Annotated in this window: 32 protein-coding genes, 1 pseudogene and 1 riboswitch; of the genes and pseudogenes, 20 read left to right on the forward strand and 13 right to left on the reverse strand. The window is 46.0% G+C overall.

Annotated elements, in window-relative coordinates; all coding sequences use genetic code 11:
* Window positions 1–141, forward strand: a pseudogene (locus QT992_RS24330) (photosystem II D2 protein (photosystem q(a) protein)); the annotation flags it as partial.
* 215 nt (window positions 142–356) lie between these two features.
* Here QT992_RS24330 and QT992_RS24335 read toward each other — a convergent pair.
* Window positions 357–656: a hypothetical protein gene (locus QT992_RS24335; protein WP_333320887.1), complete on the reverse strand. Its 300-nt coding sequence runs from the start codon at window positions 654–656 to the stop codon at window positions 357–359.
* A gap of 387 nt (window positions 657–1,043) precedes the next feature.
* Here QT992_RS24335 and QT992_RS24340 point away from each other — a divergent pair, with 387 nt between their 5' ends.
* From QT992_RS24340 to QT992_RS24350, 3 genes are all read left to right on the forward strand, one after another.
* Window positions 1,044–1,325 (forward strand): 4a-hydroxytetrahydrobiopterin dehydratase, encoded by a 282-nt coding sequence (locus QT992_RS24340; RefSeq protein WP_333102235.1) that lies wholly within the window; start codon window positions 1,044–1,046, stop codon window positions 1,323–1,325.
* Window positions 1,326–1,466: 141 nt separating this feature from the next.
* Window positions 1,467–3,119 (forward strand): HD domain-containing phosphohydrolase, encoded by a 1,653-nt coding sequence (locus tag QT992_RS24345; RefSeq protein ID WP_333320885.1) that lies wholly within the window; start codon window positions 1,467–1,469, stop codon window positions 3,117–3,119.
* 292 nt (window positions 3,120–3,411) lie between these two features.
* Window positions 3,412–5,610 (forward strand): iron uptake porin, encoded by a 2,199-nt coding sequence (locus QT992_RS24350; RefSeq protein ID WP_333339393.1) that lies wholly within the window; start codon window positions 3,412–3,414, stop codon window positions 5,608–5,610.
* Between the two features lie 119 nt (window positions 5,611–5,729).
* Here QT992_RS24350 and QT992_RS24355 read toward each other — a convergent pair whose 3' ends face one another.
* A complete protein-coding gene (locus QT992_RS24355) occupies window positions 5,730–6,428 on the reverse strand; it encodes a PEP-CTERM sorting domain-containing protein (RefSeq protein ID WP_333339390.1) in 699 nt (232 codons plus the stop codon).
* Window positions 6,429–6,496: 68 nt separating this feature from the next.
* Window positions 6,497–7,780 carry a M50 family metallopeptidase gene (locus QT992_RS24360; protein WP_333339387.1) on the reverse strand — a complete coding sequence of 428 codons (1,284 nt, stop codon included), beginning with the start codon at window positions 7,778–7,780 and terminating at the stop codon, window positions 6,497–6,499.
* Between the two features lie 175 nt (window positions 7,781–7,955).
* Here QT992_RS24360 and QT992_RS24365 point away from each other — a divergent pair, with 175 nt between their 5' ends.
* From QT992_RS24365 to QT992_RS24395, 7 genes are all read left to right on the forward strand, one after another.
* Entirely contained in the window at window positions 7,956–12,599 is a 4,644-nt protein-coding gene (locus QT992_RS24365) for an Ig-like domain-containing protein (RefSeq protein ID WP_333339384.1), read from the forward strand.
* A gap of 15 nt (window positions 12,600–12,614) precedes the next feature.
* Window positions 12,615–13,487, forward strand: a complete 873-nt coding sequence (locus QT992_RS24370) for a hypothetical protein (protein WP_333339381.1) — start codon at window positions 12,615–12,617, stop codon at window positions 13,485–13,487.
* A gap of 261 nt (window positions 13,488–13,748) precedes the next feature.
* Window positions 13,749–14,084: a hypothetical protein gene (locus tag QT992_RS24375; protein WP_333339378.1), complete on the forward strand. Its 336-nt coding sequence runs from the start codon at window positions 13,749–13,751 to the stop codon at window positions 14,082–14,084.
* A 188-nt stretch (window positions 14,085–14,272) separates the two neighbouring features.
* Window positions 14,273–15,112, forward strand: coding sequence for a hypothetical protein (locus tag QT992_RS24380; RefSeq protein ID WP_333339375.1), 840 nt, complete (start codon window positions 14,273–14,275; stop codon window positions 15,110–15,112).
* A gap of 216 nt (window positions 15,113–15,328) precedes the next feature.
* The gene (locus tag QT992_RS24385) at window positions 15,329–15,769 is read left to right on the forward strand and encodes an Rrf2 family transcriptional regulator (protein ID WP_242716025.1); all 441 of its coding nucleotides are present in this window, start codon (window positions 15,329–15,331) and stop codon (window positions 15,767–15,769) included.
* Window positions 15,770–15,825: 56 nt separating this feature from the next.
* Window positions 15,826–16,788 carry a cysteine synthase A gene (gene cysK / locus QT992_RS24390; protein WP_333339373.1) on the forward strand — a complete coding sequence of 321 codons (963 nt, stop codon included), beginning with the start codon at window positions 15,826–15,828 and terminating at the stop codon, window positions 16,786–16,788.
* Window positions 16,789–17,515: 727 nt separating this feature from the next.
* A complete protein-coding gene (locus tag QT992_RS24395; protein ID WP_333339370.1) occupies window positions 17,516–18,196 on the forward strand; it encodes a J domain-containing protein in 681 nt (226 codons plus the stop codon).
* Between the two features lie 130 nt (window positions 18,197–18,326).
* On the opposite strand, the gene QT992_RS24400 is transcribed toward QT992_RS24395, so the two are convergent.
* Both QT992_RS24400 and QT992_RS24405 read right to left on the reverse strand, forming a co-directional pair.
* Window positions 18,327–19,826: a cyclic nucleotide-binding domain-containing protein gene (locus QT992_RS24400; RefSeq protein WP_333339367.1), complete on the reverse strand. Its 1,500-nt coding sequence runs from the start codon at window positions 19,824–19,826 to the stop codon at window positions 18,327–18,329.
* 129 nt (window positions 19,827–19,955) lie between these two features.
* Complete coding sequence (locus QT992_RS24405; RefSeq protein ID WP_333320873.1) at window positions 19,956–20,162, reverse strand: hypothetical protein; 207 nt, start codon at window positions 20,160–20,162, stop codon at window positions 19,956–19,958.
* A gap of 102 nt (window positions 20,163–20,264) precedes the next feature.
* On the opposite strand from QT992_RS24405, the gene QT992_RS24410 reads away from it, so the two are divergent.
* Window positions 20,265–21,137: a 6-carboxytetrahydropterin synthase gene (locus QT992_RS24410; RefSeq protein WP_333320871.1), complete on the forward strand. Its 873-nt coding sequence runs from the start codon at window positions 20,265–20,267 to the stop codon at window positions 21,135–21,137.
* Window positions 21,138–21,268: 131 nt separating this feature from the next.
* Here the strand turns inward: QT992_RS24410 and QT992_RS24415 are convergent, their stop codons facing one another.
* Entirely contained in the window at window positions 21,269–22,549 is a 1,281-nt protein-coding gene (locus QT992_RS24415; RefSeq protein WP_333320869.1) for a transposase, read from the reverse strand.
* Window positions 22,550–22,628: 79 nt separating this feature from the next.
* On the opposite strand from QT992_RS24415, the gene tnpA reads away from it, so the two are divergent.
* A complete protein-coding gene (gene tnpA, locus QT992_RS24420) occupies window positions 22,629–23,036 on the forward strand; it encodes an IS200/IS605 family transposase (RefSeq protein WP_333320867.1) in 408 nt (135 codons plus the stop codon).
* Between the two features lie 317 nt (window positions 23,037–23,353).
* Entirely contained in the window at window positions 23,354–25,504 is a 2,151-nt protein-coding gene (locus tag QT992_RS24425; protein ID WP_333320865.1) for a tetratricopeptide repeat protein, read from the forward strand.
* 135 nt (window positions 25,505–25,639) lie between these two features.
* Here QT992_RS24425 and QT992_RS24430 read toward each other — a convergent pair whose 3' ends face one another.
* Window positions 25,640–27,139, reverse strand: a complete 1,500-nt coding sequence (locus QT992_RS24430; RefSeq protein ID WP_333320863.1) for a response regulator — start codon at window positions 27,137–27,139, stop codon at window positions 25,640–25,642.
* A 9-nt stretch (window positions 27,140–27,148) separates the two neighbouring features.
* Entirely contained in the window at window positions 27,149–33,226 is a 6,078-nt protein-coding gene (locus QT992_RS24435; protein ID WP_333339362.1) for an AAA family ATPase, read from the reverse strand.
* Window positions 33,227–34,166: 940 nt separating this feature from the next.
* Here QT992_RS24435 and QT992_RS24440 point away from each other — a divergent pair.
* The 3 genes from QT992_RS24440 (at window position 34,167) to thiC (ending at window position 37,323) form a co-directional block, all read left to right on the forward strand.
* Window positions 34,167–34,727, forward strand: a complete 561-nt coding sequence (locus QT992_RS24440) for a Uma2 family endonuclease (protein ID WP_333339360.1) — start codon at window positions 34,167–34,169, stop codon at window positions 34,725–34,727.
* A gap of 120 nt (window positions 34,728–34,847) precedes the next feature.
* A complete protein-coding gene (locus QT992_RS24445) occupies window positions 34,848–35,666 on the forward strand; it encodes a Uma2 family endonuclease (protein WP_333322409.1) in 819 nt (272 codons plus the stop codon).
* A 179-nt stretch (window positions 35,667–35,845) separates the two neighbouring features.
* Window positions 35,846–35,942, forward strand: a riboswitch (TPP riboswitch).
* A 7-nt stretch (window positions 35,943–35,949) separates the two neighbouring features.
* The gene (thiC, locus tag QT992_RS24450; RefSeq protein WP_333102218.1) at window positions 35,950–37,323 is read left to right on the forward strand and encodes a phosphomethylpyrimidine synthase ThiC; all 1,374 of its coding nucleotides are present in this window, start codon (window positions 35,950–35,952) and stop codon (window positions 37,321–37,323) included.
* 78 nt (window positions 37,324–37,401) lie between these two features.
* On the opposite strand, the gene QT992_RS24455 is transcribed toward thiC, so the two are convergent.
* The 3 genes from QT992_RS24455 to pyrE all read right to left on the reverse strand — a co-directional run bounded on the left by QT992_RS24455 (window position 37,402) and on the right by pyrE (window position 40,180).
* Window positions 37,402–37,884: a hypothetical protein gene (locus QT992_RS24455; protein ID WP_333322406.1), complete on the reverse strand. Its 483-nt coding sequence runs from the start codon at window positions 37,882–37,884 to the stop codon at window positions 37,402–37,404.
* A 319-nt stretch (window positions 37,885–38,203) separates the two neighbouring features.
* A complete protein-coding gene (gene dcm, locus QT992_RS24460; RefSeq protein WP_333339355.1) occupies window positions 38,204–39,490 on the reverse strand; it encodes a DNA (cytosine-5-)-methyltransferase in 1,287 nt (428 codons plus the stop codon).
* Window positions 39,491–39,604: 114 nt separating this feature from the next.
* On the reverse strand, window positions 39,605–40,180 hold the full coding sequence (pyrE, locus tag QT992_RS24465; RefSeq protein ID WP_333322402.1) for an orotate phosphoribosyltransferase: 576 nt from the start codon (window positions 40,178–40,180) through the stop codon (window positions 39,605–39,607).
* Between the two features lie 673 nt (window positions 40,181–40,853).
* Here pyrE and QT992_RS24470 point away from each other — a divergent pair.
* Complete coding sequence (locus QT992_RS24470) at window positions 40,854–41,381, forward strand: hypothetical protein (RefSeq protein ID WP_333322400.1); 528 nt, start codon at window positions 40,854–40,856, stop codon at window positions 41,379–41,381.
* Window positions 41,382–41,688: 307 nt separating this feature from the next.
* Here the strand turns inward: QT992_RS24470 and QT992_RS24475 are convergent, their stop codons facing one another.
* Together QT992_RS24475 and QT992_RS24480 are read right to left on the reverse strand one after the other, a co-directional pair.
* Window positions 41,689–42,432, reverse strand: a complete 744-nt coding sequence (locus QT992_RS24475; RefSeq protein ID WP_333315741.1) for a pentapeptide repeat-containing protein — start codon at window positions 42,430–42,432, stop codon at window positions 41,689–41,691.
* A 20-nt stretch (window positions 42,433–42,452) separates the two neighbouring features.
* Window positions 42,453–43,097 (reverse strand): hypothetical protein, encoded by a 645-nt coding sequence (locus QT992_RS24480; RefSeq protein WP_333315740.1) that lies wholly within the window; start codon window positions 43,095–43,097, stop codon window positions 42,453–42,455.
* A gap of 322 nt (window positions 43,098–43,419) precedes the next feature.
* On the opposite strand from QT992_RS24480, the gene QT992_RS24485 reads away from it, so the two are divergent.
* Entirely contained in the window at window positions 43,420–43,743 is a 324-nt protein-coding gene (locus QT992_RS24485) for a WGxxGxxG family protein (RefSeq protein WP_333315739.1), read from the forward strand.
* 113 nt (window positions 43,744–43,856) lie between these two features.
* Window positions 43,857–44,180 carry a WGxxGxxG family protein gene (locus QT992_RS24490; protein ID WP_190661580.1) on the forward strand — a complete coding sequence of 108 codons (324 nt, stop codon included), beginning with the start codon at window positions 43,857–43,859 and terminating at the stop codon, window positions 44,178–44,180.
* The last annotated feature ends 225 nt before the right edge of the window (window positions 44,181–44,405 follow it).

Raw genomic sequence — 44,405 nt, forward strand, 5'->3', positions numbered from 1 at the left:
GAAGATCCTGAGTTTGAAACGTTCTACACTAAGAACATTCTGCTTAACGAAGGCATTCGTGCTTGGATGGCTCCGACAGACCAACCTCACGAAAACTTCATCTTCCCTGAAGAAGTTCTGCCTCGCGGTAACGCTCTGTAATCTGGGCGAAATATCAAAATTTCCAACATTTTAAAAGGGTAAGATAAAGCAGTTTAGGCTTTACCCTTAATGCTTAAAAAGCTCCTGTCTTGTGGCGGGAGCTTTTTGTTTCCAGGATTCGATCGAATTAGCGCCCTAAAAAAAGTTGATTTTGTACAAAAACAAACTCTGCCTGTACCTAGAACAACTCGTTTCTCTATATCTGGTGAAGTCTCCTATCTGGCAAGAAATCGATCGGCCTTTCCCAGCCCCCAGAGTGGCCCTGCACCTGATAACCGCACAGCCCGGATTCTGAAGAAAATATAGGCAAATGGCTGAAACTGCGATCGTCCAATTGCTGTAGAGATCGATCGAAGACCTTGCAGCAGCACTAATTTCCCCCGATCTTGCAAAATTCTCAATTTGCCTCCCCCACTTCTAATTTCTTGTGTTATTCTGATAATTGTGACTACTGGAATGATACTCAGAACGCAAGTTCTTTCGGTAACGCTGGCAATGGCTAGCGCACAAATCATCACCTTAAATCTTGTATTTAGGTGATGTGCGTTCCAATATTAAGCCATTTAGCTAAACCTGGAGGTGATGCCCATGATAGAAAGTAGTAAACGCATGGGTCATCAGATTGGAAACTACCGGCTGTGCGCCGGGGCCGCTCACTAGCAGTCAGCCGTCGTCTCCAACGGGAAACGACTTCCACGGGGAACCAGGCTGAGCTAGGGATTCTCCCGGCAGTCAGGTTCTAATCTGAAGACCCGCTAGACCGCTCTCACCTCAAATAGTGTTAAATCTTGAGTAGGAAAACTTGAGACTAAACGCTATTGGTGAGAGCGGATAGTTTTTGGTAGGATTTTCCGCAGGTGGGCTATTAATCTGCCATTGCTAATCCCAAAGTAAAATAAATTATGGCTGACCTACTTAACAATACTGAAATTCAAGAGCGCGCCAGTCAATTGTCAGGCTGGACGGTTGAAGGCAAACAACTGCGCTCTACCCGTGTATTTAAAGATTTTATAGAAGCGATCGCCTTTGTGAATAAGTTGGTCGCCCCCTCAGAAGCCGCAGCGCATCACCCAGATATAGAAATTTCCTACAACAAAGTTACACTTAACTTGACAACTCACGATGCCGGAGGCTTAACTGAGAAAGACTTTGCGCTAGCCCAAGAGATTTCTACGCTAGATTAAAAGAGTGCCCGCTGACCCAACAAGAGTCCCCGCTCGCGGAAAGCTGGCCAATAAAAAATCGACTGGGGGTTAGAATCGGGTGCTAAAAAGTCGAGAGGCCAAACGTTCAATCTATAAAAGGCTATTCCCCATCATCCGACCATGATCGTATTTGAAAAGCCAGAGTTCAAGAACGAGTCTGCTGCAGCCGAAAAAACCCATCTGATAGAAAAGCTTTTAGATATTGGCGCGGCTCTGTCGAGCGCCCAAGATTTGGGCGACTTGTTAAACTTAATTTTATCCAAAAGTAGAGAAATTACCTACAGCGATGCTGGCAGTGTTTACTTAGTAGATCACAGCGACGAAACACCTAAGCTGCTGTTCAAGGTAGCGCAAAACGGTTCTAAACCCAGCCTGTCGTTTAAAGAGTTTGCTCTGCCACTGACAGACAAAAGCTTGGCGGGATACGTGGCAATAACAGGTCAAAGTTTGAACCTATCTGATGCCTACGACTTACCAGCCGGCGTACCCTACCGGCTAGATAGCAGTTTTGACAGGGATATTAATTACCGCACTTGCTCGGTAATGGTACTGCCGATGCAAAACCGACAGGGGGAGACAATAGGTGTACTGCAACTGATCAACCGCAAAACAAAGGCTGATACGGTGCTGACAGCAGACAATGCCTGGGAAGCGACGCAGCCGTATTCGGAGTGGGAAGAAAGGATAGTTCGATCGCTCGCTTCTCAAGCAGCAATCTCGATCGAGCGCAATCAACTCCAAGACAGCATAGAACATTTGTTCGAGGGCTTCGTCAAAGCCTCGGTGCAAGTCATAGAAGCCAGAGACCCCTGTACCTACGGTCATTCAGAACGAGTAGCAGCCCTGACAGTACGCCTGTCAGAAGAAGTAAACACCGTCAGCAGCGGACGACTGCGCTCTATTTACTTTAACAACCGCCAAATTCAAGAACTTCGCTACGCCGCCCTGCTGCACGATTTTGGCAAAATTGGAGTGCCCGAAGCAGTTTTGACCAAGCAGAAAAAGCTCTACCCCGCACAGCTAGAAATCATTCGCCACCGCTTTGGCTTAGCTCAGCGGACGATGGAAATGGAATGCGTCCAGTCTAAATATAAATACTTGCTGGAGCATTCTGCTTACCGAAAACACCCAAGCCAGGAGCAAGAGTGCGCTCAATGCCAGGAAATCGAACAGCTAGACACTAAGCTAGCAGAGGCGAAAACCCGATTAGCAGAATACTGGGAAGTGCTGCTAGAGGCAAACGAGCCTCACATTTTGGCAGCAGAACCCCTAGCTCAACTGCGAGAGATTGCTCGACAAACTTACAGAGATATAGATGGGGCAAAGAAACCCCTGCTGAACCCAGACGAGATATTGCAATTGATGGTGTCGAGGGGCAACCTGACGCCGGAAGAACGATCGGAAATAGAATCTCATGTAACTCACACTTACGAGTTTCTCAAACAAATTCCTTGGACAAAAGATTTAAAAAATGTTCCAGACATTGCCTACGGACATCACGAAAAACTCGACGGCACAGGCTATCCGCGAGGTTTAAACAAGTCAGAAATTCCAATTCAAGCGCAATTGATGACGATCGCCGATATTTACGACGCCCTGACAGCAGGCGATCGCCCCTACAAGCGAGCTCTGCGAACAGAGGCAGCGATGAAAATTTTGCGGCAAGAAGCAGCTCACAATAAAATCAACGCCGATTTGTTAGAACTGTTCGATAACCGCCAAGTCTTTAGCGTTCTCGGACACAGCTTGGATGTTAAAGTCGAATCAGCCTAGACGAGTGGGGCGTGCTGTGCTAAAAAGTAAAGAGGCGATCGGGCGCTATCCAGGGTCAGCAGTCAAATCAATCCACAGCCCAAGTCGGGTAAGGTTTTGAAGCAGTTGAGTACAGGTTAAAAAACAGGCTCTCTGCAGCAGTCAGTCACATCTATATACTCGGTCAGCCCGAAAGAATCAAAAGAAAAAGTGAATTTTAGGTCTCTTTTTAGAGTATGCTAGTTGAGCAACGACTGACCACATAGAAGACTAGAAAAGTTTCTCTGTAATCGGTGTGAGGATGAGAGTGAATATGTCGAAATTTTTGTGGAGTTACTTACTAATCAGCCCAGCAGTCTTAGGAGCTACCCTAGTAGTTTCTTCGAGCGCGATGGCAGCAGACGCTCAGCAGGCTGCTGATGCGCTCAATCCCGCTGCCGCCAAAGCTGAAACCGCTGAAACCTCCGAAGCGAAACTAAATGCTTTAGCTGCTGTTTCCGAAACAACTGCCGCCTCCGAGCCAGTAGAAGAAATTTCCCAAGTCGCTGGCAGCGAAACCCAGGCAGCGATGGCAGATGTGGCCACGCCTGCAACTGAAAGTGCGATCGTCGGAGCCAACACAGCCCCTGCTGAGGCCGAGCCCCAAGCGGCATCACAACCTACAAGTGAATCTTTAGCCGCAGTTGAGCAAACAGTAGCTCAACCAGTAGAAAATTCTGCCCCGGCAGCCCAACTAGAAATTCCAGCCCCGGCAGCTACCGCTCTCCCAGAGCAAATCGGTGCAGTTCAATTAGAAACTCCAGCCCCGGCAGTGGCAGAGTCGGCAGAACAAAGTTTGCCACAACCGGCTGAATCTTTAGCCCAAACTGCCGCACCACAAGAGCAAAACCCAGCCGCCACATTAGAACAGCTCAACGAGTACAGCAGCGAAGGTGCTGCCGGCGGCGAAACTCAAGGTCAAGTCACCTCTGTTTCCCAACTTTCCGACGTGCGGCCCACAGACTGGGCCTTTCAAGCACTGCAATCCCTAGTCGAGCGCTACGGCTGTATTGCCGGTTATCCCGACGGCACCTTCCGCGGCAACCGGGCAATGACCCGCTACGAATTCGCAGCCGGTTTAAATGCTTGCTTAGACAAGGTAAGCGAGCTAATTAGAGGTGGCACTGGCAACTTCGCTACGAGAGATGACTTGGCAGCCCTCCAACGGCTCCAAGAAGAATTTGCAGCGGAACTGGCAACCCTGCGCGGTCGCGTCGATGCTTTGGAAGCTCGGACAGCCGAACTCGAAGCCAACCAATTCTCCACCACTACTAAGCTGACTGGGGAAGCAATTTTCGCTCTCAGCGACGACTTTAGTAGCGACGTTAGCGTTTTTGGCAGAGACGGCGAAAGAATCGGCAGCGACAACAACGAAGCTGTCTTCCAACAGCGGGTGCGTCTCAATTTAAATACCAGCTTCACCGGCAGAGACTTGCTGCTGACCAGGCTTCAAGTCGGCAACGGTCAAAGATTTAACCTTGGGGCTACCAGCGAAGGCACTCAAACTTGGAATTTTGTCGGCAGAACCGACAACGTTGTTGCCCTCGACACCTTGCTGTACAAGTTCCCCGTCGGTCAGCGACTGAACGTTAGCCTGATAGCCAACGCTGGCGTTTGGGACGACATTATGCCGACTGTCAACCCTTACTTTGAAGACTTTGACGGCGGTAACGGGTCATTGAGCACCTTTGGACAGCGGAACCCGATTTATCGCTTGGGCGGTGGCGCAGGTATCGGCTTTGACTATGCCTTCGGTGGCAGGGGCTTGCTGGGCGGCGTGTTCGGCCCGACTTCTCTGTCGTTCGGTTATTTGGCGTCAAATGCAGCCAGTCCGGCTAGGGGTGCAGGCTTGACGAACGGCGACTACGCGGCGATGGGTCAGTTGACTTTTACCCCCGGACGCAACTTGCAAGTTGCTTTCAACTACAACCACGGTTACTTTAGCAGAGGTAACTTTGGGTTTGACAATGCTTTATCGAATGGGCCAGGCAGTCTCGGCGGTTTCACAGGTACCGGCGTGGCTAATTCTCTCAACGGTTTGAGCGAGGGCTTTGATGGCTTCCGCGCTCGCAAAGTTGTCAGCAACTCCTACGGTGCTCAGGCTTCGCTGCGACTGAGCCCGAGATTTATCCTGGGTGGCTGGGCTGGTTTAACCAATGCCCGCATTCTCGGCATCGGCGATGCGAGAATTTGGAACTACGCTGTCACCTTGGCTTTGCCTGATTTAGGGAAAGAAGGCAACTTGCTAGGGTTCGTGGTAGGTCGTGAGCCTTACTTGGATAAACTTGAAGCTGCCAGCAGTTTGCGGAGCTTCCGCAACGATAATTCGTATCACGTCGAAGGGTTCTACAAGTTTCAGCTCTCGGACAACATTTCTGTTACTCCGGGCGTGATTTGGGTGACGAATCCCAATCAAGATGACCGTAACGACGACATCATTATTGGTACTCTGAGAACTACTTTCACGTTCTAAGAGCGGGTTAGAGGAGGCAGGGCGGGTCATATTCTCTCTGTCTGCTAATAACTCTAAACTTTGAAATTAGCCCTGCCTTTGGCAGGGCTTTTCTGTGTGGCGGACAAATGCAGCTCATCTTATTTAAAATCCCTTTTCCCCACCTTCCTCTTCCACCAGCACCCCAAGCCAAAAGCTAAACCAACACCTGCGATCGTAGTAGGTTCCGGCACAGTTTCAGACTCAGACTCGTACTCATAGGTGAGAGTAAGTGTTGAATCAGCCGCGACTGTGCCCGCGTAAGTTCCTGTTGCAGGCGTTCCTAAAACTTTAACAGTACCCATTGCCGCAATGCTAGCAGCAATTAAATCCCCCGCACACCCACTAAACATATTTAGAGACTGTGGCGAACTATAACTCCTTGAAACTCGTACCATCGCACTCCCACCTCTAGTCCCCGCAGCCCCCGATTCAATACTCATTTCCGGCGGATTTGCAAACAAACTCAAAACCAAATTGGGGTCAGCTTTTAAACTCGGTAAATTCACAGCAATTTGAGCATTCGTTACCGCAGTACCAGTAAAATTGCTAGCCGGAACAATACTGATATCGCTGTTAACCGTTGACTGAACTGTAACATAAGCCCTTAACAGCGTCCCCAAAAGCGAATTAAACTTAGGCAGCACCCCATTCAGATTACTATTAACTGGCTGCTGCTTCAAATTTACCGTATAAGTTTGCGTGAGAACAGCAGCTTGTACAGGAATTGCCAACTCATTGAAAGCCAAGCTAAGAGCCCCAGAAACAACCGCTATTCCTAACTTTTGATATCCATTCATTGCGACACACTCCTAAATAATCACTCTTCTTTCCAATCGGGAAAAGTGTCTGCCACTTTCCGCTTTTTTTAAAGGCCAGACTGCAGGTAAAACTTAGAAAAATCGATAAACCTCGGCATATTTTCCACCACCAAATGAACAACAGCAGAGAACAGATAACCTAAAACCCAGACCGTATAAGCTATGCTAAAAGGAGCATAAGCAGCCAAAGTCCAGCAGTCTGAAGGTTCTTCCCAAATGTGTTCTCGCCGCAGCCAACGAGCGTAAAATTGAAAAGACCTCGATCGCAAATTGTTAAGCCCAGTCAAAGCAACCAGCAAATAATAGCCATCAAACTTATTCAAAGGGTTGAGATTAAAAACTACTGTGACAAGCGTTGCTACCATCAGCAAATAGCTAGCAAAATGCCATCCAGAGTTAGACTTAGACAAAACCCAAACCCAAACCGAAAAAGCCCAGATAGCCACCTGCACCAACACGCCTGCTGCTACTACAAAAACGCGCTGCTTCCGCCTCACTAAACTGTACTGATCTGTAGTATCTGTATAGCATCCCGGTATCAAGCACAAAAACAGCAGCCCCATTTCTGGGACAACACCGCCGTAATGCTTCAAAGTAAAAGCGTGACCCAATTCGTGCAGACCAACTACTACCATAATCAGTAGCACCAATGTTAACAGGGTTGTAAATTCCCCTGTTGCCCAAACCTGTTGATTGGAAGCAGAAACCTCGTCACCCAAAGCCAGCCACACAGCAAGAGAAGCACTGATAAAAGCGCACATAAAAAAGCTCAATTGCCACGTCCAAATCCAGCGGAGTTTACCCGTATGTTTGGTTAGCCAAGCATCGGGATTAAACAGGGGAATTTGGAAAGACAATAATTGCTGAATGTTAAATTTATTTGGGGGTGGTTTTTGAGGTTTGGTTCCCTCTAACATTCCCGTTTCTGCTAGCATCCGCTGCAAGTATTGCAAATCCTCCAAAGTAATGTCATATTCCGATGCGATATCGCCGATTGGCTGCAAGCCAAACTGTGACATTACCTCTTTGTCAGAATTGTCAACTTGCAAGCAAGTAACGCCTTCTGAATTGCGGAGTATCCAATAGCCGTCTGGGTGCAGTATCCACTGTACCGTTGATTTGAGTTTTGGGCCATAAAGAATAGTTGTAGAATCTTCACTCGGATTTTGAGATATAGATTCCCCCTCTTCCTTAGTTAAGTCGGGGCACAATTTTTCTTGACTTTCTATGCGTGCAAATTTTTCACCATTTTGCATGATGTTGGGAGTTATAAATTGTAGGCTGCACAGAAAAACATTGGCAATGCAAGCAATTTGTATCTTGCTATACAAAACTTTGATTGGTATGAATTAATACCAAAAACAAGATTGTGTTTACAAGTTGCGATCGCTGCATGATTTATATGGTAAGGTTTAATTAGCTAATTTGCAAATCTACGTAGTTAACTAATATACTCAATTAACTGCCTGGGTTTTCAAGGTCACTACTAAACGGGGGCTTAAGTGTATGGGTTGGCATTCAAAAGGCTTTCAAGTCCGCAACAATAAAGGGGTTGAGAATTCTCCCCCAAAAACTCGCCGCCCGCGAAAGACATTCATCCTGGAACGAATTATCACCCCCAGCGCCCTAGTTCCCGGTGGTGTGGATGACCCTGACGCGCTGCACCAACTCCTCAACTCTCTATCGCTGCTCAGTTTTGACTTTTCCGACTGGGCGGAAAAACTTAATCGCGCGACCAATTTACATTTATTTGCAGATAGCGGTGCGGGTACTTGCCCAACTTCCCCCACCCCCGATGGCGACTTGCCGCCGATTATTGACTTTGACCCATTGGGCTTGTACTCTCCACCAACACCGACACCAGGGCCTAACATTCAAGGGGCTTTTGATACGCTGCCACCCCCAATTATATTGCCCATAGATCCGCCTGCAAGCAATAATAAAGTACCTACTGATTTAGGTGGCGCTTACACATTTACAGCCAAAACAGCATCAGGTAATAACGATGCAGGTTCAGCGAACCAATACACCTTTAGCATTACTAATTCCGAACTCAATTCCACAGATTCAGACACCGTACTCGTCGGGATTTCAGTCGAATCAAAAGACGGCAGTCAGTTGCTCCCTGAACTGCCAGAAGTAGGTGGGCTGACACCGATTCTCACATCTAGCGATACAAATAGTAACTATTCCCTGTTTGCCATCAAGCGTTCTGGCTTGAACCTGCTTAATTTGAACGGTGCATCGAGTGGTGCATACTCTCTAAAACTGAACGTAGCAGGCGATATCAACGGTGACGGCCGAGTTGATGCCACTGACAGGCAACTGCTAGATAATGCTTTAGGGCGCAAGGCGACTGACCCCGGTTATACAATTGACCAAGACCTCAACCGGGATGGAATCATCAACTGGGCCGACCAAACTCTCCTCAACAGCAACTTCGGCTTTATTGCCAATAAGCCGCCTGTAGCGTCGGCATTTTCAACCAGTACCCATGCAGAATTGGAGACAATCATACCCTTAGTCGGTAAGGCAACTGACCCAGAAGGCGACTCCATCTTCTACAACGCACTCAATCCAGTTAACGGTACGGTGTTGTTCAATCCTAATACTAAGACAGCGACCTTCAAACCCGCGCCGGGATTCTCAGGTATTGCCAGCTTTGAATTGGCGGCTAGCGATGGCTATAACTGGGGAGTACCAGCAAAAGTAATGGTTAATGTCAGTGGAGCACCGCTACTTTCTTTGGATTTCGCCAATCGCAACCCTCAGCTTTATGCTGGAGACAGTACAGAATTGACAGTGCTAGGCGACTTTGCCGACCAAAAAGGTGTAGTGCTGCCGGCTTCTTACTTGACTTATACATCGTTCAATCCAGGTGTAGCACCCATTGACGCTTTCGGGAAAGTGACGGGGTTAGCTGACGGTACTTCGATTTTTAGCGCATCTCACAATAACATTCAAGCCGTGACTGCGGCGCGAGTAGGCGAAATGCCAATTCCTGCCAACGATGACGAGTGGAATGCGCTACTGGCAGAGATTTACGGTTTGGATGTTTACCCGCAAGCAGTAACTTTAACAACAGGAGTAAAGCGCTCTTTACTGGTAGGAATTGAAGGTCTTACTGACTCTCCAGACCTGAAATTTGGCTCTGTAGGCACTCGCTACTTCGTCAGCAACCCCAATGTATTGCAAGTGAATTCAGACGGCGTAATTACTGCTGTAGGTGAAGGAATTGCCAGCGTCACCGTCATCGACGGAGGAGCAGAAAAGGTAGTTCCAGTGCGGGTAAAAACGCCTTTGATGGGCCCGGCGATTTTGGGTGTTGATGGCGGAGTCGTACAAGGCAGCGACGGCTCATTCGTAATGGTAGCTCCTAGTGCTTTAACCAAGGATACAACAGTTAACATAACGCCCCTTAGCAGCGAGGGCTTGCCACTGCCATTCCCCGACAGCATGGAATTTGCTGGCGGGTTCAATTTGGACTTGGGGAACACCCCCTTGAAGATACCCGTCCAGTTGGCAATTCCCGCCCCAGTTGGCGTACCAGTCGGCACCGAAGTTTTATTTATGCGGAAGGGGTCGCTGCCGGCTGGGGCTGATAGCTGGAACGAAACTTGGCTGATACAGGAATCAGGAGTAGTGGGTGCAGACGGAATGATTCGCACCACTTCGCCACCTTTTCCAGGCGTGACAGAGAGCGGTACTTATACTATTGGGTTATTGCCCGCTTCCATGCCCTCCGTCAGTTCAATTGTGAAGGCAGGCACAAAACCAAATGCTGGGACAATCAACCTTTCTGGGAACCTTAACTTCCCAAACAGCTATTTAGGCGCACAGACTGGTGGAGTTGGTGCAGTCGCGGCAACAGAGAATCAATTCGAGGCGACAACCTCACTATTAGCTTACTTGGCGCAATCTTCAAACAAGCCGCTGGAAATGATCGGAATTCCCAAAGTTGGGGAACCCGTTATTACAACAGCTCAGGTAGAACTGAATACAGAAGGAGTTCCTACAGTCTCGGCAGTTCTCTCTGGACCTGACACTGGGTTAGCAGTTCCCCTTGAACCGCCGTCGCTGGAGTCAGCCGAACTAGAGTTCTCGAACAGCGAACCTGTGGTGTTCTTGACAGGTAGCAATTTCCTAAATGGTCTCAACGGCAATCTGGGCGATAGTTTCGGGGATTTGAAGGTTGACTTCTCAGTGGGAGGTAAGAGTTACTCTGGCACTGTCATGCCAGAACTCAGCAGCTCACTCGGAGACAACCGCTATAAGGTGGCGGTCAAAGCTCCTATCAGCGTACCTCTGGGCGAGTCGGAAATTACACTGTCGCGGCCGCAGAATGAGCGTTTTGGCCCTGGGCAGCTTGATTCTGATGTGGTCAAGCGTTCGAGTTTTGAAGACCTCCAGTTAGAACCTGTATTTTCTGATTTGGTGTTGGTGGCACAGCGGTCTAGTGACAAAATTAGGGTAATTGACGCTCTCAGTTCAGTTTCGACTCCGCCGAGCCCGCAACAGCAGCCTCCCAAGGATTTGTCGGTGGGAATGCCAAGCGTGACAGACCGTCCGGGACAGCTAGCTGTCACCAATAATGCGACTCGCGCCTATGTACCTTTGGAGAGGTCGGGGCGGGTGGCTGTGGTTGATTTGCTGGCGCGGCGGGAGGTGGACGCTGATGCTTCGACACCGACTGTCGATGATATTAATTTGCCAAATGGTGCATCCCCTGGGGCGATATCTATTGACCCTTGGGATAATTATGCCTACGTCGCGGACTCTCAAAGGGGAAGCATCTATGTTCTGGATGTCAATCCTGACTCGGCAAGCTATAACCAGGTTGTCCAGACTCTCTCAGTTAATGCGAAGTCAGGACTGCGCCAGATTGCGATTAGCAGTGACGGGCGCAAGCTGTTTGCTACTGCGGCTGATGGTTATATTTACGCTGTGAATATCGACCCAGAAGACAAACCTAGCGAACCGAATTCTAACCCTCGTAAGTGGCGCGAACAGATTGGAAAAGTATTGACTCATACAGGGGCTTGGGGGTTGGCTGCAACTCCTGACCCGCTCAAAATGGTTTTTACCAATGGTAACCCGAACACAGACGGAAGCGGTTTTGGGGTGCTGACTGTGAAGGATGACCCTCTGAATTTGGCTCCTACAACTCTCTACACGAATTTAACCCTGACTAATAATAACAATGTCTTTGAGGTGAATGAGGGAGTGGCTGTAACGGTGACGGCTGATGGGCGGTATGCGTTTGTGGCGGGTCGCAACTTCAGGGGAAATACCGGAAGTGAACCGCTGGCGGGGGGGAATATTGGGATTATTAAAGATCCCCTGGGGCCAAATCCGAAATTAGTGGCGGCTACTCAACCGGTGCCGGGGAGTTTAACTAATAATGTGGCTCTTTCTAGTGATGGGAAGTATCTAATTGGTTCTTATCCTACTCTCAGTGGTGGCGGAAATGCTTACGTCTTTGATGTGGAGGAAATTATTAAGACTGTTGAAAATCCTGCTTACGCTTTGACAACGCGGGCTGTTGAGAAGTTTAATCCGAATATCATACCAAAAGGTGCTATTCCGGCTGTGATTGCGATCGGTGGTAATCCTTTGGGGTTGATTGCTGCTGCTCCCGATCCATGCTTAGAACTCTTAAAGGAAATTGTAGCTCTTGGTAAAGAGTTGAAAAAACGCTACGACGATTTGCGCTTAGACGATCAGGATCTTTATCATCGGCGTTATAACATCAGCGATCCTCCCGTCCCGCGAATTCCTCCCTTATCAGGTCGTAGGACTACTGTGACTAGCGATCCCGGTTCTTGGAAGGGACACATAGTGCAGTACGATAAAGTGAAAGGCAGGTTGAATGAATTGATCCGGCAGTTTAAAGACAATTGTGATGATAACGATCCGTGGGGATACGGCATGGAGGATGAGTATATTGAAGCAGAGCAATATTCAAGACAAGAACCTCCTGAAGAGCCAGATATCAGAAAACGAAGTAGCTTGCTGGCACGGGCAAATGAACTTGGCGCACAGGTAATAGACGGTGTTTTATGGGTAGGAGCGGGGGTAGCAGGATTGGTTCTGATCGCATTGGAAGTAATTGCAAGGCTTCTGGGGTTAGAATTACGTTTTAGGCCTTGATAGACACTATCATTTATGACAAAACAGAACTGTTTGGAACTTAAATTATCTTGGAAAGATGGGGAAAGCGGAAAATATTTTGAGGCTTTATCTTTACCAACTCTACCGTGGGCTGCTCCTTTCCTACCGCTGCTGGGATTGCCAAATGCTCTATTAGAGCAACCGTCTATCTGGGAGTCTATTTATACCCAGGCTTTTAATGAGCATGAGACTCGCTATCGTATGAGGGATTGGACTGGCACACATGGGGAGCGGGGCGAACTGGTACGGCAGATAGTCACAAAGGCGTTGCGGCAGCTAGCACAGCAGATGGGACGAAATGTGGCCATTGATTTAGAGAAATGGGTCAGGTTTCACTTCTGCTGTCCTGAAGCCGAAAGAGCGATGAGAGAGTGGGACACGACTCTTAGGGATGCCTATGTTTCGCCAAATTCCCGTCGGTATCATCGAAAAGTTCCTCCACCCGCCGTCTTAGTGCCAATTTTACCAGAGATTTTTGAACTGGTAGATTTAAATCGCAGAATCGAGATTAGAAACGCTTGGAGGCGCGTCGCCCCGCCCCCACCATACGAGCAGATTCCCTACGAATATATGGAACACTGCTATGAAGAAGTCCTGCTTTCTGTGGCATTCGATCAAGCGCTGACGCTGAAAGCTTTGCAAACAATTGCCTCTAGACTTAATGACACGGAACGAAAAGAAGTGGCGATGTGGGCGCAGGTTCAAGCTCGGGCTATGAGTAGAACTGCTAAGCCAGAGAATTTGTGTGGAAATAAGTATTTGCAAGTTGAACTTCCCTGCTTTGATGTTCCATCGTTACTTGACTTTTCTACTGTAGATGAGAGTGTGCTTGATGGAAGCCACCACGAGGATCGGACTGTGGATTAATGAGTGGTACTTAATATAATGTGCAGTCAACTAACTAAAAAATTAGCGATCGCAGCTCGTTTTACTCATCATTAAAGGTAAACAGAACCATGAGTAAGGAACGCGCGTTGGAATCTTTAATAAAAGAAACTAATGCGAATTTCATTCGATCTTGATGATACCCTTATTTGCGGGGAACAGGTTCCATGTGAACCCCATCGGATACCATTTTTTTTCAATCCGTGGATTAATGAACCGTTGCGGCTAGGGTCTTGCAAATTGATGGAACAATTGAAGCAATACGGGTGTGAGATATGGATTTACACATCTTCGTATCGTTCCGCTTGTTTAATCCGCTTGTGGTTGCGTTTTTATGGCATTCATGTAGCAGGGGTTATTAATCAGACTGTCCATAATGCCTATCTACGTCGCAATTCAGGCTATGACCGGGCAAGTAAGAACCCTAAAGCCTTTGGTATTGATCTGCATGTGGACGATTCTGAAGGAGTAAGATTGGAAGGTAAAAAGTATGGTTTTGAAGTTATTGTGATTTCCCCAGAAGATCGCAATTGGAATCTAGCAGTTCTTGAAGCTGTTGTGCGTCAGTTGAATCCCTGAGATGCCTATCAAATTTACGAATAAAAGTTTTAGTCAGGAGATTATTACTACGAATAAAACTTTTAGTCAGGAAATTATTACTCTGCTGTTAAAAGGGGGTAGCAGGAGCTGTTCTGATCGCATTGGAAGTAATTGCAAGGCTGCTGGGGTTAGTGTTGCGTTTGATGTCTTCATAGACACTATTATTTATGACAAAACAGAACTGTTTGGAACTAGATTTTTCTTGGAAAGATTGGGAAAGCTGGAATTACTTGAGAGCTTTGTCTTTACCAACTCTACCGTGGGCTGCTCCTTTTCTACCGCTGGTGGGATTGCCAAATGCTCTATTAGAGCAACTGTCTATCTGGGAGTCCATTTATACCCAGGCTTTTATTGAGTATGAGACTGACTATCGTCTGAGAGATTGGACAGGAAGTCCAGACGGGGAGCGAGGCGAAGTGATACGGCAGGTAGTCACGAAGGCGTTGCCGCTGCTAGCACAGCAGATGGGACGGAATGTGGCAATTGATTTAGAGAAATGGGTCAGGTTTCACTTCTGCTGTCCTGAAGCCGAAAGAGCGATGAGAGAGTGGCAAAAGACTCTCAGGGATGCCTATCTTTCGCCAAAGTCCCGTCGTTATCCTCGAAAAGTTCCTCCACCCGCCGTCTTAGAGCCAATATTGCCTCTTATTTCTGAACTGGTAAATTTCGCTCGCATAACCGAGATTAAAGACGCTTTGAAGCGTGTCGCTCCGCCCCCCCCATACGAGCAGATTCCATACGAATATATGGAACATTGTTATGAAGCAACGATGCTATCTGGGGTAATCGATCGAGCGCTGACGCTGAAAGCTTTGCAAACAATTGCCTCTAAACTTAATGACACGGAACGAAAAGAAGTGGCGATGTGGGCAGAGATTCAAGCTCGGACTATGAGTAGATATGGTAAACCAGAAAATCTGTGTGGAGATAAGTATTTGCAAGTTGAACTTCCCTGCTTTGATGTTCCATCATTACTTGACTTTTCTACTGTAGATGAGAGTGCTTGACGGAAGCCACCACTCCTGATAAGACTGTGGATTAATGAGCGATACATACGATCGCCTTGCGAGCCTCTTTTGAAATGAATTTATGAAAGTCAGTAAACTCCAGTGGAGAACCGGGGTATAATCAAAGGTGAGGAGTGAGAATTTGGAACTCAAAATTGAGAATAATTCTAAAATCTGACTTCGGAGTTGATAATTCTGGAACTTTCAAGTGCAATTATGGTGGAACTATCGTGTAAAAGCGAATATGCAATCTTAGCTTTGCTGGAGCTTGCCGATTGCTACGAAGAAGGCGAGCCTCTGCAAATTCGCCAGATAGCGGCTCAGCAAAATATTCCCGATCGATATTTGGAACAGTTGCTGGCTACCATGAGACGCTGCGGGCTGATTCGCAGCCAGCGAGGAGCTAAGGGAGGTTATATCTTGGCCAGGGAACCCTGGAAAATTACACTCCTAGAAATTATCAACTGCCTCGAAGGCTCAGAGTTCGATCGATCTGAAAAAGACTCGCCTGCTCAAACTGTAGAAAGTGCGGTGATTTGGGAAGTTTGGCAAGAAGCTCGATCGATTGCCAACTCAGTTTTGCAAAAATATACGCTACAGGATCTGTGCGAAAAGCGCAATGGCAGACGGCAGCTCGATATCATGTATTACATCTAGTTAATATTGCCAACTAGGAATTAACATTTACTTTCAACCACAAACTGACAAAGATTATGCGTATTGCTGGCGACATTACAGAATTGGTAGGGCGGACGCCCCTGGTGCAACTCAACCGCATTCCCCAAGCCGAAGGCTGCGTGGCTCGGATTGTGGTCAAACTCGAAGGCATGAATCCGGCAGCATCGGTGAAAGACCGCATCGGTGTCAATATGGTCAATCAAGCAGAGGCCGAAGGGCTGATTAGTCCAGGCAAAACGGTTTTAGTGGAACCGACTTCTGGGAATACGGGAATTGCTCTGGCAATGGTGGCGGCGGCTAAGGGCTACCAGTTGATTTTGACGATGCCGGATACGATGAGCACGGAACGCCGATCGATGCTGCGGGCTTACGGGGCCCAACTAGAACTGACTCCCGGAATTGAGGGCATGAGCGGCTGCATCCGCCGCGCTCAAGAGATTGTGGACAAAACTCCCAATGCGTATATGTTGCAGCAGTTTCGGAATCCAGCAAACCCCCAGGTTCACCGTTCGACAACGGCTGAGGAAATTTGGGAAGATACAGACGGCGAGGTGGATTTCCTGATTTCGGGAGTCGGCACTGGCGGTACGATTACGGGTGTCGCAGAGGTGATTAAGTCGCGGAAACCCGAGTTTAAGGCGATCGCCGTTGAGCCGGCTAATAGTCAGATACTGTCGGGCGGAAAGCCAGGGCCTCACAAAATTCAAGGTATCGGTGCTGGTTTTGTGCCGCCGGTGCTGAATGTGGATTCGATCGACGAAATTATAGTTGTTACGGATGACGAGGCGATCGCCTATGGCCGCCGCTTGGCCAGAGAAGAAGGACTTTTGTCCGGTATTTCCAGCGGTGCGGCACTATGTGCGGCAGTGAAAGTCGGCAAGCGTCCCGAAAATGCAGGGAAATTGATTGTGATGATTCAGCCTAGCTTCGGCGAACGCTATCTCAGCACTCCCTTGTTCCAAGATCCAGAACTCAATCTGGCGATGGCCCTCAACTAGGTCAGCCTCCGACCCAAGCTGCAGAAACTGACAGCAGGGCGTACAGTGTACGCCCTGCTTGGCTTTGCTTTTTAGCTTAAAGAATTGCGATAGATTGTAGCTGCCTCGATCGCGATCGAGGCCGAATTTCTCAAGGGCTTTTTTTTTGAACGAACCGCTTTCGGCGCGTTAGCCAAGTGGTCGGTAAGCGCTCTTGTCGGGAAGGAAGCAGCTAACAATTGCTGGGAGGATGGCTATATGAGTCCCCAATGTCGATCGGCTTACCACTTCCAAAGCCTCAATCTTTTTCTAAAATAGATTTATGTTGACACTCCCCGGCCTTAAGGCACGGGGATTCTTAAGACATTTCAGTCTTAATATCCCGCGCAAGCGTGGGTTCCCAGGCTGACTACTCTGGGCACAAAAGAGTGCGTAGTCATATCTCCTCAAAAATGTTTTGGGCGTAGACTTTCCCCCAGTCCGGGGGTAGGTTTTTACATCTTGTCTGATTTGGTTATTCTACCATATTCATTTGTTAAGATGGATTTGTTATTTTACTTAACAATGGAAAAAAGCCGTCCTACAAGGACAGGGTTTTTAACCCAATTTTCTGATAAGTTGAAAACTGACGTTTTCAACTTACACTTTTTGGCATTTATATCAGATAAATACCTAATAAATTAGCAAATAATGATATTTTTGTCAAGCTTTTTTTCACAGATTATCCAGATTTCAAGGAAATAACAGCGTGTCTTCCGTTACCAATCACTACAAAACCCTAAAGATTAGCCCAACCGCAACACAAGCCGAGATTAAACAAGCATACCGCCGTTTAGTCAAATTATTTCATCCAGACAGCCGCCGCGACACAGCGGGTCACGAAGAGATTGTCCGCCTCAATGCAGCCTATGAAATATTAGGAGACGCCCAGCACAGACAATCTTACGATCGCCAACTTTCCGAGCAAACCGAACAGCAATCACCAGTCGCACCAAACGTCAGCCGCCAGCAAACACAAACAGCAAGGGACGCTGACGAACAAATGGAACAGTGGCTGATTAAAGTATACAAACCCGTCAATAGAATGCTCAACAGCATCTTGAAGCCGCTTAAAAAAGAAATAGACGAATTGTCCGCAGATCCATTTGATGACGAACTCATAGAAAAGTTTCAACTTTATATCGAAACCAGCCGCGAGTATCTCAAAAAAGCTCATAACTTTTTTACATCCATGCCCAATCCATCTAATGTAGCCGGAGTTGCGGCCCATCTCTACTACAGCATCAATCAAGTCGGAGACGGAATAGAAGAATTGCAGCTATTTACCCTCAATTATGACGATCGCCACTTGCACACCGGTCAAGAACTGTTTAGAATTGCCGCTAGACTGCGGCGGGAAGCACAGGATGAATTAAAAATTAAAAGTTAAAAAAGCAGATTGTTCCCTCTTCCCTCTTCCCTCTTCCCTCTTCCTTCTTCCCTCTTTTCTCTTCCCTCTTCCTTCTATCCTTTACATCCGTTACATCCGTGGAGCGAATCCGTTGCCGAACTTCCTTCTTTCAAATTCCAAAAAGAACTTGAATTCGCTTGCGAATTTTAATAAAAGGAGTTTGTCCCAGAGAGTCGCCATCTAACAATCCCAAATCTCTCAAAGCTTGCTGGCGTTCCGACAATTTTTGAGCAATCTGATCGGCTAAGTTCGGCTGTTCTATTAAAAGTTTTTGCAAGTCGTGGCGTTCCACCACAAACAAAATTGCATCTTCGCTAGTTTTAACAGTTGCCGTTCTCGGAGTTCCCAACAGCAAAGATATTTCCCCAAAAAACTCGCCCTCATGAAGCGTAGCAATATACTGATCGGCTTTTTGAGAAAGAACTTCTACAGTACCCGAAAGAATAATATAAAAAGAATCGCCAGGGTCATTTTCTTTACATACAACCTGTCCCGCTGGAAACAGTTGTCGGTAGCCGTATTCAATTAACTGTCGCAGTTCTAAATCCGTACACTGTTCAAAATAAGTTACTCGCCGCAACAAATCTCGCAGCGTCCAATTATTAGGGGATTTAGGCCCTGACTTTTTATGGTCATGAACGGTGGAATTAGATTTTAGTTCTGTAGAATGTGTGGCCTTCTGCGGAAAAAGTTTGCCGTTGGAATTATCGTCTTTGTTATGGTGAAAAAGTTGAGTTAACTCTTGGGGGTTTCGCAGCCACAAATCCCGCTGTGGAAAGGGAATTTCGATATTTCGGTGGCGAAATTCGTAATCTATTAAAAAATTCACTGCACTTTTAATAGCATCGCTTTCCTGTGGCTGGTCAATCCAAACTAAAAGTTCAAAATTTAAAGCGTTATCTCCAAAACCGCAAAACCATACTTTAGGAGAAGGATGGGATAAGACATTCGATTCCATCCGCGCCGCAATTAATAGCGCTTCCGTAACTATTACTGGGTCAGAGCCGTAAGCAACGCCGACGGGGATGTGGATGCGGCATCTGGGGTCTTTGTAACTCCAGTTAATAATGTTAGTTTCGACAAACTTAATGTTTGGTATAATTACAAATAAACCGTCAATTGTTTTAATAATTGTAGAGCGGATCGAAATTGTTTCTACTGTTCCTAATAATTTGTCTATTTCAATAAAGTCTCCGACTCTAATTTGGTGCTCGAATAGCAGGGTGAGACCGCTGATAAAGTTGCTGGCGAGATTTTGCAAGCCGAAGCCGAAACCAAGGCCGACAACGCCAGCTAAGACGGTGAGAGAAGTGAGGTTGATGCCGGCACTTTGCAGGACGAATATACAGCCAAGCGTTGCTAAAATATAGCTAATGATGGTGGAAATTGCTTCTCGACTGCCGCGATCCAATCCCATCCGAACTAGCAGGCTGCGCTTGATTCCTTCACTGATAATCTTAGCTAGAATGAAGGCAAATATAGCTAAAACTATCAGTTGGACGATCGCACTGATGGACAGATGAGCGTCCCCGATATAGAAGAGGGGGGTTGTCATCGCACCCGACCAATTTTCAAAAAAGCGATCGGCTCGTGAAGTAATCCAATTCATTAATATTTGGTAAGGGGTAATTGGTGATTAGTTTTGAGCGCAACTGAACCGCCAACTGCTAACTATTGCAGAGCTTAGGCGAAAAACTCGAACTGTGGAGTGCCCTGTGTTGCAAAAAAGGTCCATTCCCTACCGCAACGGGCCCGCTTCGCGCGTTCGGGATAGATCCGTTTCACGCACTTTCTCAAAGGCTGGTAACTGATGGGTTAGCAACTGATGGCGAGAAACTGTTTTGTAGCGGTATTTTCTGCCGGATATCTGTGTTGTGGCGTAAAATGGCCCGGCGGCTCGATCGACCACTTGTTGCCAATATTGGGAAAATTGGTAGAAATTCATTTACAGCACCCTCAAATTATTGAAAAATTCCAGCAAAAATTAGTTTATCCTTAAGAAGCGAGTCCTTTACAGAACTTAACAAGCTTACCCTACTTGACTTTTATGCAGTGCATCATCAATCGTCGGGCACAGTTTTCGGCGAGTCACCGGTACTGGCTGCCGGAGTTGAGCGAAGCCGAGAACTTTGAGCGGTTTGGCCCAACTGCCCGCGCACCGGGACACGGACACAATTACGTCCTTTACGTTTCCATGATAGGCGAACTCGACGAGTACGGCATGGTGCTCAACCTGTCTGATGTCAAGCACGTCATCAAACGGGAAGTTACCAAGGATCTCGATTTTTCCTTTCTCAACGAAGCGTGGCCGGAATTTGAGCAGACTCTGCCAACTACCGAAAACATAGCACGGCAAATTTGGCTGCGGCTAGCCCCTCATTTACCTGTGAGCAAAATTCAATTGTTTGAACATCCCGAACTTTGGGCTGAATATTTAGGAAACGGAATGGAAGCTTATCTAACTTTGTCCACTCATTTTAGCGCCGCCCATCGGTTGGCTCGTCCCGATTTGAGCTTTGAAGAAAACTCGGAAATTTACGGCAAATGTGCTCGTCCCAACGGTCACGGTCACAACTATCATTTAGAGGTGACTGTTAAAGGGGAAATTGATGCGCGGACTGGCATGATTGCTGATTTGGGAGCTTTACAAAAAGCCATTGACGATTATGTTGTTGAACCCTTCGATCACACTTTTTTAAATAAGGATATTGCTTATTTTGAGAACGTTGTGCCGACTGCGGAGAATATTGCTGTTCGGATCGGGCAATTGTTGCGATCGCCCGTTCGGGAATTGGGCGCCCAGTTGCACAAGATTAAGCTGATTGAAAGTCCAAATAATAGCTGTGAAATTTTTGGCGCGGATTTAGAAGAAGTGGCGGCACAAAGTCAGCAGCCGGAAGCGGTTTTAGCTAAGGTTTAGAGCTAAAAATCGGGTCTGGTTCACCCGGATCTTTGGCTAATTGTGCAGATTGGTGAACCCGGCCCTACCAGCCTATTGACACTCTCAGGGCTGAAGCCACTGAGATTTTGCTGACAGAATAACTTTAGTTATTACCAAAGTCTGATTCTCGCTACGGTGGTCAAGCACCGTCTACTCAGTCGGTCAAGTTTTACACCTAACTTACTGGCTACTTTTCTTATAATATTGCCCGCACCGTTTAAGTCTGCGTTAATTATAGTTCCATCGGCTGAGCGATACAATCCACGTTTGATTCGTTTTCCAGATGCTTTCCACCCAGGCGGTTTTTCACCATATCTGGGTAGGGAGTCTCCATCAAGAAAGCTAGCTTTGGAACTGTATGCTTCCTCTGTTTCCGTGAACTTAATGCCGTGCAAATTGCACAATTGGCTGAGTCGGTCTTTCAATTTACCCAAAGGCATCTGAACAAACTTTTGATTGTTCAATTTACCCATATCGGCATTAGACTTAAACCCTTGATTCCATCCAATTACTAGATTACCGATACCGTGTTTCAAGCAATGGTCAACGATTAACTTTGCAGCTTTATTAATGCCATTACGCATTTGGTGATTGCGTTTGCGAGTTACGCGGTCTAGCCAGCTATCCCAATACCCCGTGGGCTTTTCTTCTTTCCTGGTCGCTACTTTCTTATTCCATAACTGGTTCATCGCCTTCATGTCGCGAGCATCAATCAAGAAAGAATTTCCGAGTGTATCAACGCAAGCTGCCAAATTGTCAGCAGTTCCCAAATCGATTGATAGCGCTTGATTGTAATCTAAATTATGCTGCTGGCATTCTAATTCGTAAGACATTTCCAAGTAGAAAGCGCCATTTTTGGGAAGGATTGTAAATTCTTTAACTTTTGAGCAATCAATGTTTGATGGCATAGGGAGAAAAATTTCAGAAATCCCAAACCAGCGTCGTACTGTCAAACCCAGAGAAAATCGCAACTGATTACCGACAAGCGCTGGCTTTAATCCTCCCGAATTTGGGTAGGCAACTTTGAACAACTTAGAACCTGTTAGGTAGCCCGGAGGTTTAGGTCTAAAATGCAATTTACCTTCACCGTGTAAGACTTTCAGCTCTTTGAAACTCTTAAACGCTTCCGCTACCGACATCAAAGTTTGCTGCATGGGTGTCGAAGGTAACGACTTGGCAACCATCGACTTAGAAACTGACGACTCAAAAGACAAGTCGAATTTTCCAGTCAGTAGTTTTCCAGTCTTGAAAAACGTCTGGCGAGCGAAATAAACGGCGCTATTGTACAACTTACCGGATTGCCGACAGAGATACTGCAACACGGCTTCAACTTCTTTGGTGGGAGACAGTAATACTTGCTGTACTCCCATTGTTTTTTTAACTTTAGCCAACCCTTTTTCCTAAAACTTAGTTGATTTGTTTAGCTTGGACGAGTATAGTGGACAAGTCAACTCATAACAACAAAACTTTATGTTGCCACTTCCAGAGTATCAGACTCACAACCACGTCAAGTTCTTGCTTAATTACCATTTTGTGTTTATCCCCAAACGCCGAAAGAAAGTTCTGGTCGGCGGCCTAGCGACTAGACTGCGTGAAATATTTTTAGCGCTTTCAATCGAGAAAGGCTGGGATATTTTAGCGTTGGAAGTAGCACCAGATCACGTACATTTATTCGTGGCGGTTAAGCCGATGGATACACCCGCATTAGTTGTTAAATCCTTCAAGGGGCGCTCTAGTCATGATTTAAGGGCTGAATTTCCAGAACTAAAAAAGCTGCCGTCTTTATGGACGAGCAGCTATTTTGTTAGTACCGCTGGTAATATTAGTAGTGAAGTCGTTAAAAAATACATCGAAGATCCACATCATTCTGCTAATTAAGAAAGAAAACGGGGACTTCAGTCCCCGTGTCGCTTCCCACGAGCGGGCTAAAGCCGCTGAGTTTCCCGCATCCCGTATGAATTTTTATGATGATTCCGAGGGTTATTCAACCGGATTAGGCACGAGAATATATTTTTTCAAAAAAGTTCCACAGCCAGAATTATTGGCACTTTTCCTGAAAAGTCAGACTCCGCCCGTATTTTGGAGATAGTAAGTCAGCATTCCTCATGCCAGCTATTCTAACTGCTGAGACTATGAGGTCGATCGCCCGATCGCTGACAACTAAGCACTAATTTCTCCTAAATGAGTTGACGTTTATGCGCGTCTCTAATCTAGCTCTCTTGAGTCTGGCTGCCCTCGCATCCCACAATTTAACTGCTAATACTAGCGCCAATCCTGCTGCACCTCCTATTTCTCCTGAGACACCGCAAGCTAGCAACTTTGTTGATGCCGTAAATAATACTGAATCGCGTCCGGCTGAGTCAATTAGCGAGCCTGAGACGATCGCCCACGAACAATTTTCCCCAAATATTACCGTATCCCGTCGGGCTGAGCCAATTAGCGAGCCTGAGACGATCGCTCACGAACAATTTTCCCCGCGAATTGCTGTCAAATCGCCGACAGGTTTGCTGGTAGCGGCCGCTCAACCCGATGTATCTCCTAGTGCAAAAAGCAAGGCGAATACTCCTGCTGCATCCGGCGATGAACTAACAAAATCTTTACAAGAAACCTGGCTGGCTAAATTAATCGAAACCGGGGCTGAAAGCAATCCTCAAGTTCGCGAGGTTTTCGCTTTTATCTCCCCGTCTAGTGGCAGTGCTGAATCTGGATATGGTTTTAACAGTACCATAACTCTGCTCAATATTTTGCTAATTCTTGGTACTGTATTTCCACCAGTGACAATTGCATTTTTTTGGATGATGCGACGGCTGATAATCAAACAGTTGGTTGCTGATGCCAATAAACGATTGCAGGGCATTGGTGTATTGGAGTCCGAGCTCAGAAATTCTAGCCAACTGACTCAAAAGTTAAAGGATGAATTAGAAGCGCAAATGGGTGCAGCTAAACAATCCCTTGATTTTTTAACTAGAGAAACTGAACTTTCCAAATCTTCCGTCGAGCAAATTGAGACTCTCAAATCTCAATTTATCATGCACCTGCAAGTTTTGCTGAAAGAAGTTGACGAGAAAAAATATCAAATTGTTCAAGAAATTTCCCAAGTTCCCGCAGTTGTTGCCAAAGAAGCTCTCAAAATCGCACCTCAACCGGCCTTAAACAATTCCCAAAAATCGAAAACTGCACCTGCTAACGACGAAAAATTGATTGCTGACGATTATATCAAGCAAGCCGAAGGGCTTTATTTTCAAGGCAATTATGATGAAGCATTAGTCTGCTTGGAAAAAGCTGTTTTAGCGAATAAATTTTTGCATGAGGCTTGGTATTGGCGCGGAAATGTGTTAGTAAAATTGCAGCGCATGGAAGAAGCACTCGCCTGTTACGACCAAGCAATATTAATTAAACCGGATAACTACGAAGCATGGTATAGTAAAGCGAGTTTGCTGGCCAAATTGCAGAAGTACGAAGAGGCGATCGCCTGTTACGAGCGAGCAAGTTCGAGCGAATCCCGAAAATACGCTTGTTGGCACAGTATAGCGGCTTTGTTGGGTCAATTGCAGCATTACGAAGAAGCGATCGCCAGTTACGATCGCGCCCTCGCTATCAAAGCAACCGACAGCGAAATTTGGCACAACCGAGGTGCGATGCTGGGCAAAATACAGCAGTACGCAGCAGCAGTCGAATCTTACGATCGCGCTCTTGAACTCAATCCCAACAGATACGAAACTTGGTACAATCGAGGCAATATGCTGTGGAGACTCCTGGGCTACAGTGATGCTATTGATTCTTACGATCGGGCGATCGGCATCCGGCCGGATAAATACGAAGTTTGGTACAATAGAGCTGCTGTGCTCGGAAAATTGCAGCGATATCAAGAATCGATCGAATCCTACGACAAAGCAATAGCCCTTAAACCGCAGGATTTTGAAGTGTGGCACAACCGAGGCGTAGCTTTCGAGAAACTGTCGCAGCACGAAGCAGCAATTGCCTCTTACGAATCAGCAATTACCCTTAATTCAGAGTGTTACGAAGCTTGGTTTGGTAAAGGCGAATCTTTGACCAAATTGCAGCGCCATGAAGAAGCGATCGCAGCTTATGAGAAAGCGATTGCTATTAAGCCTGACTCCTACGATGCTTGGCACCACTTGGGTACAGCTTTGTCAGAATTAAAGCGCTATGAGGAAGCAATGGCAGCTTACGATCGAGCTATTGCCATCAAACCAGAAAATGCCGAAGCTTGGCGCGATCGAGGCGCACTTGTATCAGAATTAAAGCAGGATACAGAAGGATTTATTGCCGGGGAAAAAGATACTCAGAAACAGCCACAATCCGATGAATCTTCGGACAGTTAGTTAGGTGTTACATACACCGCTACGCGGGCACCCGAATTTTCTTGTTGGTAATTGTGCGCTGTGATGGGCAATCGCAGAAACCCCGCGATTCCCCATCACAGCGCACAATGATGGATGAAGATACCCGACATTATATCAAGCTGACAGCGACAAGACAGGAGACTCCTGCCGAATCGGAATCTCAATAGTAAACTCTGTTCCCCCGCCTGGTGCAGAAATACACCCCAAGCTTCCCCGGTGTTTTTCCACTACAATTTGCCAGCTAATCGACAACCCAATCCCTGTGCCCTTACCGGGGGGTTTTGTCGTAAAAAACGGGTTAAATACGTGGCGACGAACCTCTTCCGAGATCCCTGGCCCATTGTCCACAATTCGGACAGCTACATAATTGTTGCTGGTTATTTCTGTGCTAATCCGAATCACGCTAGGATTCGCTTTAATTTCTTCTAGCGATCTCTGCGTGTTCCACTCGTCAATAGCATCGATCGCATTTGCAAGTATATTCATAAATACCTGATTCATTTCTCCCCCATAACAGTCCACTTCGGGCAGGTTTGGGCAATAGTCCCGCACCACTTCAATCGAGGGGCGGTCTGAGTTAAATTTTAGCCGGCTCTGTAAAATCATCAGCGTGCTGTCCATGCCTTCGTGAAGGTTGACCGCTCTCATTTCATATCCTTCTTGCCGTGCGAAGAGGCGCAAAGATAAAACGATTTCGCGGATGCGATCGGCTCCTAAGTACATAGATTTGAACAATTTAGGCAAGTCGTCTTTGAGATAATTTAGCTCGCTTGCCACGATTTCTGCTTGTATATCTTGAGGCGGATGAGGATAGTGCTTTTCGTAGAGGTCAAGGATAGTGACCAAAGCTTTTGAATATTCCAGAGCATAGGAAAGATTTCCATAAATAAAATTAATTGGATTATTGATTTCATGAGCTACGCCAGCTACGAGTTGGCCTAGCCCGGACATTTTTTCGCTCTGAATGAGCTGGCTTTGCACGTGCTTGAGTTCGTGCAGGGAATTTTCGAGCTGTAGGGCTTTGTGCCGCTCTCGCGCTTCCGATGCTTGCAAAGCTGCTTCTGCGAGCTTGCGTTCAGCAGCCTCCTGCTTGAGGCGTTCATTCGTTTGGGAAAGTTCAGCGGTGCGCTGTTCTACTCGCGTCTCTAGCTCTTGTGCCAAAACTTGTAGGTCGGCTTGCGCTCGCTCGCGCTCGACAATTTGCGCCTGAAGCTTTTTAGTTAGATTTCGCAGATTCAGGTGCGTGATAGCGCGAGCTAAAACTTCTTCGTGTTGAAGGGGCTTAGTGATATAATCAACTCCCCCCACGTTAAAGCCTTGGACTTTGCTTTCTGTATCGTCCAGCGCGGTCATAAAAATGACTGGGATATCTTTAGTTAAGTCATTCGCTTTCAGATTTTGACAGGTTTTAAATCCGTCCATCTCTGGCATCAGAACATCCAACAAAATTAAATCCGGCTGGCAATATTGCACTTTTTTGAGAGCGCTATACCCACTGCGAGCTACCCAAACAGTGAAGCCAGATGCGGTCAAAAAATCCAATACTGAACCCAGATTAGTGGGCGTATCATCCACAATTAAAATGGTTCCTCTGTCTAAAGATTCCCTAGTCATTTTTAGTCCTCATCTAAACTGTTGAACAAATTCTACTAATTTGTCTTCTTCAAAGTTTTTGCTTAATTCAAGCAACTGATTGGCAAAAGGTGCATAACGCATATCTATTGCCTTCAGCTTGCTGGCTCGCTGCTCAATACTGAGGAGTTCACCTTTCATGGCTAAATCGAACAGGACTGCAACTTCTTCCGAAGGGGGAGCAATCAGTGGTTGGTCTTGGATTTGGGAAGGGAGTTCGGTGAAGATACCTTCTGAACTGAAAGTTGTTCGCTCCTCATAAATCCATTCTAAACCTAAATGGTTGCCCAAGCATTCTAATAACTTTTCTGCCAGAATTGGTTTGAGCAGAAAAGCGTTGCAACCAGCCTGGAAAATGCTGTGGGAATCGCCGGATAAAATGCTAGCAGAAGTTCCGATCGCGATCGCATCCTTCAATGCAGGGATTTTTCTGATCCGCCTCACCGCTTCAAAGCCGTCCATGACTGGCATTACTAAGTCAATTATAATACAGTCCGGTTTAAATAACAGCGCTTTATTCACGCAGTCTAGACCGTCCGTTGCCTCCATTAATTCAAACCCAATGGGAGCTAAAAGATTAACTAGGACAGATCGATTTTGCCAGCGATCGTCAACCACTAAAATTTTCCGCCGCTCGCCTGAGAAACTCCTGATAATTTTTTCAGGAGGTTCTTTTTGATCCCTTTCCCAACTTTCGGTAATAGGCAACTCTAACTCAAACCAGAAAATACTGCCTTTACCTAAAGAGCTTTGTACTTTCAGTTCGCCGCCCATCATCTCCACTAATTGGCGACTAATTGGCAGCCCTAATCCTGTTCCCTCTATCTGGCGATCTGAACCGCTGGCTTGCTCGAAGGGCAAAAATATTTTTGAGAGTTCGTCCGGCGCGATGCCAATGCCTGTATCTTCTACTTGGAAAATAAATTTCGCTGTTAGGGATTGGGGATTGGGGATTGGTGATGACAAAGATTGCTGAGTCTCCAGTCTGTCTACTTTAAAACTAACGCCTCCTTTTTCGGTGAATTTTATGGCATTACCGAGTAAGTTGATGAGAATTTGCCGCAATCTTTTTTCATCGGCTTGGACGCAAGTGGGAAGTCGAGTTAGCGGTTCGTAAATCAAAGAGATTCCCTTCTGTTGGGCGCGAATCTGGCAGATTTCAGTAATGCCTTGGAGAAAGTCTGACAGGTGAAACTCGGTGAGGTAGAGTTCCATTTTTCCGGCTTCGATTTTGGAGAGGTCTAGAACGTCATTGATTAGAGTTAGGAGGTGTTCGCCACACTGATGAATGATGTTAATACCAGAAATTTGCTGACTGGTTAAATCTGTGTCTCGTTTGAGGATTTGGGTATAACCTAAAATGCCATTGAGCGGTGTGCGAAGTTCGTGGCTCATGTTGGCGAGAAATTGGCTCTTGGCGCGGTTGGCTGCTTCGGCGGCTTGCTCGGCTCGCTGTCTCTCTTGAATTTCTACTTCTAGGCGCGTATTTTTGGCTTTTAATTCCTCGGTTCGCTCTTCTACTTTGACTTCTAAAGTGTGATAGAGGTTGGCATTTTCTAAGGCGATCGCAGCTTGTCCCGATAGCATCCGCAACACTTCTACCCGCTTCGGGGTGAAAGCGCCCGCAATCACGTTGTTTTCTAGGTACAGGATGGCACTTAACTTACCTTGAGATAGGATAGGCGCACACAAAATTGATTTTGGTTTGTGTTGGGCAATGTAGGGGTCGGCGTTAAAGATATCATCAAGGCCCGAATCATTTAAAACGACATCTTTATGAGTTCTGGTGACGTAATTAAGTACGGAGATAGGCACTAGCCCAGAAGTTGATACTGGTAAAGATTCTAGGACTCGCACTTGATCTTTAGTCCCCGCCGCTTCTATAACAAGTTGACCCTCTTTTGAGAGAATAAGCGAGCCTGTTTCAGCGCCTGCGTTTTCTATCAAAATATTCATTAACTTGATGAGCAAGTTAGGTAGAACAATTTCGCTAGAAATGGCACTAGATGCTTTCATTACAGTTGCCAAGTCTAGCAACTCTGTTTGACCGCCTGAAATGGTCAAAGGAGCAATTGTCATCGTAGGGTTGAAAGGGGTTTCCGTGACTGCAGGCGATCGCGCTATTAATTGCGGGTATTTTTCTTCGAGATGTTTAACTTTAGCTAAAGCTCCCCAGCGCATATAGGCATAATAAGCATCGGTCATGTAATTGCGGGCAATCTTTTCTTTACCCCAGGAAAAATAGAATTTAGCAGCGAGTTCGTGAGCTAGTGCTTCTTCGTTGATGTACTCGTTTTCTTTGGCCAGAGCGATCGCGCGATCGTACATCTCGATCGCCTCTAATTTTTCCCCTAAAACCCGATGCTTTTCAGCCTCGACTAAATAGAATTTATGCAAATGATTCATTGGGGCATAATATGCCCATTTTTGCAATTTTTCTTGATTAGCTTGTACTCGGTTAAGAATGTCGTGTTGCTCGGACTGCGAAGTTTCAGAATACACAGCTAGCCGTACTAGAGAATCGTAGAAATAGAAGATAACAACAGTTAGCTGCCCTGTAGATGCTCCGAAAGAACTTTCTACTTGAGGGATATTTTTTAAAGCTTCCGCGTAATTATCAAACACATAACAAAGCGCAAGTTTGTGCAAGTATAAGTAATGAATTGCCAGTTGGTTGTTAGTTTGCTGATATAGCGGCAGCATTTTGTCTTCGTCGTAAGCTTCCCCCTTTAAATGGCCTAAATTTTGGCTTTTTTCCATCATATTTAAGACGGCTTGCCAACAAATATTGGTATTATTAAGCGCTGTTTCTTGGCTAATTTTATGAAGGGCATCTGTATAAGTTGCTATCTCTCGTTCGAGTTGCATTAGTTGCTTGCCAACAAAAAACGAGTAATGACTCCACACCATGACGGCATAGCCAGCATATTCTAAATCTCCAGTTTCTAGCCCGCCAGAGAAAGCTGACAGGAAAGGTTCTAAGGTATTTCGGACGTGTTCTTTCCAATGTTGAACGGCAGCATACACTAAGTGGCAAGTCTTGGCTTCGATTTCTTTGGCATTTAACTTTGACACTAGACGTAAAGCTAATTGACCGAACTCATAGCCCCGCTCAATATCTCCTACCGCCCCGCAAAGAAGAAGACTGTATACCGCATATGCAAAAGGAGACACAGAAGCATTGCCATATTGAACGGATAAATTGACCTGTTTGCACACTGTTAAAGGCACCAGTACGGGCATCCCAGAATAGCAAGCAGAAAATATACTTGACAAAATCCTGATCGCTGCTAATTGATAAGGATCGGTCATTTCAGGGAGCTCGATTAAGTCCTCAATTCGGGTTCCGCTCAAAATTGCCGCAGTTTCCCCCAGCGCCTGTCCAATATCAGATGGGTTTGGCGAGTCGGGAAACTCTACCTCCAACTGCTTTAAGACTTGCAGCCCCGTATTCAATGCTTCGAGCAGCTTGTTCTGCGCCATATAAGCTTGAATCTGGACTTCGTACACTTTTACTATGTCCAATAGCGTTTTGGCGCAGTTTTGTACTATCTCAACGAATCTCTGCATTCGGTCAAAATCACCACTCAAATATGCTGATTCTGCTGCTTCCTCATGCAGACTTAATGTCAGTTCATACCGATTCTCCCAGCTATCTACCGCTAGCAGAGATAAACCTACTTGCAAATATTTGACGGCGGAATCGTGGGCTGTAGCAGCTTTCGCTTTCTGACCTGCAATCAGATTCAATTCGGCTAGTTCATATTTTTGGGATTCAGTGGTAAGTAAGTCAGTACCATAATTGAGTTGGTTAACTAAAGCGAAAATATTTTCTTTTCGGTCTTCTGGCGTTGTACTTTGCAGCAGCAGTTGACCGATTTTTAAGTGGGTTTCTTTTTTCTGCTCATCTGGAATCAAAGAATAGGCAGCTTGCTGCACTCGGTCATGTAAAAACTTGTAGTCAACCTTCACATCAGTTAAGCTAAAACCGCCCGATTGTTCCTGACTAAATACGAGGGGAATTTTGTATTCATTGCTCAAAGCTAAAATCAACCCAGCTTGAAGTGCTTCCCACAATTGCGCCGCCGTGATTAAGGATGATTCCTGATTGACAATCGCCAAAACTTCTAAGTTAAAAGTGTTGCCAATACAAGCAGCAAATTTTAATACTTTTTGTGTATAGTCGGGCAATTTGCGTATGTTTCTAGCAATCAGTTCGACAACATTGTAATCGGTGATGCCGATCGCTTGAATTTGCTCAATATTCCATTGCCAACCCCCCTTTGTCCCCCCTTGGGAAGGGGGGATTAGGGGGGTGAAGTTATAAGTCAACAAATCTTCTTGATAGAGAGTTTTGAGGAGTTGACTTAAGAAGAAAGGATTGCCCTGCGTTTTATTAAAAAGTAGAGACGCGAAATTTCGCGTCTTTACAGACAGGGATTCCGAACCGCCAGATTCATTTAAAGTATCCGCAATTAATTCTTCGACATGAACCAGGTGTAATGGTTGAAGGACAATATTATTCACCGTCGCACCAGTTTGGCGAATTTTGTCAATCGTTTGCATCGTCGGATGCGTGGGAAAAACTTCGTTATCTCGATATGCCCCAATCAGCAATAAATAGTTGCTATCAGAATCAGTTATTAGCAATTCAATTAATTTCAACGATGCCGAATCCGCCCACTGCAAGTCATCTAGGAAGATAACTAAGGGATGGTCAATAGTCGTAAATACGCCAATGAATTGTTTAAAGACGCGACTGAAACGGTTTTGAGCTTCAGTTGCCCCTAGCTCAGCTACGGGTGGCTGTTTGCCAATAATTAATTCGACTTCAGGGATAACATCAATGATGACTTGTCCGTTATCGCCTAAAGCGGATAACAGTTTTTCTTTCCAAGTTTGGATTTCTACTTCGCCTTCGGTTAGAAGTTGCTGAGTTAAGGATTGGAATGCTTGAATCAGGGAAGCATAAGGAATATTGCGCTTGAACTGGTCAAATTTCCCCGCAATAAAATAACCTCGTTGCCGCACAATGGGTTTGTGAACTTCATTGACCAAAACTGTTTTGCCTATCCCGGAATAACCGGAAACCAGCATTAATTCGGTGGTGCCACTGGCAACGCGATCGAAAGTTTCTAGAATTTTTTCAATTTCTTGGTCGCGACCGTAGAGCTTTTGCGGTATATTTAATTGCCCTGCTTTATCCGCACTTCCAACAACAAAATTGGAAATATATCCGCTAGCCTGTAGTTTTACCAAGCAAGTTTCTAAGTCAAATTTTAGTCCCTCAGTGCTTTGGTAGCGGTCTTCAGCATTTTTAGCTAATAACTTCATCGCAATCGCTGAAATTTGTGGTGGGATTTCAGGATTTAGCTGGTGAGGGGGAATGGGAGTTTTGGCAATATGGCTGTGTACCAATTCCAGCGGGTCTGTGGAATTAAAGGGCAACTCGCCTGTGAGCATTTCATAGAAGGTAACGCCTAGTGAATAAAAATCAGTGCGGTAGTCAATTGACCGATTCATCCGTCCAGTTTGTTCGGGCGACATATAGGCGAGTGTGCCTTCGAGCAAATCTGGATGGCTGAGGGTCGAATTTTCTCGTTCCAGGCGCGAAGCGATGCTGAAATCAATAATTTTAACTTTTTCAGTGCCTGGGTTGATGATAATATTTTGTGGCTTTACATCTTTATGAATAATGTTATGTTTATGGATTTCTGCTAATGCCGAGACAAGCTGGAGACCCAAAGAAAGAAATTGAATGATTGTGAGTTTTTTCCGCTTCATCCAATCGTTGAGAGACTCGGAGCCTGAATCTTCTAATATTAGTGCTAAACCGTTTTTATAGCTTTCTAAACTAATGGCTTTGACGATCGCTTCTACGTTCAAGCTGTGCAGAATTTGATATTCGTGTCGCAAGCGGGTGATGTCAGAAAGAGTGGGATACTCAGCCTTTAGCGTTTTGACGATCGCGCTGGACAAGTCCGAATCCTTGCGAGCGCGATCGACTGAAGTTCTGATCCCGCTGTGGAGGGTTTCAACGAATTGATAGCCAGCTAAGTTGATAGTCATTGTTATTCTAGCGATCGCAAGGGAATTGAGCGTGAGGTTCAGGCCGGTTTTAAAACTTAATTATTGTTAGAGCTGATTCTAACATAGTAATTTACTCAACAAAAGTTAGCTTAGTTTTTGCCCGGACTTTTCTACAAAGCGTAGAGGAGCCAAGGGCAGCGAGTCAGAATGGCTTTTTCTACCGCCAAAAGTTCACTATCTTAGAAAGGCTATGCTTGCTTTTAGCGGACTATGCCGATCTATCTAGGATGCACTAAAAATATTAAAACATATTAAAAGTTAATAAAGTGTAATTTATTTATTTATTGGCTTTTACTCTCCTTGGCTCCATCGGATTGCACTCAAATCAATATCATTTAATTATATTTTTGTATCAATCAGTAAAGAATATTTAACAATGTTAAAAATAATAAAAAAATAAATTCACAAAGCTTCAAATGAGTTTCAATAATTATACCAAGTTTCTAAAAAAGTGCTACAGTTAGTAGATGTTCTTTTTGTGAGTTACTACCCAAATATAAAGAGCGAAAATGTCAGGAGTTGTCAAGATTGAAATGTGGGAAACAGAATCAGAACTGAAAGCTCTTCTCGCTCAGAGTTAAAGATGCTCACCGACAAGAACAACAGCAATCTCTGTATTGGCCCAAAGCCCAAACGGTACAAACTGTATCGTCTTCTTCTGTGCGCGTCGGGAAACATCGTACCTAGCCTGCAATGAAAGATGATTGTCTAGCTATCGTCAAGGGGTAATGAAATAATTATTATCCCAAAAACCCTGTTCGGGAAGAGCAAGAATAATTAATAGTGAAACTGTAGAGAAATTAGAGAAGTAATTGCCATAACCAGCAGGATTCAATATCTACAAGGAAGTACATTATCTGTTTGGGGCGGTTTTTTTTATGGTAAATTTAGGTAAGCTGCAAACAAGGAGAATAGTTATATGTCTGTTCAGCTTCAAAAACGGTTATTTACAGTAAAAGAATATCATTTGATGACTGAGGCGGGTATTCTCTCCGAGGGCGATCGGGTAGAACTCATAGAAGGAGAGATTGTTAAAATGGCTGCAATTGGTACTCGTCACGCAAGTTGTGTGCGACGACTGATCCGCAGTTTTAGCGTGATTCCACAAAATCTTGCTATTTTGGGTGTCCAAGACCCTATCCAGTTGACGGAGTACACTGAACCTCAACCGGATGTTGTATTGCTGGAACCTCGTGCTGATTACTACGCCACAGCCCATCCAGTACCGTCTGAAGTTTTGCTGTTAGTTGAGGTTTCAGATAGTACGGTTGATTATGACAGAGATGTGAAAGTATCCATTTACGCGCGATCGCTCATTCAGGAAGTTTGGCTGGTAGATTTAGTAGAAAATTGTTTGGAAGTCTACCGTCAGCCGGGCCCGAACGGTTATAGTTTAATGCTCAAGTTTTGGCGCGGTCAACAAGTTGCGCCGCTGGCTTTTCCTGATTTAGAAGTGAGCGTTGATTTTATATTGGGTTAGGCTGACTTTTTGATGATTAAATTTTACTGATTTACCGGGGGCTTGTAATTAGCCAAATTTCGCTTCTTCCTTATTCATTCTACTATAATAAGTTTAATTCCTCAAATCAGCGCAAGTTTTATGACTATTGCCAAATCATTTGAATTGGAAGTCACCCATCTCCCAGACCACACTGAATTACCCGAGTCGGACGGTACTTTTGTGAAAAACTTTCAAGAACTTCCTCAAAGCATTATTCTCACTGATTCACTCCGACCAGTATTGCAACGAATTCATCCTGACGGACGCTATCGTATCGGTCAAGATTGTGGGATTTATTGGCGTTTAACTGACCCTCTCGAACGCGGTGCAGAAGCGCCAGATTGGTTTTATGTGCCGAATGTTCCCCCACTATTAAATGGTGAGGTGCGACGTTCTTATGTATTGTGGAAAGAATACGTTGCACCGCTGATTGTACTGGAATTTGTGTCGGGGAACGGTGCAGAAGAGCGAGACAGAACGCCACCGCCCGAACCAGGTCAAGCCGAAGAACAAAAGGTGGGCAAATTTTGGGTTTACGAACAGGCGATTCGCGTGCCTTACTACGGCATTTATGAAGTGAAAAAAGCGGCTGTAGAAATGTATCATTTAGAGGATAATCGCTATCAGCTAATGAGTGCAAATGAGCGGGGTTGCTATCCGATTCCTCAGCTTGGAGTTGAGTTGGGAATTTGGCAAGGTGAATATGATGAGATGAATTTGCCTTGGTTGCGTTGGTGGGATAGTGAAGGAAATTTGCTGTTAATTGGAGAGGAACGTGCTCAACAAGAAAGCCTGCGGGCGGAACGAGAACGCCTTCGCGCTGAAGAAGAACGCCTTCGCGCGGAGGAAGAAAAACAACGCGCCGATCGCCTAGCAGCAAAATTGCGCGAAATGGGGATTAATCCTGATGAGGTGTGATTGTTTTTAGGTTGTTAAATGGGGTGCGATTCCCTTCGGGATAGCTTCGGTGGCGTGTACTTTTTAAACAGCAGAAATATCAGAAGCCCCAAAAGGGATCTCGCTCCCCTCATCTATCTCTCAATATTAAGATTTCCTTAGTTGCCGCCGTGGCGCACAGAAATCGGTGATACAATCAACAGCTTAGCTAGGGGTGCCCGAATATCCGGGCTGAGAAAACACCCTTAGAACCTGAGTCTGGGTAATACCAGCGGAGGGAAGCTGTTTATCAAGGAAATTAAATATGCGTACCGAATGGATCGCTAAGCGTCAGGGCCAAAGCAATGTATCTCAAATGCACTACGCCCGCCAAGGTGTAATTACTGAGGAAATGCACTTTGTTGCTAAGCGAGAAAATCTCCCGCCCGAACTTATCCGCGCGGAAGTAGCGCGGGGACGGATGATTATTCCCGCTAACATCAATCACCCGAATTTGGAACCGATGGCGATCGGCATTGCGTCTAAATGCAAAGTCAATGCTAATATCGGTGCATCTCCCAACTCTTCCAATATGGAAGAAGAAGTTGACAAGCTTAAACTAGCAGTGAAATACGGCGCTGATACCGTGATGGACTTGTCCACCGGCGGCGGGAATTTGGATGAAATTCGCACTACGATTATCAAAGCTTCACCAGTGCCGATCGGTACTGTACCAATTTACCAAGCTTTAGAAAGCGTTCATGGTAATATGGAAAGTCTGACGCCGAATGACTTTCTTCACATCATTGACAAACACGCTCAACAAGGTGTTGATTACCAAACTATTCACGCCGGAATTTTGATCGAGCATTTGCCGTTGGTAAAAAATCGGTTGACTGGGATTGTCTCTCGCGGCGGCGGCATTTTGGCGCGGTGGATGCTGCATCATCACAAACAAAATCCTCTCTACACTCACTTTAACGACATCATTGAAATCTTCAAAAAATACGATGTTTCGTTTAGTTTGGGAGATTCTTTGCGCCCCGGTTGCACTCACGATGCGTCGGATGATGCTCAATTAGCTGAACTCAAAACTTTGGGACAATTAACTCGCAAAGCTTGGGAACATGATGTGCAGGTAATGGTGGAAGGCCCCGGCCACGTGCCGATGGATCAAATTGAGTTTAATGTCAAGAAACAAATGGAGGAATGTTCGGAAGCACCCTTCTATGTTTTGGGGCCGTTGGTGACAGATATTGCGCCTGGGTACGACCACATTACCTCAGCAATTGGGGCCGCGATGGCTGGTTGGTACGGTACTGCAATGCTGTGTTACGTGACGCCGAAGGAACACTTAGGGTTGCCGAATGCTGAGGATGTCCGAAACGGGCTGATTGCTTACAAAATCGCGGCTCACGCTGCAGATATTGCACGGGGCCGTCCGGGTGCGCGCGATCGCGATGATGAACTCTCGAAAGCGCGTTACAATTTCGATTGGAACCGTCAATTTGAGCTGTCATTAGATCCAGAACGGGCAAAGGAATATCACGACGAAACTTTGCCGGCGGATATCTACAAAACTGCTGAATTCTGTTCGATGTGCGGCCCTAAGTTCTGTCCGATGCAGACTAAGGTGGATGCCGATGCTTTGACGGAATTAGAGAAGTTTTTGGCTAAGGAACCTGTAGCCCAAAGCTAATTGGATTAATTCGTAGGGTGCGTTAACGCCGTGTAACGCACCGCCAGCCTCATGCACCATTTGAGCTAAGTAAAAGATTTACCGGGATATGTTAGATCGCGCTGTATCTTGGCACGTTGAAAGAATGCGGCGATCGTTTGAGCTAATTGTGCGGATAGAATGCAGATTTGTTAGCTGAGTATTGACTTCAATTGTTTGAACTTTTCCGGCTGAGATTGCCTTCCCGTACAGTGTATTTCCCTGAATTTTACCAGTGAAGCACGCAAAGTCCGATCGCGGCGCGTAGATTGCACCAACGACGCGATCGTTCTGGCGTTGAAACACGATATAGTTTTGAAGAACTTGGTTGGGCTGTGGCGAATCCCCGTACAGGTAAATACCATCTGGCAAAGCAGCAACATTAGTCTTAGATGGATTTTGTTGTGCTTGAAGCGGTTGTTGCTGAATGCCAACACCAATTAGTGTCAGAGGACAAATAAAGGCTGTTGCCAGTAGTTTCCATTTCCTTTTAATAGATGCAGGTAAAATCATTACTGCTTCTCCTTGCGCGTCATCTAACATTTTAAAACAGTCTTCTCTAGTTAATATCTCACTCAGGTTATAACTTCCCTCTGCTAAAATCAGCCGATTGGTAGAGATTCTGAACCTGAAAGCTTGCGCTTGTTTAGCACCGAAAACTTTATTTTCCCTTGTGCTTCAAGTACCTGAGCTGATTTTGATAAAATTAGAGCCGAGATAGTTTCTAATCCCACCCAATAAAACACCGATCTAAGGTTGATGTCGATGCTTGGACGGAATTAGAGAAGTTTTTGGCTAAGGAACCTGTAGCGCAAAGCTAGTTGCTAGGGTGAGCCGAAACACTCCGCCCGCCCTTCCCAATTCACCAGGCGCTAACTTTTTGTTTGGTAGAGCACAAAACATTCTGGATAACTTCTAGAGCAACAGCTTTAACTACATTAATACTTACACTATTACCCAGTTGATGATAAGCTTTATCATCATTAGGATGCAAAATAAAACTATCTGAAAAACCTTGTAGCCGCGCCGCCTCGCGGGGAGTAATCCTGCGGACTCGGTTATGAGAGTAAACTCCTAATCTATTAGCATCACTGGCAACTATTGTTACAGAAATTTTCTGCGGATCTAGAAATTTATAGACTTCAAAGGAAAAGTTACCGGATACAGGTTTGTATTGATTGTTGTTCCGTTGCAGGTACTTTTTTGTTACCAAGGAAGACAGCATCTCATCGAGATTGGGATGAGGAAAAAAAGTAGCTATTTGCTCTTTAGTTAATAGCTTGCCATCTTGGTCAGCGCCAAATTCTTTATTGCGCCTTTTCAAGATAAAAAGATTCATTAATTCAATTTCGTCTAAACTGCACTCGCCTCGCAAACCCAGTTCCCAAGAATGAATCGAATTGCCGCCGCGATAGTCAATTAGCCGCCTACCGTGCAAGCGACTGAAATCATTGTTAACTATTTGTTTCAACGCATTAACAAATTCTGGCGAACAATCATATTTTGGTTCTGGATTGTCTTCCAAAATATCTGCAAGTGTGACAGGTTGACTTAACGGGGAAAAGAACGATAGCTGTTGATGACTAGAGGAATGCGAATCTTTTGGGCCTACGTCGGAAATTAGCTTAAATTGGGGCGAAGCATTTAAAATTCCTACTAGGTAAACTCGGACGCGGTTCTGAGGTAAGCTAAAGTTAGAGCTGTTTAGCAAAAAATAATCGAAGCTGTAACCTCGGCTTTTGATTTCGCCCTTAATAGTTTCGAGGGTTCTGCCGCCGTCGTGGCTGACAAGCCCCCGCACGTTCTCGAAAATAAATGCTTGAGGTTTAAAGGTATCAATTAACCTTGCAATCTCAAAAAATAGGGTGCCTCTGGTGTCTCCAAAGCCCTCTTTTTTGCCAGCATAGGAGAAAGACTGACAAGGAAATCCCGCTAGTAAAATTTCATGTTCAGGCAGTTTGTCAATTAATCGGATGTCGCCTAAAGGTGTGTCGGCAAAGTTTTTCTGGTAAACTAATTGAGCGTCGGGATTGATTTCGCTGCTTAATACGCATTCTGTTTCCAGATTCAAGGAACGAGCGGCGGATTCAAACCCTAATCTCATGCCGCCTATTCCTGAGAATAAGTCAATAAAACGGAGGGTTTTCATAGCATTAAACTGGCTGGTTAAGATTGATATCTTGCACCATTTTTAACATGAGGCAGAGCGAAAGCATCTGCGTTACCAGGTAGAACCTAGTAACGAGGGGCATCGCACTTTTGCCTATTTTTTGCTAGCCATCCACTTTTGAAGATCCTTAATCGTAAAAACTGTTTCAAACTCTAATCCAACAGATTGATAAAACTGGGCACCACCTTGCTCCCTGTCAATCAGCGACAACACGCGATCGACCTTATAACCAGCCGCCCGCAACCGTTCCACCGCCTGCATCGCCGACTTACCCGTCGTCACCACATCCTCCAAAACCGCCACATTCGTGCCCTCTGGCAACAGCGGCCCCTCAATATAAGCCATTGTCCCGTGTCCCTTCGTCTCCTTTCTGACAATTAGCGCCGGAATCGATCGACCTTCCAGAGCCGAAACCACGCTTACCGCAGTTACAATCGGGTCAGCACCCAAAGTCAAACCGCCCACAGCTTGCACCTCCGACGACAGCATCGACAACAGCAAACGTCCCGTTGCCAAAGCACCTTCAGCGTGCAGCGTCACCGGTTTGCAGTTAATGTAATAAGAACTTTTCTGCCCCGAAGACAGCACAAAATCGCCTTCGCGATAGGCAAACTCGCACAACAAATCGAGAAGTCGATCGCGCAACACCTTCAAATCCGCAGCATCCATAACTCACACCCTGTAAAAAACACAAATAATCCGCCGATAATCAGTTTATCAAAAAATTGGGTTGAAAATCCCGTCCTTCGCTTGACCGAAGGCATCCAGGATAAAAGCCCCCGGATTCATTCCAACGCGCCAACTCAGGACCGGTGAAATAAAAAACCTGTCTCCGATGAAACTTGCCGAACGTATTTATCTCGCGCAAGTCAATGCTTCAATTCTAAAATCTAAAATCTAAAATCTAAAATCGCTTGACGGCTTTTTGATAGAATAGACATGGTTGTAATTCCCAAGGTGGGCGGTTGTGAAGCGGCTTTTAGTCGGCACCCTCGAACCTGAAAGCTTTTTAAAAGCAAAAAGAAGGGTAGCGAAAACCTTGTAAAACAGAGCTGGGGAATCAACGCATTCTCACGCACCAGAAAATCAATAATTTGTTTCAATTCCCGTAGGGTGGGGCACACCCGAACTCTAGGTTCGTATCCTAGTACGCTTTTGGAGATAGACCCTCTGGGGTGGTTGTGAGTTAAGCTCGTCAATTGGTGCAATTGCACGGTTGAAAAGTTTAAGGATTGCCGAAAGGACGCAACATTTTAAGGTCAGTCGCTGAATTAAGAATCCCTCTCCTTTAGGTCAGGGAGTGTCAAAGTGGAATCGGAATTAATTAAGGAGGCCCAAATATATGAGTCAAAAGTTAAAAAGCCTGAGCGGCGCGTTGATTCTCGCTGTCGCCTCTGCCGCGCTGGCATCCGTCAAACCAGCTCAAGCACAAACAGAGCGATTTCACCCGATTGCCGACGACTTCAACCGACAATACTTTGAAGCTTCAGGAGACTTTTACCACAACGTCAGCTTGCAAGGTTACTTGGGCGACTATTTAGGCATCGGTTCCCCCAGCGGCGTGGTTGCCTTTCCCGAAAAAGAAATGGAGAGGGATGCTAGCCGCGTCAACGGCCTCTACCGCCGAGTAATGCAGCGACAGGTTTCCAGCGACCCGATTCTCCGCGTTCCAGATGCAGTTAATCCCTTCGATGCCTCAATCATGGCACTGCCTGCAGCTTGCCAGCTAGCAGCTCAACCGAGCGGCTGTTTCCCTACTCCCGCCGGACTCCAAGATCAGTTTACACTTCCAACACAGCAGGAAGGTTCACCGACTGAGGCAGGGCCCGTTAGAGGACTTTATCAAGTATCGCCCCCTGGCAAAAATTAATCGATCGACAGTTGCGAGTTTTGAGCCGAGGCGGGTTTACTCAATCTTGGATTTGTATTTTAGGAATGAGAATTAAATAACTTCCACAAGTTTGTGGGATGGGCGTCCCGCCCGTCCAAAAAGGACGGGCGGGACGCCCATCCCACAATAACAATTAAAATTGTAAGTTATTTAATTCGCGAGCCTTAGAGAAAACCTCAACCAGCCCCAAAAATTAATGTTTTGGCAATGCTTTCGGTAAACGCGCCACTGGCTTTTTTTTAACTATCGCGGTTATTTTAGAGGAATAAATATTATCCAATATTTATCACACAATGCTGCCGTCAGGCATGATTGTTCCTTTCAAAATAGCTTCGCCCAGATTAGCTCCCGCCAAGTTCGCTCCCCTAAGATTTGCCCCGGTCAAATTCGCCCCTCTCAAATCAGCTTTGCCGAGGTTTGCCCACCGGAAATCTGCCGCGCTCAACTGTGCAAAACTGAGATTGGCTCTGAAAAGATATGCTCCAGTGAAGTGAGATTCTCCGAGGTTAGCTTTAGAGAAATTAGCTGCATAGCAATGTGCTTCAATCAATTCGGCTTGAGTCAGATTAGCTTGACTGAGATTAGCAAAGTTGAGGTTCGCGCCCATCGCATTAACTCGAAACATCACCGCACCGATTAAATTCGCATCTGCGAAATCGGTTTGTTGGAGATTGGCAGCGGTGAGGTCAGCTCCAATTAAATTAGCACCGCTCAAATCAGCTCCCTTGAGGTCGGCAGAGCGGAGGTTGGTTCCAGTTAAATTAGCTTTAATTAAATTAGTTTCGAGCAGTTGCGCTCCGGCAAGATTTGCTAAACTAAAATTAGATTCGGCGAGGTTGGCCGCAATTAATTTAGCCTTAAACAAATCTGCTTTAAAAAGGTTCGATCGCCCAAGATGTGCACCTCTGAGATTTGCTTCGGCGAGGTTAGCTTCGCTGAGATCCGGTTCTATATTTGGGTTGAGAGTTCTCCATTCAATCCAAGTAACTGCACCTTTTTTTAACAGCGCTAAATGCTGTGTATTTGCCATAATTGCATCTCCTTTAACGGCTATTCCTTGCGACCAACAATTGCTGGATTTTCTCGACCCGTCACGTTTTCCACCGCCGCAATTGCTGCCTGGGAACCTGCTATAATATCTCGTTCTGCGCCGCCGAGGTAAAGCCGTCCGAAACTTCCTACAGCCTGAACCTCTAAGATGTTAATAGATGCGCCTTTTTCTGCTTCATTGGCCGCCAGCGCTGCATAGGCCGCCGGTTCTACTTCTAAGACGTAAAGCGTTTGTCCCGCCAGCAGCAACTGTCCGCGGCGGGTGCGGTTGATTAATTGTGTTTGGTGGGGGTCAATGTTGCGAATAATTTGACTGGAAATCACTCGCGGTTTGATACCTTCTTCTCTGCGGAGTCCGATGAATTCTAGAATTGCTTTGCCTGCGGCCCGCGTTTCCCCCTGCTGACTCGAGTGTACTTCCAGAAGGCCGTACAAGCGTTCGACTATCTGCACTCCCGGGCGCACGGAGGCGGATTTGAGGGCGACATCGGTAATTCGGTTAATTTCGATACCGGGCGAGATTTCTATCCACAGCGACGCATCCCCCGGCAGCGGCAAGAATCCGGCGGCGATGGTGCCGATGTATGCTGCGTGCTGCGGCTGCAAGTTGTCTAGAAATACGTAGCTGCGTAGCTCTATTCCCAAAAGTTTTTATCTCCGTCGATCGACTTCCAACACTTATCTGTGCAATATCTGAGTTTACCGTTTTTTGTCAACAACACCTTGTCTGTTGTCGAGAGTGCCGCACTGCCTCACCACCGAGTGAGGTGTCAGACCCGCGATTTCTAGTGCCGGAGTGCCTCCGCGAGCAATCTTTAATTTTGTGCGCCTGCTAAAAATTTGATATCAATCTGTAGTTATACGTGGAACATAACCATCTTTACTGCTAGAGGTGGATTTAACTTTAAAAGCCAATCGATATAGTTGTGATAGTTAAAGATTTTAGCCAACAGAGAGCATTTGAATTATGAAACGTTCTGATTTATCCAAAGCAATCGGTGCAGGTATTATAGCTGCTGGTTTAGCCCTAGCACCTGCTCATCTCCCTGCTTCAGCTCAGACAGATACAACTGGTGGCACTACTTCCGGTACTAACAGCACTACAACCACCACCACTCCTCGCTCCGATGTCTACAATGCTGAAACCGATCGCGATTTTGATTGGGGATGGTTGGGACTGCTAGGCTTGTCTGGTTTGTTGGGCTTGATTCCCCGCAAACGCGAAGAAAATGTCCGCTATACCACTACAACGACCGATCGCGAACCCGCTGTGCGTAGTGACTACCGCTAAGAATTGAGTCTTAGTGCTGTCGGTCTTATGCAGGGACAGGATGTTTTAACCTGTCTGCAGATCGACATAGTTTTGATAGTTAAAGATTTTAGCCAACAGAGAGGAGCTGAATTATGAAACGTTCTGATTTATCCAAAGCAATCGGTGCAGGTATTATAGCTGCTGGTTTAGCCCTAGCACCTGCTCATCTCCCTGCTTCAGCTCAGACAGATACAACTGGTGGCACTACTTCCGGTACTAACAGCACTACAACCACCACCACTCCTCGCTCCGATGTCTACAATGCTGAAACCGATCGCGATTTTGATTGGGGATGGTTGGGATTGCTAGGCTTGTCTGGTTTGTTGGGTTTGATTCCCCGCAAACGCGAAGAAAATGTCCGCTATACAACTACAACGAGCGATCGCGAACCCGCGGCGCGCACTGACTACCGCTAAGAATTGAGTCTTAGTGCTGTGGGCATTATGCAGGGACAGGATGTTTTAACCTGTCCGACGATCGCCAATAATCATCAAAAAACCTCCATCCGTGAGGTTTTTTTGTTTGAGATGATGCGCGATCGAACCAGGATTAAATTGGTTACATCTGACCGGAAAACGAGACGCAAGCCCCTGGCTTTAGACACGGGGAAAAGTCGGTAGCGGTTTCAACCGCCTTGAACA

Origin of the sequence: Microcoleus sp. T3_D1 (assembly GCF_036700405.1) — a bacterium.
Taxonomy (GTDB): domain Bacteria; phylum Cyanobacteriota; class Cyanobacteriia; order Cyanobacteriales; family Microcoleaceae; genus Microcoleus.

What these genes read in the sequence shown, in the direction of transcription:
- QT992_RS24365 (WP_333339384.1), top strand. Translation starts at nt 7,956, where the DNA reads ATGGGTTGGCATTCAAAAGGCTTTCAAGTCCGCAACAATAAAGGGGTT.
- QT992_RS24340 (WP_333102235.1), top strand. Translation starts at nt 1,044, where the DNA reads ATGGCTGACCTACTTAACAATACTGAAATTCAAGAGCGCGCCAGTCAA.
- QT992_RS24475 (WP_333315741.1), bottom strand. Translation starts at nt 42,432, where the DNA reads ATGGCAAATACACAGCATTTAGCGCTGTTAAAAAAAGGTGCAGTTACT.
- dcm (WP_333339355.1), bottom strand. Translation starts at nt 39,490, where the DNA reads ATGAAAACCCTCCGTTTTATTGACTTATTCTCAGGAATAGGCGGCATG.
- QT992_RS24485 (WP_333315739.1), top strand. Translation starts at nt 43,420, where the DNA reads ATGAAACGTTCTGATTTATCCAAAGCAATCGGTGCAGGTATTATAGCT.
- QT992_RS24405 (WP_333320873.1), bottom strand. Translation starts at nt 20,162, where the DNA reads ATGAATTTCTACCAATTTTCCCAATATTGGCAACAAGTGGTCGATCGA.
- pyrE (WP_333322402.1), bottom strand. Translation starts at nt 40,180, where the DNA reads ATGGATGCTGCGGATTTGAAGGTGTTGCGCGATCGACTTCTCGATTTG.
- QT992_RS24380 (WP_333339375.1), top strand. Translation starts at nt 14,273, where the DNA reads ATGACAAAACAGAACTGTTTGGAACTAGATTTTTCTTGGAAAGATTGG.
- cysK (WP_333339373.1), top strand. Translation starts at nt 15,826, where the DNA reads ATGCGTATTGCTGGCGACATTACAGAATTGGTAGGGCGGACGCCCCTG.
- QT992_RS24425 (WP_333320865.1), top strand. Translation starts at nt 23,354, where the DNA reads ATGCGCGTCTCTAATCTAGCTCTCTTGAGTCTGGCTGCCCTCGCATCC.
- QT992_RS24335 (WP_333320887.1), bottom strand. Translation starts at nt 656, where the DNA reads ATGATTTGTGCGCTAGCCATTGCCAGCGTTACCGAAAGAACTTGCGTT.
- QT992_RS24370 (WP_333339381.1), top strand. Translation starts at nt 12,615, where the DNA reads ATGACAAAACAGAACTGTTTGGAACTTAAATTATCTTGGAAAGATGGG.
- QT992_RS24455 (WP_333322406.1), bottom strand. Translation starts at nt 37,884, where the DNA reads ATGTTAGATGACGCGCAAGGAGAAGCAGTAATGATTTTACCTGCATCT.
- QT992_RS24355 (WP_333339390.1), bottom strand. Translation starts at nt 6,428, where the DNA reads ATGAATGGATATCAAAAGTTAGGAATAGCGGTTGTTTCTGGGGCTCTT.
- thiC (WP_333102218.1), top strand. Translation starts at nt 35,950, where the DNA reads ATGCGTACCGAATGGATCGCTAAGCGTCAGGGCCAAAGCAATGTATCT.
- QT992_RS24440 (WP_333339360.1), top strand. Translation starts at nt 34,167, where the DNA reads ATGTCTGTTCAGCTTCAAAAACGGTTATTTACAGTAAAAGAATATCAT.
- QT992_RS24470 (WP_333322400.1), top strand. Translation starts at nt 40,854, where the DNA reads ATGAGTCAAAAGTTAAAAAGCCTGAGCGGCGCGTTGATTCTCGCTGTC.
- QT992_RS24435 (WP_333339362.1), bottom strand. Translation starts at nt 33,226, where the DNA reads ATGACTATCAACTTAGCTGGCTATCAATTCGTTGAAACCCTCCACAGC.
- QT992_RS24385 (WP_242716025.1), top strand. Translation starts at nt 15,329, where the DNA reads ATGGTGGAACTATCGTGTAAAAGCGAATATGCAATCTTAGCTTTGCTG.
- QT992_RS24350 (WP_333339393.1), top strand. Translation starts at nt 3,412, where the DNA reads ATGTCGAAATTTTTGTGGAGTTACTTACTAATCAGCCCAGCAGTCTTA.
- QT992_RS24490 (WP_190661580.1), top strand. Translation starts at nt 43,857, where the DNA reads ATGAAACGTTCTGATTTATCCAAAGCAATCGGTGCAGGTATTATAGCT.
- QT992_RS24410 (WP_333320871.1), top strand. Translation starts at nt 20,265, where the DNA reads ATGCAGTGCATCATCAATCGTCGGGCACAGTTTTCGGCGAGTCACCGG.
- QT992_RS24345 (WP_333320885.1), top strand. Translation starts at nt 1,467, where the DNA reads ATGATCGTATTTGAAAAGCCAGAGTTCAAGAACGAGTCTGCTGCAGCC.
- QT992_RS24445 (WP_333322409.1), top strand. Translation starts at nt 34,848, where the DNA reads ATGACTATTGCCAAATCATTTGAATTGGAAGTCACCCATCTCCCAGAC.
- QT992_RS24400 (WP_333339367.1), bottom strand. Translation starts at nt 19,826, where the DNA reads ATGAATTGGATTACTTCACGAGCCGATCGCTTTTTTGAAAATTGGTCG.
- QT992_RS24375 (WP_333339378.1), top strand. Translation starts at nt 13,749, where the DNA reads ATGGAACAATTGAAGCAATACGGGTGTGAGATATGGATTTACACATCT.
- QT992_RS24430 (WP_333320863.1), bottom strand. Translation starts at nt 27,139, where the DNA reads ATGACTAGGGAATCTTTAGACAGAGGAACCATTTTAATTGTGGATGAT.
- tnpA (WP_333320867.1), top strand. Translation starts at nt 22,629, where the DNA reads ATGTTGCCACTTCCAGAGTATCAGACTCACAACCACGTCAAGTTCTTG.